The sequence below is a fragment of the Nocardiopsis sp. LDBS0036 genome, from assembly GCF_041228755.1.
GTDB classification, from domain to species: Bacteria; Actinomycetota; Actinomycetes; order Streptosporangiales; family Streptosporangiaceae; genus Nocardiopsis; species Nocardiopsis dassonvillei.
On sequence record NZ_CP141103.1, the window covers coordinates 916704 to 972184 of the forward strand.

General features: G+C 73.5%; 56 protein-coding genes (2 of these 56 cut by a window edge). 30 read left to right on the plus strand and 26 right to left on the minus strand.

Translation table 11 applies throughout. The annotated features are described in order from the left end of the window. A protein-coding gene (locus UIS43_RS03730) for a DMT family transporter (RefSeq protein ID WP_013153044.1) crosses the window boundary here: on the plus strand, positions 1–390 show its 3' portion. The gene continues 465 nt to the left of window position 1, outside the view; the window shows 390 of its 855 coding nt (coding positions 466–855); its start codon lies off the left edge, out of view; the stop codon is at positions 388–390. Positions 391–468: 78 nt separating this feature from the next. Here the strand turns inward: UIS43_RS03730 and UIS43_RS03735 are convergent, their stop codons facing one another. After that, the gene (locus tag UIS43_RS03735; protein WP_117199136.1) at positions 469–1041 is read right to left on the minus strand and encodes a histidine phosphatase family protein; all 573 of its coding nucleotides are present in this window, start codon (positions 1039–1041) and stop codon (positions 469–471) included. Between the two features lie 184 nt (positions 1042–1225). Here UIS43_RS03735 and UIS43_RS03740 point away from each other — a divergent pair, with 184 nt between their 5' ends. Beyond that, a complete protein-coding gene (locus UIS43_RS03740) occupies positions 1226–1771 on the plus strand; it encodes a type 1 glutamine amidotransferase domain-containing protein (protein ID WP_013153046.1) in 546 nt (181 codons plus the stop codon). An 83-nt stretch (positions 1772–1854) separates the two neighbouring features. Here the strand turns inward: UIS43_RS03740 and UIS43_RS03745 are convergent, their stop codons facing one another. The 3 genes from UIS43_RS03745 to UIS43_RS03755 all read right to left on the minus strand — a co-directional run bounded on the left by UIS43_RS03745 (position 1855) and on the right by UIS43_RS03755 (position 4896). Next, entirely contained in the window at positions 1855–1968 is a 114-nt protein-coding gene (locus tag UIS43_RS03745; protein WP_013153047.1) for a methionine/alanine import family NSS transporter small subunit, read from the minus strand. Beyond that, positions 1968–3512 carry a sodium-dependent transporter gene (locus UIS43_RS03750; RefSeq protein WP_013153048.1) on the minus strand — a complete coding sequence of 515 codons (1545 nt, stop codon included), beginning with the start codon at positions 3510–3512 and terminating at the stop codon, positions 1968–1970. The genes UIS43_RS03745 and UIS43_RS03750 overlap by 1 nt, the downstream gene beginning before the upstream one ends. 352 nt (positions 3513–3864) lie before the next feature. Beyond that, on the minus strand, positions 3865–4896 hold the full coding sequence (locus tag UIS43_RS03755) for a pirin family protein (protein WP_013153049.1): 1032 nt from the start codon (positions 4894–4896) through the stop codon (positions 3865–3867). 336 nt (positions 4897–5232) lie between these two features. Between UIS43_RS03755 and UIS43_RS03760 the strand changes: the two genes are divergently transcribed. From UIS43_RS03760 to UIS43_RS03790, 7 genes are all read left to right on the plus strand, one after another. Next, positions 5233–6387, plus strand: a complete 1155-nt coding sequence (locus tag UIS43_RS03760; RefSeq protein ID WP_013153050.1) for a Gfo/Idh/MocA family protein — start codon at positions 5233–5235, stop codon at positions 6385–6387. Beyond that, positions 6384–7544: a dihydrodipicolinate synthase family protein gene (locus UIS43_RS03765; protein ID WP_013153051.1), complete on the plus strand. Its 1161-nt coding sequence runs from the start codon at positions 6384–6386 to the stop codon at positions 7542–7544. Before UIS43_RS03760 ends, UIS43_RS03765 begins: the two co-directional genes overlap by 4 nt. Next, positions 7541–8500 (plus strand): sugar phosphate isomerase/epimerase, encoded by a 960-nt coding sequence (locus tag UIS43_RS03770; RefSeq protein ID WP_019607317.1) that lies wholly within the window; start codon positions 7541–7543, stop codon positions 8498–8500. Before UIS43_RS03765 ends, UIS43_RS03770 begins: the two co-directional genes overlap by 4 nt. A 53-nt stretch (positions 8501–8553) precedes the next feature. After that, positions 8554–9459, plus strand: coding sequence for a 5-dehydro-4-deoxyglucarate dehydratase (locus tag UIS43_RS03775; RefSeq protein ID WP_013153053.1), 906 nt, complete (start codon positions 8554–8556; stop codon positions 9457–9459). A gap of 2 nt (positions 9460–9461) precedes the next feature. Next, positions 9462–10550: a mandelate racemase/muconate lactonizing enzyme family protein gene (locus UIS43_RS03780; RefSeq protein ID WP_013153054.1), complete on the plus strand. Its 1089-nt coding sequence runs from the start codon at positions 9462–9464 to the stop codon at positions 10548–10550. 258 nt (positions 10551–10808) lie between these two features. Next, complete coding sequence (locus UIS43_RS03785; protein ID WP_013153055.1) at positions 10809–11186, plus strand: DUF2784 domain-containing protein; 378 nt, start codon at positions 10809–10811, stop codon at positions 11184–11186. A 233-nt stretch (positions 11187–11419) separates the two neighbouring features. Then, the gene (locus UIS43_RS03790; protein ID WP_370012478.1) at positions 11420–12655 is read left to right on the plus strand and encodes an epoxide hydrolase family protein; all 1236 of its coding nucleotides are present in this window, start codon (positions 11420–11422) and stop codon (positions 12653–12655) included. Positions 12656–12768: 113 nt separating this feature from the next. On the opposite strand, the gene UIS43_RS03795 is transcribed toward UIS43_RS03790, so the two are convergent. Continuing rightward, positions 12769–13431 carry a response regulator gene (locus UIS43_RS03795; protein ID WP_370012481.1) on the minus strand — a complete coding sequence of 221 codons (663 nt, stop codon included), beginning with the start codon at positions 13429–13431 and terminating at the stop codon, positions 12769–12771. Then, positions 13419–14603, minus strand: a complete 1185-nt coding sequence (locus UIS43_RS03800) for a sensor histidine kinase (protein ID WP_370012483.1) — start codon at positions 14601–14603, stop codon at positions 13419–13421. Before UIS43_RS03800 ends, UIS43_RS03795 begins: the two co-directional genes overlap by 13 nt. 314 nt (positions 14604–14917) lie before the next feature. Between UIS43_RS03800 and UIS43_RS03805 the strand changes: the two genes are divergently transcribed. Further along, a complete protein-coding gene (locus UIS43_RS03805; RefSeq protein WP_013153059.1) occupies positions 14918–15331 on the plus strand; it encodes a DUF6069 family protein in 414 nt (137 codons plus the stop codon). A gap of 217 nt (positions 15332–15548) precedes the next feature. Here the strand turns inward: UIS43_RS03805 and UIS43_RS03810 are convergent, their stop codons facing one another. Beyond that, positions 15549–16145, minus strand: a complete 597-nt coding sequence (locus tag UIS43_RS03810) for a bifunctional 2-polyprenyl-6-hydroxyphenol methylase/3-demethylubiquinol 3-O-methyltransferase UbiG (protein WP_013153060.1) — start codon at positions 16143–16145, stop codon at positions 15549–15551. Between the two features lie 129 nt (positions 16146–16274). On the opposite strand from UIS43_RS03810, the gene UIS43_RS03815 reads away from it, so the two are divergent. Further along, positions 16275–16859 carry a helix-turn-helix domain-containing protein gene (locus UIS43_RS03815; RefSeq protein WP_013153061.1) on the plus strand — a complete coding sequence of 195 codons (585 nt, stop codon included), beginning with the start codon at positions 16275–16277 and terminating at the stop codon, positions 16857–16859. A gap of 66 nt (positions 16860–16925) precedes the next feature. On the opposite strand, the gene UIS43_RS03820 is transcribed toward UIS43_RS03815, so the two are convergent. The 5 genes from UIS43_RS03820 to UIS43_RS03840 form a co-directional block, all read right to left on the minus strand. Further along, positions 16926–17957, minus strand: a complete 1032-nt coding sequence (locus tag UIS43_RS03820; RefSeq protein WP_013153062.1) for a LacI family DNA-binding transcriptional regulator — start codon at positions 17955–17957, stop codon at positions 16926–16928. Between the two features lie 67 nt (positions 17958–18024). Next, the gene (locus tag UIS43_RS03825; RefSeq protein ID WP_013153063.1) at positions 18025–18972 is read right to left on the minus strand and encodes an NAD(P)-dependent oxidoreductase; all 948 of its coding nucleotides are present in this window, start codon (positions 18970–18972) and stop codon (positions 18025–18027) included. A 514-nt stretch (positions 18973–19486) separates the two neighbouring features. Further along, the gene (locus UIS43_RS03830) at positions 19487–20374 is read right to left on the minus strand and encodes a PmoA family protein (protein ID WP_370012488.1); all 888 of its coding nucleotides are present in this window, start codon (positions 20372–20374) and stop codon (positions 19487–19489) included. Beyond that, positions 20371–21543, minus strand: a complete 1173-nt coding sequence (locus UIS43_RS03835; protein ID WP_358453390.1) for a Gfo/Idh/MocA family oxidoreductase — start codon at positions 21541–21543, stop codon at positions 20371–20373. Before UIS43_RS03835 ends, UIS43_RS03830 begins: the two co-directional genes overlap by 4 nt. Beyond that, on the minus strand, positions 21543–22850 hold the full coding sequence (locus tag UIS43_RS03840; protein WP_117198053.1) for a Gfo/Idh/MocA family protein: 1308 nt from the start codon (positions 22848–22850) through the stop codon (positions 21543–21545). The genes UIS43_RS03835 and UIS43_RS03840 overlap by 1 nt, the downstream gene beginning before the upstream one ends. Before the next feature lie 433 nt (positions 22851–23283). On the opposite strand from UIS43_RS03840, the gene UIS43_RS03845 reads away from it, so the two are divergent. Genes UIS43_RS03845 through UIS43_RS03855 form a run of 3 tightly spaced genes read left to right on the plus strand, consistent with a single transcriptional unit; the run spans position 23284 to position 26458 of the window. Further along, positions 23284–24255, plus strand: a complete 972-nt coding sequence (locus UIS43_RS03845; protein WP_013153067.1) for a carbohydrate ABC transporter permease — start codon at positions 23284–23286, stop codon at positions 24253–24255. Further along, positions 24245–25120: a carbohydrate ABC transporter permease gene (locus UIS43_RS03850; RefSeq protein ID WP_013153068.1), complete on the plus strand. Its 876-nt coding sequence runs from the start codon at positions 24245–24247 to the stop codon at positions 25118–25120. The genes UIS43_RS03845 and UIS43_RS03850 overlap by 11 nt, the downstream gene beginning before the upstream one ends. 18 nt (positions 25121–25138) lie before the next feature. Further along, on the plus strand, positions 25139–26458 hold the full coding sequence (locus UIS43_RS03855) for an ABC transporter substrate-binding protein (protein WP_013153069.1): 1320 nt from the start codon (positions 25139–25141) through the stop codon (positions 26456–26458). A gap of 130 nt (positions 26459–26588) precedes the next feature. On the opposite strand, the gene UIS43_RS03860 is transcribed toward UIS43_RS03855, so the two are convergent. Together UIS43_RS03860 and UIS43_RS03865 are read right to left on the minus strand one after the other, a co-directional pair. Next, the gene (locus tag UIS43_RS03860) at positions 26589–27548 is read right to left on the minus strand and encodes a DMT family transporter (RefSeq protein ID WP_041552644.1); all 960 of its coding nucleotides are present in this window, start codon (positions 27546–27548) and stop codon (positions 26589–26591) included. Positions 27549–27914: 366 nt separating this feature from the next. Next, positions 27915–28442: a GNAT family N-acetyltransferase gene (locus UIS43_RS03865; protein ID WP_013153071.1), complete on the minus strand. Its 528-nt coding sequence runs from the start codon at positions 28440–28442 to the stop codon at positions 27915–27917. A 32-nt stretch (positions 28443–28474) separates the two neighbouring features. Here UIS43_RS03865 and UIS43_RS03870 point away from each other — a divergent pair, with 32 nt between their 5' ends. Then, positions 28475–29038, plus strand: a complete 564-nt coding sequence (locus UIS43_RS03870) for an XRE family transcriptional regulator (protein WP_013153072.1) — start codon at positions 28475–28477, stop codon at positions 29036–29038. 207 nt (positions 29039–29245) lie between these two features. Here UIS43_RS03870 and UIS43_RS03875 read toward each other — a convergent pair whose 3' ends face one another. From UIS43_RS03875 to UIS43_RS03890, 4 genes are all read right to left on the minus strand, one after another. Next, positions 29246–30079, minus strand: coding sequence for a phosphotransferase (locus UIS43_RS03875; RefSeq protein ID WP_370012492.1), 834 nt, complete (start codon positions 30077–30079; stop codon positions 29246–29248). Between the two features lie 118 nt (positions 30080–30197). Further along, positions 30198–31244, minus strand: coding sequence for a Gfo/Idh/MocA family protein (locus tag UIS43_RS03880; RefSeq protein ID WP_013153074.1), 1047 nt, complete (start codon positions 31242–31244; stop codon positions 30198–30200). A 145-nt stretch (positions 31245–31389) separates the two neighbouring features. Continuing rightward, complete coding sequence (locus tag UIS43_RS03885; RefSeq protein ID WP_071622071.1) at positions 31390–32013, minus strand: cysteine hydrolase family protein; 624 nt, start codon at positions 32011–32013, stop codon at positions 31390–31392. Between the two features lie 82 nt (positions 32014–32095). Further along, a complete protein-coding gene (locus UIS43_RS03890) occupies positions 32096–33088 on the minus strand; it encodes a GlxA family transcriptional regulator (protein ID WP_370012494.1) in 993 nt (330 codons plus the stop codon). A gap of 460 nt (positions 33089–33548) precedes the next feature. Here UIS43_RS03890 and gdhA point away from each other — a divergent pair, with 460 nt between their 5' ends. Further along, positions 33549–34919: an NADP-specific glutamate dehydrogenase gene (gene gdhA / locus UIS43_RS03895; protein ID WP_013153077.1), complete on the plus strand. Its 1371-nt coding sequence runs from the start codon at positions 33549–33551 to the stop codon at positions 34917–34919. A gap of 41 nt (positions 34920–34960) precedes the next feature. Next, entirely contained in the window at positions 34961–35692 is a 732-nt protein-coding gene (locus UIS43_RS03900) for an alpha/beta fold hydrolase (RefSeq protein WP_013153078.1), read from the plus strand. Between the two features lie 111 nt (positions 35693–35803). Here the strand turns inward: UIS43_RS03900 and UIS43_RS03905 are convergent, their stop codons facing one another. Then, entirely contained in the window at positions 35804–36781 is a 978-nt protein-coding gene (locus UIS43_RS03905) for an aldo/keto reductase (protein WP_013153079.1), read from the minus strand. 114 nt (positions 36782–36895) lie between these two features. On the opposite strand from UIS43_RS03905, the gene UIS43_RS03910 reads away from it, so the two are divergent. From UIS43_RS03910 to UIS43_RS03920, 3 genes are all read left to right on the plus strand, one after another. After that, a complete protein-coding gene (locus tag UIS43_RS03910; RefSeq protein ID WP_013153080.1) occupies positions 36896–37807 on the plus strand; it encodes an alpha/beta fold hydrolase in 912 nt (303 codons plus the stop codon). An 18-nt stretch (positions 37808–37825) separates the two neighbouring features. Continuing rightward, the gene (locus UIS43_RS03915; protein ID WP_013153081.1) at positions 37826–38623 is read left to right on the plus strand and encodes a MerR family transcriptional regulator; all 798 of its coding nucleotides are present in this window, start codon (positions 37826–37828) and stop codon (positions 38621–38623) included. A 401-nt stretch (positions 38624–39024) separates the two neighbouring features. Continuing rightward, on the plus strand, positions 39025–40293 hold the full coding sequence (locus tag UIS43_RS03920; protein ID WP_013153082.1) for a metallophosphoesterase family protein: 1269 nt from the start codon (positions 39025–39027) through the stop codon (positions 40291–40293). A 102-nt stretch (positions 40294–40395) separates the two neighbouring features. On the opposite strand, the gene UIS43_RS03925 is transcribed toward UIS43_RS03920, so the two are convergent. Together UIS43_RS03925 and UIS43_RS03930 are read right to left on the minus strand one after the other, a co-directional pair. Next, positions 40396–40836, minus strand: coding sequence for a VOC family protein (locus UIS43_RS03925; protein WP_013153083.1), 441 nt, complete (start codon positions 40834–40836; stop codon positions 40396–40398). After that, a complete protein-coding gene (locus UIS43_RS03930) occupies positions 40829–41863 on the minus strand; it encodes a helix-turn-helix domain-containing protein (protein ID WP_013153084.1) in 1035 nt (344 codons plus the stop codon). The genes UIS43_RS03925 and UIS43_RS03930 overlap by 8 nt, the downstream gene beginning before the upstream one ends. A 52-nt stretch (positions 41864–41915) precedes the next feature. Between UIS43_RS03930 and UIS43_RS03935 the strand changes: the two genes are divergently transcribed. After that, positions 41916–42320 carry a cupin domain-containing protein gene (locus UIS43_RS03935; RefSeq protein WP_370012499.1) on the plus strand — a complete coding sequence of 135 codons (405 nt, stop codon included), beginning with the start codon at positions 41916–41918 and terminating at the stop codon, positions 42318–42320. Positions 42321–42521: 201 nt separating this feature from the next. On the opposite strand, the gene UIS43_RS03940 is transcribed toward UIS43_RS03935, so the two are convergent. The 3 genes from UIS43_RS03940 to UIS43_RS03950 form a co-directional block, all read right to left on the minus strand. Next, complete coding sequence (locus UIS43_RS03940) at positions 42522–43145, minus strand: DUF1349 domain-containing protein (RefSeq protein WP_370012500.1); 624 nt, start codon at positions 43143–43145, stop codon at positions 42522–42524. Positions 43146–43637: 492 nt separating this feature from the next. Beyond that, on the minus strand, positions 43638–44093 hold the full coding sequence (locus UIS43_RS03945) for a pyridoxamine 5'-phosphate oxidase family protein (RefSeq protein WP_013153087.1): 456 nt from the start codon (positions 44091–44093) through the stop codon (positions 43638–43640). Between the two features lie 149 nt (positions 44094–44242). Then, on the minus strand, positions 44243–44413 hold the full coding sequence (locus UIS43_RS03950) for a hypothetical protein (RefSeq protein WP_370012501.1): 171 nt from the start codon (positions 44411–44413) through the stop codon (positions 44243–44245). Between the two features lie 431 nt (positions 44414–44844). On the opposite strand from UIS43_RS03950, the gene UIS43_RS03955 reads away from it, so the two are divergent. Together UIS43_RS03955 and UIS43_RS03960 are read left to right on the plus strand one after the other, a co-directional pair. Beyond that, the gene (locus UIS43_RS03955; RefSeq protein WP_013153089.1) at positions 44845–45321 is read left to right on the plus strand and encodes a GNAT family N-acetyltransferase; all 477 of its coding nucleotides are present in this window, start codon (positions 44845–44847) and stop codon (positions 45319–45321) included. Positions 45322–45387: 66 nt separating this feature from the next. Then, positions 45388–46152: a class I SAM-dependent methyltransferase gene (locus UIS43_RS03960; protein WP_358169175.1), complete on the plus strand. Its 765-nt coding sequence runs from the start codon at positions 45388–45390 to the stop codon at positions 46150–46152. A gap of 183 nt (positions 46153–46335) precedes the next feature. Here the strand turns inward: UIS43_RS03960 and UIS43_RS03965 are convergent, their stop codons facing one another. Beyond that, positions 46336–47136: a TetR/AcrR family transcriptional regulator gene (locus UIS43_RS03965; protein ID WP_370013224.1), complete on the minus strand. Its 801-nt coding sequence runs from the start codon at positions 47134–47136 to the stop codon at positions 46336–46338. Between the two features lie 73 nt (positions 47137–47209). Between UIS43_RS03965 and UIS43_RS03970 the strand changes: the two genes are divergently transcribed. From UIS43_RS03970 to UIS43_RS03980, 3 genes are all read left to right on the plus strand, one after another. Next, positions 47210–49480, plus strand: a complete 2271-nt coding sequence (locus UIS43_RS03970; protein ID WP_071622086.1) for an excinuclease ABC subunit UvrA — start codon at positions 47210–47212, stop codon at positions 49478–49480. A gap of 338 nt (positions 49481–49818) precedes the next feature. Then, positions 49819–50427 (plus strand): ATP-binding cassette domain-containing protein, encoded by a 609-nt coding sequence (locus UIS43_RS03975; RefSeq protein ID WP_370012505.1) that lies wholly within the window; start codon positions 49819–49821, stop codon positions 50425–50427. After that, positions 50424–51929: a DUF6297 family protein gene (locus tag UIS43_RS03980; protein WP_013153096.1), complete on the plus strand. Its 1506-nt coding sequence runs from the start codon at positions 50424–50426 to the stop codon at positions 51927–51929. Before UIS43_RS03975 ends, UIS43_RS03980 begins: the two co-directional genes overlap by 4 nt. A 366-nt stretch (positions 51930–52295) precedes the next feature. On the opposite strand, the gene UIS43_RS03985 is transcribed toward UIS43_RS03980, so the two are convergent. Then, positions 52296–53309, minus strand: a complete 1014-nt coding sequence (locus UIS43_RS03985) for a YafY family protein (protein WP_013153097.1) — start codon at positions 53307–53309, stop codon at positions 52296–52298. A 62-nt stretch (positions 53310–53371) separates the two neighbouring features. Between UIS43_RS03985 and UIS43_RS03990 the strand changes: the two genes are divergently transcribed. From UIS43_RS03990 to UIS43_RS04005, 4 genes are all read left to right on the plus strand, one after another. Beyond that, a complete protein-coding gene (locus tag UIS43_RS03990) occupies positions 53372–53959 on the plus strand; it encodes a DinB family protein (RefSeq protein ID WP_019607270.1) in 588 nt (195 codons plus the stop codon). Further along, positions 53956–54417: a VOC family protein gene (locus tag UIS43_RS03995; protein WP_019607269.1), complete on the plus strand. Its 462-nt coding sequence runs from the start codon at positions 53956–53958 to the stop codon at positions 54415–54417. Before UIS43_RS03990 ends, UIS43_RS03995 begins: the two co-directional genes overlap by 4 nt. A gap of 271 nt (positions 54418–54688) precedes the next feature. Then, a complete protein-coding gene (locus tag UIS43_RS04000; protein ID WP_370012507.1) occupies positions 54689–55330 on the plus strand; it encodes a TetR/AcrR family transcriptional regulator in 642 nt (213 codons plus the stop codon). Between the two features lie 10 nt (positions 55331–55340). Beyond that, a protein-coding gene (locus tag UIS43_RS04005) for an acyltransferase family protein (protein WP_013153101.1) crosses the window boundary here: on the plus strand, positions 55341–55481 show its beginning. 1050 nt of this gene lie beyond the right edge of the window; only the first 141 of its 1191 coding nucleotides appear in the window; its start codon is at positions 55341–55343; the stop codon falls past the right edge of the window.

A 55481-nucleotide genomic window follows, 5' to 3' on the forward strand; every position in this document is an offset into this window, starting at 1 on the left:
CTGTGCGCCGCCGGGTACGCCGAGGGCGGTCGGCTGGCCGCGAGCATGCCGGGCTGGCAGGTGATCGCCTGGGCGCTGGTCGCCGCCGCGCCGCTGACCGTGCCCGCCGCTCTGTGGGCGCTGGCCGCCGAGCCGGTGGACGCCGCGCCGCGCGCGCTCGCGGGCATGGCCTACCTCGCCGCGGTGTCGCAGTTCGGCGCGTTCGTGGTCTGGTACCGGGGGATGGGTGCGATGGGGGTCGCCCGGGCCAGCCAGCTCCAGCTCGCTCAACCGTTGTTGACCCTGGTGTGGGCGGTGCTGCTGGTGGGAGAGCCGCTGACCCCGGCCGCGCCCGCCACGGCCGTCGTCGTCCTCGTGTGCATCGCCGTCACCCAGAGATCGCGCGGCTGAGCACGCGGATGGGCGCCAGCCCGGCACGGCGTGCGGCTCGCGGATCCGGCGGGTCAGGGACCGCCCAGGACGCGGATCTCATCCCAGGTGCGCGGTGTCGTTGAAGGCCAGCACCGATGCCGGGCGGCCCGGGGGGTAGCGCAGCACGGTCAGCGCGGCGTTGGCCGGGGCCAGGGTCGTCCAGCGCCAGGCGGGAGCACCGAGTGCGACACACACCAGCCATCCGACCAGGTAGGAGTGGGTGATGACCGCTTCGTGCCGTTCGTGCTCCCCCTCGACCGGGCCGGTGAAGCGCTCCAGCGCGCGGTGGGCCAGCGCGGGTCCGGGTAGGCGCTCGTGCTCGGGCAGGGAGGCGACGAAGTCGAGCACGCCGTCGGCGTGCTCCTGCGGCAGTTCCGCGCGCAGGGGCAGGTGGGGAGCGTAGTCACCCGCCTCGGGTGCCCGCACGGGAGTGGCGCCCAACTCCCTGGCGACCAGTCGCGCGGTCTGGGCGGTGCGGGCGAGGGGCCCGTGGTGGAGCCTGTCCACCCCGGCGCGGCGCAGGCGTCGGCCGAGTGCGACGGCCTGGTGGCGGCCCTTCCCGGTCAGCGAGCCGTTCTCGTGTTCGGCCTCGGCGTGCCGGGCCAGGTAGAGGTGGCGGGTCGCGGGCACGGTGGTCTCCTCCTGTGGGGGGCTTCGCCGGTTCGACTCCGCGCGGACGGGTCCGGTTCGCGCGGTCGAGCCCCCGAACGTGGCGTGCGCCTCCCCGGCGGGGCGTGTGAGAGGACGGCCTGCGCGGGTAGGGGCGCCAACGCGGCACGCAGGGTGCCGGAAGAGTCCAGCTGAGGGGGCAGCCATGGCCGACACGCTCAACGGCCGTCGGGTCGCGATTCTGGCCGCGGACGGGGTCGAGCAGGTCGAACTCGTCACACCGCGCAAGGCGCTGAGCGAGGAGGGCGCCACCATCGACCTGGTCTCGCTCAAGTCCGGGCGGATCCAGGCGATGAACGGCGACATCGAACCGGCGGACACCTTCGACGTGGACCGCGTGGTGTCCGAGGTGGGGGTGGACGACTACGACGCCCTGGTGGTCCCCGGCGGGACCGTCAACCCGGACAACCTGCGCTCGGACGAGAACGCGGTGGGGTTCGTGCGCGACTTCGTGGCCGCGGGCAAGCCCGTGGCCGCCATCTGCCACGGGCCGTGGATCCTGGTGGAGGCCGACGTGGTGCGGGGGCGCACGGTGACCTCCTACCCCAGCCTGCGCACCGACATCCGCAACGCGGGCGGGACCGTGGTGGAGGAGGAGGTGGTCACCGACCAGGGGATCACCACCAGCCGCAACCCCGACGACCTGCCCGCCTTCTGCGAGCGCATCGTCCGCGAGTTCGCCGCGAAGTAGGCGGCTCCCGCGAAGGCGGGAAAACGACGACGGGGCGGTGGGCGCCCGACCGGCGCCCACCGCCCCGTCGCGTTCGGGCGCGGTTACCCCTCTTCGGGCTTCTCGGGGTGGCGGCGCAGGTGGACGATGGCCGCGATGAGCCCGCCCCACAGCAGGATCATGGCAACGACCATCATGACGATCGCGCTGGTGGTCATCAGCGGTCCCCTTCCTTGGTCACGGCGTCCTCGGTGTCGGCGTCCTGGCGGGCCAGGGCGTCGGCGCGCTTCCAGGGGAAGAGCGAGACGACGATCCCGAAGACGATCGCCCCGATGGCCAGGCCCCATCCGGCGGCCAGCAGGAACCCGGTCGAGTAGCCCGCGTAGTTCTCGGTCAGCTCCGTGCGCAGGCTGTCCCACATCATGAAGCCGAGCAGGATCGGGGTGACCACGCCCAGGACGACCTTCCACCACAGGCCGAGCCGGATGGAGGAGATCGCGTTGGTGTGCTCCTGGAACATCGGCAGCCTGCGCGCGATCCAGCCGAAGACCACGATCATGACGAGTCCGGCCAGTGCGATGCCGTACTGGTTGATGAAGTGGTCGAACACGTCCAGGAAGTGCAGCCCCTCGGGCGTGGGGAAGAGCAGGATCGAGGCCAGCGCGGTGGCGCCGCCCACCAGCAGCACGGTCTGGACGCGGCCCAGGCCGGTGCGGTCCTGCACCGCGGAGATGATCACCTGGACGATGCTGATCAGCGAGGTCAGGCCCGCGATCACCAGGGAGCCGAAGAAGAGCACCCCGAACAGCGCGCCGCCGATGGGCAGGGTCGAGATGATCTGCGGGAAGGCGACGAAGGCCAGTCCGATGCCGTTGGCGGCGACGTCCTCGACCCCGGTGCCCGCGGCGGTGGCCATGAAGCCCAGGGCGGCGAACACGCCGATGCCCGCGAGCAGCTCGAAGGAGCTGTTGGCGAAGCCCGCCACCATCGCCGAGCCGGTCAGGTCGGCCCTGCGGCGCAGGTAGGAGGCGTAGGTGACCATGATGGCGAAGCCCACGGACAGGGAGAAGAAGATCTGCCCGTAGGCGGCGATCCAGACGCTGCCGTCGAGCATCGCGCCCCAGTCGGGCGTGAACAGGGCGTTCAGACCGGTCGCGGCCCCGTCCAGGGTGAGGGCCTGCACGACCAGGACCAGGAACAGCACCACCAGCAGCGGGATGAAGACCTTGTTGGCCTTCTCGATGCCGTTGCGCACGCCCAGCGCCAGGATGAGCAGGACCACGGCCCACACGCCCACGAGCGGCCAGGCCACACCCGCGACGTAGCCCGAGACCATGCCGGGCCCCTCGCTCATCTGGAGGAAGTCCTCGAAGAAGAAGGCGTTGGGGTCGTCGCCCCACTGCTGCCCGATGGAGAACCACGCGAACCGGGCGGCCCAGGCCACGATCACGGCGTAGTAGACCGCGATGACGAAGCAGATGGCCACCTGCCACCAGCCGATGGCCTCGGCGGGCCGGGTGATGCGCCGGTAGGACAGCGGAGCGGAGGAGCGGTAGCGGTGCCCGATGCTGTACTCCAGGATCAGCAGCGGGATACCGGCGGTGAGCAGGGCGATGAGGTAGGGCAGCATGAAGGCGCCGCCGCCGTTCTCGTAGGCGATGTAGGGGAATCGCCAGATGTTGCCCAGACCGATGGCGGAACCGATCGCCGCCATCAGGAAGCCCGCGCGCGATCCCCACTGCTCGCGAGTCTGTTGGACCATGTTCAGGTCTCCTAAATCATCCCGTAGTTCGCGATCCGCACGGTAGCAGGAGTTGGCCTGGTCAGCATTGTGGGGCGGGGAGCCTGGCCAGGGTGTCGCCTCACGACGCTCCTTTCGTTTCCTTCTGTCCAGACTCGCACGATGGACAGAAACGACAAGGGGCGCTTACCGGAAACCTTCAGCCGACCTTGCCCGCGCGCGTGGCGGCGACTGCCGGGCGGGGCACCCGTGACGGGGGCCGACCGGTTTCCGGCGGGTGCAGGCCCGGGGCCGCGAAGGCGCGGCCGGGGCTCGCGGGTCGTGGCACGCGGACGCGCCGCCCCGGCGGGCCCCGGCCGACCGTCCCGGGGTTCTACGCGCCGCGGTGGCGCGGGCGCGCGCGCAGGCGCGCGTTGGGCAGCTCCGGAGCCGGGAGGGGTGCTCCGTCGTCGGTCGCGACCGCGGCGAAGCGCCGCCCGCCCGCGTCGTCGGCGTCCTCCCGGTCGTCCTCCCAGGCGCGGCGGGCCCGCACGATCTCGTCGTGGTCGCGGCCGACGAAGTTCCACCACATGACCAGGTCCTCGGTGAAGGGCTCGCCGCCGATCACCAGCACGTGCGCGGTCTCCTCGGCCCGCAGTTCCACCTCCGTGCGCCCCTCGCCCGCGTAGAGCAGCGCACCGGCCTCGACGGTGTGGCCCAGGACCCGCACGGGCGAGTCCAGGGGCAGGACGCCGTGTTCGAAGGACGCGTCCAGGGGCAGGCGCACCCGGGCCCCGGGTTCCAGCACGACCTCGGCTCCCATGAGCGGGGTGTGCACGCGGGCGGGGGAGCGGCGGCCGTCCACCTCTCCGGCGATCACCGTGACCCTGGCCCCCGGCGCGTCCGTGCCGGGCAGGTCGAAGGCGGGCAGGTCGGCGTGGTGTTCGAAGCGGGCCGGTCCCTCGCGGTCGTCCTCGGGCAGGGCGATCCACAGCTGGGCGCCGTGCAGCAGCGGCGGGGCGTCGGCGGGGGAGCGCTCGGAGTGGGCGATGCCGTGTCCGGCGGTCATGAGGTTGAGTTGGCCGGGGCGGACCAGCTGGTCCGAGCCCAGTCCGTCCATGTGGTGGACCGACCCCCGGACCAGCCAGCTCACGGTCTGCAGGCCGATGTGGGGGTGCGGCGGCACCTGCATGCCGGGGCCGTCGGCGACGCCGGTGGGTCCGTAGACGTCGGCGAAGCACCACGCGCCGACCATGCGGCGGTTCTTCCCGGGCAGGGCGCGGCGGACCAGCATGGCGCGCGGGCCGCCGAGCGGGACCTCGCGCGGTTCGAGGAGTTCGGTGTCGCCGGAGGCGGCGGTGTCGGCGGGGTCGACCTCTCCGCCGCAGACGCGCTCTTCGGCGGGATGGGTGTCCAGATTGCTCACCCTGCCGAAGGTAGTCGAGGCGGCTCCGGTCCGGCACCTGTCGGGGAACGCGCCCGGGGGCGTTTCGCGTCACCGTCGCGGGTGGGCGTGTTCGGCGGGGCGGGCAGGCCCCCTGCGGAAGGGGCGGGCGCGCCCCCGCCGGGGCGGACCGCGCCGGTGCCGCTGCCGAAGGGATGGCGGGTGTCGCCGACGTGGGTCCCGGGGCCCGCAGTCCGCCTCGCGGGGGCCGGTGTCGAAGCGCTTCGCGTCGTGGCAGGTCCGGGGCCCCTCTGGTGCGCGGGGGTGTTTTTGCCGTAGGCTGGAAAGCGCTTTCATACGGAAAGGTGGTAACAACCCATGGGTGATCACGTGCTGGGTGTCGCCATGAACGGCGTCACCGGACGCATGGGGTACAGGCAGCACCTGACCCGGTCTGTCCTGGCCATCCGGGAGGCGGGCGGCGTACGCCTGCCCGACGGCTCCCGGATCATTCCCGAGCCCGTCCTGGTCGGACGCTCCGAGCACAAGCTGCGCGAGATCGCCGAACGCCACGGAATCGAGCGCTGGTCCACCGACCTGGACGGTGTGCTCTCCGACGACGACATCACGGTCTACTTCGACTCGCAGATCACACACGCCCGCGAGGCCGCCGTGCGCGCGGCCATCGCCGCGGGCAAGCACGTCTACGTCGAGAAGCCCACCGCCAGCACGCTCAGCGCCGCCCTGGAGCTGGCCAAACTGGCCCGCGACGCGGGCGTGCGCAACGGCGTGGTCCAGGACAAGCTCTTCCTGCCCGGCCTGCTCAAACTGCGCAGGCTGGTCGAGAGCGGCTTCTTCGGCCGGATCCTGTCGGTGCGCGGCGAGTTCGGCTACTGGGTCTTCGAGGGCGACTGGCAGCCCGCCCAGCGCCCCAGCTGGAACTACCGCGCCGAGGAGGGCGGCGGCATGGTGCTGGACATGTTCCCGCACTGGCACTACATCCTGGAGCACCTGTTCGGCCCGGTGCGCGCGGTCACCGCCAAGGTGGCCACCCACATCCCGCGCCGCTGGGACGAGGAGGGACGGCCCTACGAGGCCACGGCCGACGACTCCGCCTACGGCATCTTCGAGCTGGACGGCGGCGTCATCGCCCAGATCAACTCCTCCTGGAACGTGCGCGTGGCCCGCGACGAACTCGTGGAGTTCCAGGTCGACGGCACCCACGGCAGCGCCGTGGCGGGGCTGCGCTCCTGCCGCGCCCAGCACCGCTCGGCCACGCCCAAGGCGGTCTGGAACCCCGACCTGGAGGACCTGGGGCGCTACCGGGAGCAGTGGGAGCCGGTGCCCGACAACACCGAGTTCCCCAACGGGTTCCGCGCCCAGTGGGAGGACTTCCTGCGCCACGTGGTCCTGGACACCCCCTTCCCGCACGACCTGCTCTCGGGCGCGCGCGGCCTCCAGATGGCCGAGGCCGGACTCCAGTCGGCGCGCACCGGCCGCACGATCGAACTGGACGAGGTCACCCTCGCATGAGCACACTCCTGCTACCCGCCGCCGACGGCACCGCCGCCCCCTACACCCTGAGCGGCACCCCCGTCGACGCCTCCCCGCTTCCCCCCGCCCGCTCGCGTACGGCCTACGCGGCGGCCCACGTGGTCGCCGACCCCCTGGCGGCCAACGCCCCCGGCGCCCCGGCCCGCCTGGACTGGGAGGCCACCCTGGCCTTCCGCCACCACCTGTGGGACCAGGGCCTGGGCGTGGCCGACGCCATGGACACCGCCCAGCGCGGCATGGGCCTGGACTGGGCGGCCACCGCCGAGCTGATCCGCAGGTCGGGTGCGGAGGCCGCCTCGCGCGGCGCCGCCCTGGCCTGCGGGGTGGGCACCGACCAGCTCGACCTTTCGCAGGCCGATCTGGAAAGCGTTATCACCGCGTACGGTGAGCAGCTCGACGTCGTCCAGGGCGCCGGAGCCACCCCCATCCTCATGGCCTCGCGCGCCCTGGCCGCGGTCGCCTCGGGCCCCGACGACTACGCCAAGGTCTACGCCGACCTGCTGGGCCGGGCCGACCAGCCCGTCATCCTGCACTGGCTGGGCACCGCCTTCGACCCGGCCCTGGCCGGGTACTGGGGCTTCGCCGACCCGGCCGAGGCGATCGAGCCGGTGGCGGCCCTGATCGCCGAGCACGCGGCGAAGGTGGACGGCATCAAGGTCTCCCTGCTCGACGCCTCGCTGGAGGTGCGGCTGCGGCGGCTGCTGCCCGAGGGCGTGCGCCTGTACACCGGCGACGACTTCAACTACCCCGACCTCGTCCTGGGCGACGAGCAGGGCCACTCCGACGCCCTGCTGGGCGTCTTCGCCGCCATCGCCCCGGCCGCCGCCCGCGCGCTGGCCGCCCTGGACGAGGGCGACACCGCCCGGTACCGGGCCCTGATGGACCCCACGGTCCCGCTGGCCCGGCACCTGTTCACCGAGCCCACCTTCTACTACAAGACCGGCGTGGCCTTCCTGGCCTGGCTCAACGGCCACCAGAAGGGCTTCCACATGGTGGGCGGGCTGCACAGCGCCCGCGACCTGCCCCACCTGGCCCAGGCGGTGCGCCTGGCCGACGCCGCCGGGGCCCTGACCGACCCCGACCTGGCCGCGGCACGCATGCGGGCGCTCCTCCAGGTGTCAGGAGTGGACCAGTGAGCACCATCCCCGAGGGCGCCGCGGCGCCCCCCACGCCGACGGCCGCGCCCGCGGCCACCGTCGCGGCGGTCGTACCCGGCGCGGTGGACGTGCCCTCCGGGCAGCCCGCCGCGGTGCCCACCCCCGAACCGGGCGACCCGCGCCTGGCACGGCTCTCGCTCAACCAGGCCACCGTCAAGTACTGGAACCTGACCCAGGCCGTGGACGGCTGCCTGCGCGCCGGACTGCCCGCCATCGGGACCTGGCGCGAGCCGGTCGCCGAGATGGGCCTGGCCAAGGCCGCCGCCCTGCTGCGCCGGGCCGGGCTGCGCGTGTCCTCGCACTGCCGAGGCGGCTTCCTCACCGGCCCGGACCGGGCCGCGGCGCTGGAGGACAACCGGCGCGCCGTCGACGAGGCCGCCGAACTCGGCGCGCCCTGCCTGGTCATGGTCGTGGGCGGTATGCCCGACGGCGAGCGCGACCTGGTCGGCATCCGCGAACGGGTGGCGGACGGCATCGCCGAGCTGGCGCCCTACGCCCTGGAGCGGGGGGTACAGCTCGCGCTGGAGCCCCTGCACCCGATGTTCTGCGCCGACCGCGCCGTGCTCTCCACACTGGGCCAGGCCCTGGACCTGGCCGAACGCTTCGACGCGGCCGCCGTCGGCGTGGTGGTGGACGCCTACCACGTGTGGTGGGACCCCCAGGTGTGGGAGCAGATCGCCCGCGCCGGGGCGGGCGGGCGCATCGCCTCCTTCCAGGCCTGCGACTGGGAGCTGCCCATCCCCGCCGACGCCCTGCTGGGGCGCGGCATGGTCGGCGACGGCCACGCCGACGTGCGCGCCCTGCGCCGCGCGGTGGACGCGGCCGGTTACGACGGCGACATCGAGGTGGAGATCTTCAACGAGCGGATCTGGTCGGCCGACGGCGACGACGTCATCGCCACCCTGGCCCGACGCCACGTCCAGCACGTCCTGTGAGGCCCCCGGGGGCGCACGCGCGCCCCCGGTCCCCCCGAGCTCAAGGAGCAAGCATGAACTTCGACGGAATCCTCTTCTTCCCCCTGACCCCCTTCGACTCCGAAGGCGAAGTGAACGAGGACGTGCTGGCCGAGCACGTCGCCTCGGGCGTGGAGCACGGCGCGGGCGGGGTGTTCGCGGCCTGCGGCACCGGTGAGGTGCACGCCCTGTCGGCCGCCGAGCACGCCGCGGTGGTGCGGCGGTCGGTGGAGGTCACCGCGGGCCGCGTGCCGGTGGTGGCCGGTGCGGGCGGCAGCGTGGGCACCGCCATCGAGCAGGCCCGCGCGGCCCGCGAACTGGGCGCGGACGCGATCCTGCTGCTGCCGCCCTACCTGGTGGGCGCGCCGCAGTCGGGGCTGGTGGACTACGTGCGCACCGTGGTCGCGGCCTCCGACATCCCGGTCGTGGTCTACCAGCGCGGGTCGATGGTGTTCACCCCCCAGAGCGCGGCGGAGCTGGCCGCGATCCCGCAGGTGGTGGGGATCAAGGACGGGGTGGGCGACCTGGGCCGGATGCACCAGATCGTGATGGCGGTGCGCGACCTGCGCGGCGAGGAGTTCACCTTCTTCAACGGCCTGCCCACGGCGGAGCTGACCGTGGCGGCCTACCGGTCGGTGGGCGTGCCGCTGTACTCCTCGGCGGCGTTCGCGTTCGTGCCCGAGGTGGCCGACGCCTTCTACCGCGCCTTCCACTCCGGCGACGCGCTGGCCGACACCCTGATGCGCGAGTTCTTCGAGCCGCTGGTGCGGCTGCGCGACCGGACTCCGGGGTACGCGGTGTCGCTGGTCAAGGCGGGCGCGCGGCTGCGCGGGGTGGACATGGGCGGGGTGCGCGCGCCGTTCCGCGACCCCACCGCCGAGGAGGAGTCCGCGCTGGCCGAGCTGATCGAGACCGGCCTGTCCCTGGTCAAGGAGGGCTGAACGTGCGCGTCACCGAGGTCGGCGCCCGGGCCTTCCGGCTGCCGCTGCACCGCTCCTGGGACGGGGGCGTGGACCGCAACGACGTCGTGGTGGTGCGGGTGGCCACCGACTCCGGGCTGGTCGGCACGGGTTTCGCGTGGACCCCGCTGATCGGGGCCCGGGCGGTGGCCGCGCTGGTCAACGACGACCTGCGGCCCGCGCTGGTGGGCGCCGAGGCCCATCCGGCCCGGTGGGACGAGCTGCGCTGGCACCTGCGCGAGGCGGGCACCAGCGGGCTCACCCTGATGGCGCTGGCGGGGGTGGACATCGCCCTGTGGGACCTGCGCGCCCGCGCGGCGGAGTCGAGCCTGGTGGATCTGGTGGGTCGGCGCCGCGAGTCGGCGCCGGCCTACGGCAGCGGGGTCAACCTGGACTACTCCCTGCCCGACCTGGTGGAACAGGTGCGCGGCTGGGTGGAGGCCGGGCACGTCGCCGCCAAGGTCAAGGTCGGCTCGCCCGATCCGGCCCGGGACGCCGAGCGGGTGGGCGCGGTGCGCGAGGTGCTGGGCCCGGACCGGCTGCTGATGGTGGACGCCAACCAGCGCTGGGACGTGCCCGGGGCGGTCCGGGCGCTGGACGCGCTGGAGGAGTTCGGCCCGCACTTCGTGGAGGAGCCCCTCCCGGCCGAGGACCTGGAGGCGCACGCCCGTCTGCGCGAGCGCACGCGGGTGCCCTTCGCCGTGGGTGAGAACCTGCGCACGGCCGCCGAGTTCGAGCGGGCCGTGGAGCTGGGGGTGTGCGACGTCGCCCAGCCCAACGTGGTGCGGGTGGGCGGCATCACCCCGTTCCTGCGGATCGCGGAGTCGATGGCGCGCCGCGGCGTGCCGGTGGCTCCGCACCTGTTGCCCGAGCTGTCGGGGCAGCTGGCGCTGTGCCTGCCCCGGGTGGCCATGGTCGAGGACATCGACCGGGCCTCCTTCGCCGCGCTGGGAGCGTTGGCCCGCCCCAGCGGGGTGGAGTTCGACCGGGGCCGGGTGCGCGCCGACACCGGCCACGGCCACGGCCTGGTGTTCGCCGACACGCTCACACCGGTCGCGGACGCTTCCCCCTAGCACCGGGTCGCGACCGGAAGGGGGCCGGGACGCCCCGTGGCGGTGGCGTCCCGGCCCTTTCGCGCCCTCCCGGTGCCTGGCGGGCGACGGGAGGGCCGCGGGGCGACCCGTGACGGGGCTCCGGCCTCGCGGCCACCGGTGGGCGGTTGCGCGCCCTCCCGCTGTCGGGCGGCAGGGGAGGCACCAGAGTAGGGGTACTCAGGGGGACCGGGTGCGCGTACCGATGTAGGCGGGGCGGCCCGGTCCTAGATTCGGGGCATGACCTCCCTCCTGGTGGGCCACGCCGCGGCGGCCCTGCACTTCGGTTTCCTCGCCTTCGTCGTGTTCGGCGGCGCGCTGGCCTGGCGCTGGCCCCGGATGTTCTGGGTGCACCTGGCGGTGGCGGCCTACGCCCTGGGCATCGTCATCGTCGACTGGCCGTGCTTCCTGACCGAGATCGAGAACTGGTCGCGGGCGCGCACCGGAAGGGCGGTGATGGAGGACGGCTTCATCGACTTCTACCTGACCGGGAACCTCTATCCGCCCGAGCACCTGCTCACCTCGCGCCTGGTCATGGCGGGAATCGTGGCGCTCACCTGGGCGGTCGCGGGGTGGCTGGTCCTGCGCCGCCGTGCGGCGCTAAGGGCCGGGGTGTGAGCGGTCGGCGCCCGCCTCGGCACCGGACGTGCGGCGGCGGCCCGGACGGCCCGGGGCGGGCCCGGTCGGCTCGCCCGCGGCCCCCGCGGTAGGTTCTGGTGCGTCGGGCGCTCGCCGGGCCCGTCGCCCCCGATCGTTCGCGGACGGGCCGGGCGATCGGAAGAACCCCCTCGGAAGGCCGCCACGGTTCACGGTCCGACGGGCCGACGGCACACCCAGCAAGGAGCCACGCGTTGAGCACCCCGCACGCCTTCCCCCTGGAGCCCGCTCCGATCCACGTGCCCGACGGGGTCCTGGACGACCTGCGCGCCCGCCTCGCGTCGACCCGTGCGCCGCTGGACGAGGGAAACGAGGACTGGTCCTACGGCGTCCCCGACAGCTACCTGCGTGAGCTGGTCGCCCACTGGCGGGACGGCTACGACTGGCGCCGGGCCGAGGCCGCCATCAACGCCCACGAGCACTACCGGGTGAGCGTCGCCGGTGTCCCGGTGCACTTCATGCGCGAGCCCGGCCGCGGACCCCGGCCGATCCCGCTGATCCTCACCCACGGCTGGCCGTGGACGTTCTGGCACTGGTCGAAGGTGATCGGCCCGCTCGCCGACCCGGCCGCGTTCGGCGGCGACCCCGCCGACGCCTTCGACGTCATCGTGCCGTCCCTGCCGGGCTTCGGTTTCCCCGGCCCGCTCACCGGCTTTCCCGACGTCAATTTCTGGAAGGTCTCCGACCTCTGGCACACCCTGATGACCCGGACCCTGGGATACGAGAAGTACGCCGCCGGGGGCTGCGACATCGGCGGGATCGTCTCCAGCCAGCTCGGCCACAAGTACGCCGACCAGCTGTACGGCGTCCACATCGGCTCCGGGCTGCCGCTCGACTTCTTCAACGGCCCCCGGGCCTGGGACTTCGCCCGGAACCGGCCCCTCACCGACGACCAGCCCACCGACGTGCGCGCCCGGATCGTGGAGACGGACCACCGCTCGGCCTCCCACCTGGCCGTCCACATGCTCGACGGGGCCACCCTGGCCCACGGGCTGAGCGACTCGCCCGCCGGGCTGCTCGCCTGGCTGCTGGAGCGCTGGAGGTCCTGGAGCGACAACGGCGGCGACGTCGAGTCGGTCTTCACCAAGGACGACCTGCTCACCCACGCCACGATCTACTGGGCGAACAACTCCATCGCCACGTCGATGCGCTACTACGCCAACGCCAACCGCTACCCCTGGGTCCCCGCCCACGACCGCACCCCGGTCGTGCAGGCCCCGGTCGGCCTCACCCTGGTCACGTACGAGAACCCGCCCGGCGTCCACACCGCCGACGAGCGCGTCCGGGCGTTCAGGGAGGGCCCACAGGGCGCCTGGTTCAACCACGTCAACGTCACCGCCCACGAGCGCGGCGGCCACTTCATCCCCTGGGAGAACCCCGACGCCTGGGTGGACGACCTGCGCCGCACCTTCCGCGGCCGCAGGCCCTGAACGACACGGACACGGCCGGACCCGTCCGCGCCTCCCGGCGCCGCTGGCAGGGGACACCGCGGACACGGGGGCGGAGTCCTCGGCGGGGCCCGCCGCCGGAGCGGCGGCCGGGGTCAGGCGAGTCCGGCGTCGTGGGCCAGCAGCGCGATCTGGGTGCGGTTGTCCATGTCGAGCTTGGCCAGGACGCTGGAGACGTGGGCCTTGACCGTGGCCACGCTCATGTACAGCTGCGCGGCGATCTCCGCATTGGTGCGGCCCCGGGCCACGGCCAGGGCCACCTCGTGCTCACGCGGGCTGAGCCGGGCCAGCGCCGTGCGGGCCCGCTCGTGGGACCCGGCCTGGACGGCGGTGCGGTCCATCAGGCGGCGGGTGACGCTCGCGGACAGGATGGGCTCGCCCTCGGCCACCCGCAGGACCGCGTCCACGATCCGCGCGGGCGGGGTGTCCTTGAGCAGGAAGCCGCTGGCCCCGGCGCGCAGCGCGTAGAGGATGTTCTCGTCGGTGTCGAAGGTGGTCAGCACCACGACCTCGGGCGGGGGCGTGCGCGCCCGCAGCCTGCGGGTGGCGGTGATGCCGTCCACCCGGGGCATGCGCAGGTCCATCAGGACCACGTCGGGCCGGTGGGCGTCGGCCGCGGCCAGCACCTCGTCCCCGTCGCGGGCCTCGCCGACCACGGCGATGCCGTGGACCCCGTCGAGCATCATGGTCAGCCCGCCGCGGACGAGGGCGTCGTCGTCGACGATCAGGACACGCGGCGCACGGTTCATGCCGGCCATGGTAGCCAGGCGTGCAGGTGGAAGCCCTCGGGTGTGCGCTCGTGGTCCAGACGCCCCCCGGCCAGGCGCACCCGCTCGGTCAGGCCGACCAGCCCGGTTCCGCTGCCCGGCACCGGAGGGGACCCCTCCCCGGCCGGTGTGGCCCCGGCGGGCCCGGTCACGGGGTTGCGCAGGTCGATCACCAGGCCCTCGCCGGGAGCGCCCTCCACGCGCACCCGCACCGGCTGGCCGGAGGCGTGCTTGCGGGCGTTGGTCAGGCCCTCCTGGACCAGGCGGTAGGCGGTGCGGCCGGTGGAGGCGGGAAGGCGGTCGGGGTCGGCCACCGCGTCGCGCAGCTCCACGCGCTCCCCGGCCCCGCGCGCCTCCTCCACCAGACGGGGGACGTCGGACAGGACTGGCTGTGGGCGCCCGCCCGCCTCGGGTTCCTCCTCGCGCAGCACGCCGATCACCTCGCGCAGCTCCTCCAGGGCCTGGTGGACCCCGGTGCGCACCACCCCGGCGGCGCGGGCGAGCTGCTCGGGCGGGGCGTCGGGCCGGTACTCCAGCGCCCCGGCGTAGGTGGCCAGCAGGGACAGCCGGTGGGCGAGCACGTCGTGCATCTCGCGGGCGATGCGGGTGCGCTCCAGCATCCGCGCCTCGGCCACCCGGCGGCCCTGTTCGGCCTCGGCCCGGCGGGCGCGCTCGCGCAGCGACATCACCAGCGCGCGGCGGGCCCGGGCCAGGGCGCCCCAGCCCACCAGAGCACCGGTGGCGATGGTGATCAGGGCCAGCCACCAGGCGTAGGAGATCTGGGCGCTGGGCTGGAACAGCCCCTGGACCGCGTGCGCGGCGACCGCGGCCGCGGCGACCGCGAGGGCCAGCGGCAGGGGGCGCCGGTGGGCGACCTGGAGCACGCCCAGCGCCGCCGCAGGGGTGGCGGCGGGGGAGAGGACGGCCAGGACGGCCGCGCCCAGCGCGCCGGTGACCGGCCACCGCAGCAGGACGGGGGAGAGCACGCAGACCACGAAGCCGACGGCCAGGTCCAGCTCCCGCGTCCAGGGCTGCGTGTGGCCCTCCCAGCGGGCCCAGACCACCGCCGCGACCTGGAGGCAGACCAGGACGACCACGGCGGCCAGGGCCCGCGGCGAGCTGCGGCGCGCGGGCCGGGTCTCGTCGTCGATCGGGCTCGGCACCAGGTCAGCGTAGCTCCGGGTGTTCCCGCCCCGACACCGACCAAAGTCGGATACGACCTCGTCCGCGGTCGGCCCCGTCCGCGCCCCGGGACCGATGCGGCGGCGGTGCCGGTGCGGGGAGTGTGGGGCGTGGGACGTTCGGGGGCCGACACCGCACCGGTGCGGTCCCGGTGTCCCGGCGGCGCGGTCCGGGCGGCCGGGACACCGGACCGGCTGGGAGTTCACCTCCGGGGGGACGCGGACGGACCTTCCGTCCAGCGGCCCGGGACGAGGCCCGGACCGTGCCGCACCACACGACGACGTTGGGAAAGACCATGGCCACCACAGAAACCACCGCCCGCACCGCCTCAGCCGTCCCCCGGCGGCTACTCACCGCGACCGCCGCGGTGCTCGCTCCGCTGGCCCTGTGGGCCCTGGCCGTGCCGCTGATGGGCGTGGACCTGACCGCCTTCCCGGGCGGGCAAGCCCGGCCTGTGGGGCCGGGGGCCGTGGCCTTCGCGGGTCTGCTCAGCGCCGCGGCGGCCTGGGGACTGCTCGCGCTGCTGGAGCGCACGGCGCGGCGGCCCCGGCGGGCGTGGACGGTCACCGCCTGCGTGGTGCTCGCGCTCTCCCTGGCCGGACCCCTCACCAGCGGCGCCGCGCCGGTGGTCGTGCTGGTGCTGGAGGGGATGCACGTCCTGGTCGGGGCGGTGCTGATCCCGGGCCTGGGCCGCTCGGCCCGCGCCTGAGCCCGCGCCCCCCGCGCAGGGGGGCGTTCGCGGAGCGTCCCCGCCCGTGCCGGCCTCCCCGCCGGGACCGCAGCGGCGCGGGACGGCCGTGGGCGGGGTTGCGGAGTTCGCACCGGGCCTGCCCCCGCCCGGTGCGGGTCACCGGGCGGGGCGCGGCGTCACCACCCGGGCCGGGTTCGTGGCCGAAACGGCACGGGGCGCCGGGCGGGGTGCGGCGTCATCCCGCGCGGCGGGCCCGCAGGACGGTGTCGTGGGTGTGGCGTGTGCCCTCGGGCGCGGGGGCGGGTCGCGCCCGGGTCTCGTCCACCAGGACGGTCCAGCCGTCACCGAGGAGCCCGGCGACCTCGGCGGGCTGGTAGAAGTCGCGCGGGTCGGGGCCGTCGTGGTGCGGCGGCAGGTCGGCGAGGTCGTGGCTGACGAAGAGCAGGGTCCCGCCGGGGGCGACGGCGGCCAGCAGGCCGCGCAGCGCGGCGTGGTCCGCTCGGCGGGGAAGGGGGAAGTAGTGGACGGACACCAGGTCGAACGAACCGCTGGGCGGCGGCACGGCGGTCAGGTCGGCGCGCGTCCACGCCACGCGGTCGGTGCCGGTACCCGTGCGGGCGGCACGGCGCAGCGCGGTCCAGGAGATGTCGACGGCGGTGACCAGCCATCCCCGCCGGGCCAGCCAGAGCGCGTCCGCGCCCTCGCCGCAGCCCACGTCGAGGGCCTGCCCCGGCGGCAGGTCGGCGGTCTCGGCGACGAGCACCCCGTTGGGCTCGCCGCTGAAGACCTGTTCGCGGCTGCCGTACATCTCTTCCCAGAACTGTGCGTCCATCGTCCTTCTCCTCACTCGTGGGCCCTGGTGCGCGGACCGTGGCCGTCTCGGGCACCACACTGTTCCCCCGGGGGGGAGGGATGACAAAGTTCTTTGCGGAAACCGCAAGGAAGCGGGCACAGTCGAGCCATGGACGACGAGTTCGACGCGGTCCTGAGCGCGGTCGGCCCCCGGCTGCGCGCGCTGAGGCACCGCCACGGGATCACCCTGACCGCACTGTCCGAGACCACCGGTATCGCGGTCAGCACCTTGTCGCGGCTGGAGTCGGGACAGCGCAGACCGGGCCTGGAACTGCTGCTGCCCCTGGCCAAGGCCTACAACGTGCCGCTCGACGAACTCGTCGGGGCTCCGGCCAACGGCGATCCACGGGTCTACCCGCGGCCGACCGTGCGCAACGGCATGACCGTCATCCCGCTGTCCCGCAACCCCGGCGGGCTCCAGGCGTTCAAGCAGGTCCTCCCGGCCGGTCCCGACGACCTGGAACCCGATCCCCGCTCGCACGAGGGCTACCACTGGCTGTACGTGCTCAGCGGACGGCTGCGCCTGGTGCTGGGAGACCAGGACATCGTCCTCACCGCGGGCGAGGTCGCCGAGTTCGACACCCATCTGCCGCACTGGTTCGGCAACGCCGAGCCCCGGCCGGTCGAGTTCCTGAGCATCCTCGGCCCGCAGGGCGAGCGTTTCCACATCAGGGCCCGTTACCAGCCCTCATGAGGGGCGCCGGGCATGCCCGGGGAAACGCACCGCACACGTGGGGCGTGCGGGAGCCGCCCGCGGAACTCAGCGGGTGGGCGGCGCGGTGCTCTCGCGCTCGACGACCTCGCCGCGCACGGTGACCACGCGGGGCTGGTCGCTGGGATCGCCGTCCAGGGCGAGCACAGCGGCGCGTTCGCCCATCTCCTCCAGCGGCAGGCGCACCGTGGTCAGGGCGGGGGTGAGGTCGCGCAGGGTGGGGATGTCGTCGAACCCGGCCACGGACAGGTCGGTGGGCACCCGCAGGCCCAGGTCGCGCAGCGCGGCCATCGCCCCCGTGGCCATGACGTCGTTGACGGCGAACAGACACGTGGCGTCGGTGCCCACCGCCATCAGGCGGCGGGTGGACTCGTAGCCGCCGTCGCGGGTGAAGGCGCCGTGCACCACGTTGTGGTGGGCCAGTTCCAGCCCCGCGCCCGAGAGCGCGGAGTGGAACCCGTCCAGGCGTTCGCGGGCGGTCTGGAGGTCGGTGGGCCCGGCCAGGATGGCGAACTCCCGGTGCCCCTGGGCGATGAGGCGGCGGGCCAGGTCGGAGGCCCCGGTGTGGTTGTCGGGGGTGACCGTGTCCGCGGGCAGGCCCTCCTGGGACACGCACGCCACCCGCCCGCCCTGGCGGCGGAACATGCGGATCTCCTCGGACAGGCGCCGGTTGCTCTCCTCGTCGGTGGAGCGCGAGCCGACCAGCACCACCGCGCGGGCCCGGTGCGCGCGCAGCGTGGCCAGGATGCGGCCCTCCTTCTGCGCGGAGCGGTTGGTGGTGCCCAGCACCAGGACCAGTCCCTGTTCCTCGGTGTGGCGGGTGACCCCGGCGGCGATCGAGGAGAAGTAGGGGTCGGAGATGTCGTGGACGAGCAGGCCGACCAGGGCGCTGCTGTTGCGGGCCAGGGTCTGGGCCGAGGCGTTGGCCAGGTAGCCGAGTTCGCGCGCGCTGGCGGTCACCTTGTCGCGCAGGCGCTGACTGACCTGGCGTGTGCTGCCGTTGATCACCCTGGACGCCGTGGCCAGGGACACCCCGGCGTGCTCGGCGACCTGTTCCAGCGTCACGTAACCGGACTCCACGCCGCTCCCTCTCCTGCCTCGGCCCATGGGAAAACTCTTTCCTACCCTAGCGGAGCCCTCGACCAGCTCACGGACGCTCTGATGTCCCACGGGCCCCGTCAGCCACGGAACCGGCCTCGGAGGCGCGGCTCTCCCCGGAGCGCAGTTGCGTGCGCCAGGTCCGGGAGGGGGCCCAGCCCAGCGCGGTACGGGCCGCCTGGGAGGAGAAGACCGCGCGGCCGTCGGCCAGGGCGGCGGCCACCGGGGCGGTGCCGGGGTGGTGCAGGGGCAGCAGGGCGTCGACGGGCACCTCGGACAGCGGGTCGGGGGCCATGGCGTTGAACACCTGGCCGCCGCTGACCTTGGCCGGGTTCTCGATGACCAGCGCGAACAGCTCGGCGGCGTCGCGGGCGTCGACGTAGTTGAACAGGGAGGTGGCGGCCAGGGCCGGGTCGGCCAGCCGCTCGGCCATGGTGTGCCCGAGCTGGGTGGGCGCGCCCTCCCACTCCTCGGGGGCCACGACGTAGCCCGGGCGCACGCACGACAGGACGCAGGTGGCGGAGGTGCGGGCCAGGGCCCGCACGGTGTCCTCGATGATCGCCTTGCTCAGCCCGTAGGCGTGCCAGGGCGTGACCGGGTGGGCCTCGTCCAGCGGCAGGTAGCGGGGCGCCCAGGAGGGGGTGTTGTACCCGTAGACGGTGGGGCTGGAGGCGGCCACCGCCGAGTGGGCGCCGTGGGCGACGGCGGCGGAGAGCACCGCCCAGGCCAGGCCGGTGTTGACCTGGAGGGTCTCCACGTCGGGTCGGGCGAAGGGTACGGCGATCCCGGCCAGGTGGACGACGGCCTCGGGGCGGGCCCGGGTGAAGGCCGCCTCCAGTGCGGCCGGGTCCAGCAGGTCGGCGGTGACCGCGTCGACTCCCTCGGGCAGGTCGGCCGCGGCGGTGTCCACGGAGGTCACCTGGTGTCCGCGTGCGGCCAGGGTGGCCACGACGCTGCGGCCGAGCCGTCCGGAGCCGCCGGTGACGAGAACGCGCATGGGTGTTGTCTTCCTTCCCTCGCCCCCGGGTTCGGGGGGTTGTCCACAGGTCGTGCGGGGCACTGGTGCCGCCCCGCGCGGCGGGCCTAACGTTGATATCGGGGGCTCCCCGGGCCCGTCCGGTTTCGTGCTGCGCTCCTCGTGCCCGGGCCGCCCGACCCCTCCGGAGCGGGCTCCGGTCAGAACCGGTCAGGCCCGACCGGACCCGCCCCGCGGAGCCCGTCCCCGCGGGGCGTACCTCGAACCGCGCCTCGCAGGCCGGATCCCGTGGGCCGGGCCCCAAGGATCCGGACCCCACCGGCTCGGCCCGCGGCCCCACCTCGGTTCCGCCCTCAGTTCCGCCACAGCCGCGGAGCCCCTTTCCCCGTCACCTCCCGGGCACGGACCCGGGGCGGTTGGCGGGCTGGCCGCCCCGGGGTGGGTGCGGCGGAAGGGGGCCAGCCCCCGAACGGCGCACAAGGGAAAGGAGCGGTCCGGTGCCCTTCGCGGTCACCGCACCGGGGCGGATTCCGGACTAGGGCAGGTTCCGGGCGGCCTCGGCCAGGGCCGCCAGCTCCCCGGCCCCGTCGGCCCGCCCGTCGCGCACCGCCACGCGCAGCCGCCGCTCCAGGCGCCCGCCCTCGGGCAGGGGCAGCCGCGTGTCCCACGCCAGCGCGGGCCCCACCCCCGGGTAGTCCTCGGCCCGCAGGAACCACGGGTCGGTGTGCTCCCCGGGCTGGAGGAAGACCAGGGTCCACCCCCCGCTCGCGGTCGCGCCGCCGTCCCCGGCACCACGGCCTCCGGCACCCTCACCGCCGACCAGGGCCAGCCACTCGGCCCGCGAACCGTGCAGGGCCTTCTCTCCCTCCAGCCCGCCCGCGCCGACGACGACGGGCGGGGCCGCGGCCACGGGCGCGCGCCAGAACAGGCCCCCGTACCCGGCGCCGGGCCTGCCGTTGGTGGCGGGGCTGCCGATGCTCAGGTCGCGCCCCGAGGTGTTGCGCAGCTGCGTGCGCACGTCCAGCACCCAGGTGCGCCCGTCCAGGCCCGCGGCCCGTACGGTGCGCTCCTCGCTCAGCATCTCGGCTCCGTCCGGGCCGGTCCACGACAGCGCCTCCACACGGCGGTCCGCGGCCAGCTCCAGCCAGGACACGTGCCGCTGACGGCCGTGGTTGTCCAGCAGCACCGACCCCCGGTCGCGGGTGAAGGTGCGTCCGCCCCAGAAGCTCACCCCCGACACGTCGGGCACGGCCACGCCCACCCCGAAGTGGTGCAGGTGGTCGGCGGGCCGCTCCTCGGTGACCGGCACCCCGGCGAGGGTGCGCACCGGGTGCAGGTAGGGGCGCGGCGACAGGGTCGGCTCGATGTCGGTCCCGTCCCTGAGGACGGCCAGGACGCAGCCGTCCAGGGTCAGCGTGTTCACGGCGTGGCCTTCGCGTCGGTCGCTCCCGTCCGGGCCGCGGGGGACCAGGCGGGGTCGAGTTCGGAGAACAGCGCCAGGTGCTCGGCGCTGCGGTGGATGAGGGCGTCGATGCCGGGGACGATCCGGCGCACCCCCTCCTCGGTGCGGTACACGTGCTGCATGCCCGCCGGCAGCGCCACCGGGTCGGGCGCGGTGCGCACCGCTTCGAGCACGTGCATGAACGCCCGGGTGGCCTGGGGCGGCACCAGCAGCGGCTCGCCCCCGCGCACGTGCTCGACCAGGTTGGACAACAGGTGGGTGCGCGGGTGCGTGGTGGTGGCCGGGGGCCGGCCCGGCCGGTGCACGGTGACGCGGTCCAGCGTGTACTCGAACTCGATGCGCCCCAGGTCGCCGTGGACCACCAGGCGCGGCGGCAGGTGCTCGGGCGCGCACAGGGTCACCGCCAGGGTGATGGGCAGCCCGTCCGCGGTGCGCACGCGCACGCACGAGGTGTCGTCGGCCTCGATGGGGTGGGCGTGGAACATCTCCAGCTCCACGTCCCGCGGCGCCTCGGTCGCGGCTCCGGCCACGGCCAGCGCGGTGGCCAGGGCGTGGGCGAAGGGGTTGGTCAGCGCCCCGTCCACGACGTCGCGCCCCTGGAGGCGGCGGCGCCCCGCCCAGGGTGCGCGGTCGTAGTAGGCCGAGGTGCGCACCCACGTGCCCGCACCGCCGATGCCGCGCACGCGCCCCACCGCGCCCTCGCGCACCAGGGTGCGCACGGCCTCCACCGCGGCCGACCCCAGGCTCTGGAAGCCCACCTGGCAGGCCAGCCCGGAGGCGTCCACGGCCGCGGTGAGCTCCTCGAACTCGGCCAGGGTCGCGGTGGTGGGCTTCTCCAGCAGCAGGTGGGAGCCGTGTTCCAGCGCGGTGCGGGCCAGGGGCAGGTGGGTGTGGATGGGCGTGGCCAGGACGGTGATCCGCGCGCCGGTGCTCTCGATCGCCTCGCCCAGGTCGGCGTGGCAGGGCAGCGCGCCGTGCCCCTCCAGGTCGTCGTCCTCGGCCACGGGGCGCTGGTCGCACACGCCCACGAGCCGGATCAGGCCGCTGCCCGCCAGCTCGCGCAGGGAGCGCAGGTGGGCGCGGCCGTGGCCGTGGACCCCGGCCAGCAGCACGGGCACGGGTTCGCCCATCAGCTGCCCCCGAGCAGGTCGGCGACGCGGACCGGCGCCCCCGAGGCGATGGAGGCGTTGGCCGCCAGCCCGGTGAGCAGGGCGTTGCCGCCGTCGGAGTGGTCGGGGCGGATGCCGTCGTCCTCGCCGCCGAACAGCGAGTCGAGCATGAGCTGGTCGCCGCCGCCGTGGGTGCCCTCGCCCACCGCCACGGGGATCTCCTCGGGGGGCTGCCAGTGGCGTCGCAACCACAGCCGGGCGCTGGTGTGCTCCTTGGGGGCGGGCATGCCGCGCACGGGCGTGGTCTCGTCCTGCTCGGGCGAGGTGTACTCGAACTCGGTCATGTCCAGCTCCAGGCGCCCCCGGCTGCCGGTGATCGCGATCCGGTACCCCTCCCAGGGCGCGTAGGCGACCAGGTGGTAGGTCAGGCGCGCACCGGTGTCGTAGCCGACCAGCACGGACATGTCGTCCTCGATGGTGATGCCGGGTCCGAAGACGTTGAGGTCGCGCCGGTAGCCGTCCTCGTGCTCGGCGTCCAGGTACAGGGCCCTGAGGTCGGCGCTGTCGTCCATGTGCAGGGCGAAGGGGTCGCTCTGGGCGGCGTCCTCGCCGTGGCCGCGCTCGTAGTCGGCGGCCAGGCCGTGGCGGCGGCCGTTGTCGTCGCCGTAGAAGAACAGCCTCCCCGACGCGAACACGTCGGTGGGGCGGGCGCCGATCCACCAGTTGACCAGGTCGAAGTGGTGGCTGGCCTTGTGCACGAGCAGGCCGCCGGACTGGGTCTTGTCGCGGTGCCAGCGGCGGAAGTAGTCGGCGCCGTGGCGCAGGTCCAGCAGCCACTCGAAGTGCACCGACCCGACCTCGCCGATCACCCCGGAGGCGATGAGGTCGCGCAGCTGGCGGTGGACGGGGTTGTAGCGGTAGTTGAAGCCGACGGTCACCCGCCCCCCGGTGCGCTCCTGGGCCTCGTTGATGCGCCGCAGCCCCTCCAGGTCGGCGGTCATGGGCTTCTCGGTGATGGCGTCGAGTCCGGCGTCCAGGGCCGCCACGACGTAGTCGGCGTGGGTGCGGTCGACGGTGCAGACGATGACCTCGTCGACCCTCTCCTCCTTGAGCATGCGGACGAAGTCGTCTGGGGAGTAGGTCGGCACGGCGTCGAGCCCGGCGTCGGTGACGATGCGGTTGTGCACGGTCATGCGGGTGCTGTTGGTGTCGCAGAGGGCGACCAGACGTCCCCGGTCCCGGTGGGTGCCGGTCAGGGCCCGGGTGTACATCCGGGCGCGGGATCCGGTGCCGACGATCGCGTACCTGCGTGGGGTGGTGTGGTTCACACAGGGCATGGTAAACGCTTTCCCATCCGGTCGACAAGGGTGTCGACCAAGACGTGTCCGAGCGTCCGCACTCCCGTGACGCGCGACGGAGAGTGGCATATCCACTTCGGAGGGTGGGATTTCTCGTGCGAACGAGCGCGGGGGAGGAAAGCGCGCGGCAGAATCCGCGCCTCCGGGGCCGCCGGAAGCGTAACGATATGGGGCTTGGATCACAGTTCTCGGGAAACCTGCCGTTGACACCCATGTAACCCGGTGCTAGAAACTGAACATCTTAGTACGTGGATAGCGCTTACCAGAACATGTTTCGGCAGTTCATCACGTGTTCTCGCCCACAGCGTACGCGTCTCCGAACGAGATTGGCAGTTTCCATGAATCCAGGACCGCACGCGCCCGCCAGCGCTCCGGCGGTGGCCCCACAGGAGGGTGGATCCCCGTGAGCGCCCTCCTGCAACGGCGGCCCGCCAAGGCCCCCGACGCCCCGGCCGGCGCCAAGCCGCGCCGCAGGGTCGGCAAGAGCCCGGCCCCTGGCAAGCGGCGGAACGAGAACCTCGCCGCCTACGGCTTCCTGGCCCCGTGGTTCGTCGGCCTGGTGCTCATCACCGCGGGCCCCCTCCTGGCCTCCCTGTACTTCTCCTTCACCGACTACAACCTCATCGGCGACTACGAGTGGGTCGGCCTGGAGAACTACCAGCGGATGTTCGACGACGAGCGCCTGCACAGCGCGCTCAGGGTCACGTTCGTCTACGTCTTCGTGTCGGTGCCGCTCCAGCTCGCCCTGGCCCTGGCCCTGGCCATGATCCTGGACCGCGGCGTGCGGGGGCTGCCCCTGTACCGGTCGGTGTACTACCTGCCCTCCCTGCTCGGCGGCAGCGTGGCCATCGCCATCCTGTGGCGCCAGGTCTTCGGCGCGGAGGGCCTGATCAACCAGGTGCTCGCCTTCTTCGGCATCCAGGGCGAGGGCTGGGTCTCCCACCCCGACTACGCGCTGGGCACCCTGATCGTGCTCAACGTGTGGACCTTCGGCGCGCCCATGGTGATCTTCCTGGCGGGTCTGCGCCAGATCCCCGCCATGTACTACGAGGCCGCCGCGGTGGACGGGGCGGGCCCCCTGCGCCGCTTCTGGAACATCACCGTGCCGATGCTCACCCCGATCATCTTCTTCAACATGGTGCTGCAGTTCATCAACGCCTTCCAGACCTTCACCCAGGCGTTCGTGGTCAGCGGCGGCACCGGCGGCCCCTCGGACTCCACGCTCTTCTACACGCTCTACCTCTACCTGCGCGGTTTCGGCTCCTTCGACATGGGCTACGCCTCGGCGATGGCCTGGCTGCTGCTGCTGATCATCGGCGGGTTCACCGCGGTGAACTTCATCGCCTCCAAGTACTGGGTCTTCTATGGCGACTAAGACAATGCCCCCCGTGACCTCGCAGAAGCGCACGCGGGCCGAACACACACGACGGCTGATCACGCACATCGGGCTCATCGCCTTCGGGCTGGTCATGCTCTACCCGCTGCTGTGGATGCTCTCCAGCTCGTTCAAGCCCACCGAGGAGATCTTCCGCGCCCCGGGCCTGATCCCCGAGACCTTCACCCCGGGCAACTACACCGAGGGGTGGAACGCCCTCCAGTTCCCCTTCCACCACTACCTGCTCAACTCGGCGATCGTGGTGGCCGGGGCGATCGTGGGCAACCTCATCGGCTGCTCGATGGCGGCCTACGCCTTCGCCCGGCTGGAGTTCCGCGGCAAGCGGCTGTTCTTCGCCGTCATGATGGCCACGATCATGCTGCCGATCCACGTCGTGATCGTGCCGCAGTACATCCTCTTCGCCGAGCTGGACTGGATCAACACCTTCCTGCCGCTGATCGTGCCCAAGCTGCTGGCCACGGACGGGTTCTTCATCTTCCTCATGGTGCAGTTCATCCGCGGACTGCCCCGCGACCTGGACGAGGCGGCGCGCATCGACGGCTGCGGCCACGTGCGCATCTTCTTCCAGATCATCATGCCGCTGTCCCTGCCGGCCCTGGCCACCAGCGCGATCTTCACCTTCATCTGGACCTGGAACGACTTCTTCAGCCAGCTGATCTTCCTCACCGACCCGTCGATGTACACCGTCCCCGTCGCCCTGCGCACCTTCGTCGACTCGACCTCGCAGACCTCCTGGGGTCCGCTGTTCGCCATGTCGATCGTCGCCCTGGGCCCCGTCTTCGGTTTCTTCCTCGCGGGTCAGCGATACCTCGTCAAGGGCATCGCCACCACCGGAATCAAGTAGTCGAAGGGAACCGAACACATGCACGCACACCCTGGCAACGGGCGCCCCCAGGCCCGTCGCCGCAGCCCTTTCCTCTCCGTGGCCGCGGGAGTGGGCGCCGTCGTCATGGCGGCCACCGCCTGTGGCGGCTCCGAGCCCGACGACGGCACGGTCGAGCTGCGCTTCTCCTGGTGGGGCGCGGACGACCGCCACTCCACTACACAGCAGGTCATCGACCTGTTCGAGGCCGAGAACCCGGGCATCACCATCGTCCCCGAGTACACCGACTGGGCCGGGTACTGGGACCGCCTGGCCACCAGCACCGCCGCCAACGACGCCCCCGACATCATCACGCAGGAGGAGCGCTACCTGCGCGAGTACGGCGACCGCGGCGCCCTGCTCGACCTCAACGAGGTCGAGTTGGACCTGTCGGGGATCGACCCCCTGGTGGCCGAGAGCGGCGACCTGGACGGGCAGACCTTCGGTGTGGCCACCGGCGTGAACGCCTACGCGATCCTGGCCGACCCCCAGGCCTTCGAGGACGCGGGCGTGGAGATGCCCGACGACGAGACGTGGACCTGGGACGACTACATCGAGATCTCGGCCCAGATCAGCGAGGCCACCGACGGCGAGGTCGTGGGCACGCAGAGCATGTCCTACAACGAGACGGGCTTCCAGATCTTCGCCCGCCAGCGCGGGGAGAACCTCTACGCCGAGGACGGATCCCTCGGCTTCTCCCAGGAGACGCTGGAGGAGTGGTTCTCCGTCACCGAGCAGCTGGTGGAGAACGGCGGCCAGCCCGGCGCGGCCGAGAGCGTGGAGATCGAGGCGGGCGGCCCCGACCAGTCGGTGCTCTCCACCAACCAGGGCGCGATGGCCCACTTCTGGACCAACCAGCTGGGCGGCATCTCGGCCTCCTCCGGCCGCGACATCGAACTGCTGCGCTACCCGGGTGAGAGCACCGAGGACCGCACCGGCATGTTCTTCAAGCCGGCCATGTTCTACTCCATCTCCGCGGGCACCGAGCACCCGGAGGAGGCGGCGCTGTTCGTGGACTTCCTGCTCAACAGCGAGGAGGCGGCCGAGCTGATCCTGGCCGACCGCGGTCTGCCCGCCAACGTGGACGTGCGGTCCCACATCATCGACTCTCTGCCCGAGGCCGACGCCCGCAGCGCGGTGTTCCTGTCCGAGATCGAGGGCACGATCGTGGACGGCAACCCGCCGCCGCCGATCGGCGCGGGGCAGGTCGTGGACATCACCAAGCGCGTCACCGAGGACCTGACCTTCGGCGAGCTGACCCCGGCCGAGGCCGCGGAGCAGTTCATGTCGGAGGTCGAGGCGGCCACCGGCGAGGCCTGATCCGAGCCGCGTACCCGGCACCACCGCACGGGCGGGCCCGGCGGGAGGAGACCCTCCCGCCGGGCCCGCCCGCGTGTGCGGCCCGCCCGGTGGGGCGTTCCGGTGGCGTCCGTGCGCGGTCGTCCGTTCCTCAGGATGAGGCGGTGACAGGCGGTTGCTCGGGGTCGGACTCCGGCGGCGCGGGGGCCGGGGGCACGGCGGTCTGGGCGACGAGGGCGCCCGCGACGATGACGGCGGCGCCGACGGCCTGCACGGGGGTGAGCGCCTCACCCAGCAGCGCCCAGGCCAGCACGATCGCGGTGACCACCTCCAGGTAAGCGACCGCCCCGGCGACCTGCGGGGACAGTCGCCGGACCGCCGAGATTCCGAGGAAGTAGGCGAGCGCGGTGCACACCAGGCCCAGCCACAGGGCGGCCGCCCAGCCGGGGAAGGAGAACCCGCCGAGCGCGACCGGGTCGGCGAGCATGTGCCAGGGCAGCGTCCAGGGCCGGGCCAGGACGCCCAGCAGCGCCGCGGCGACCAGGGAGCCGAAGGCCACCACGGCCAGCGGGTGGGTGTCCTCGCCCATGCTGTCCGAGAGCAGGAAGAAGACGGCCTGCGCCGCGGCGGCTCCCAGCGCCAGCCCGACGCCGACCGCGTCCAGGCGCACGCCCGCCCACACCTCCAGCAGCAGGCCGAGCCCGGCCACGGCCAGGACCACGCCGACCACGGCGGCGGGGGAGACCCGGGTGCGGCGCACCACGCGCAGCCACAGCAGGACCAGGACCGGACCGAGGAACTCGATGAGCAGGGCGATGCCCACGGGGATGCGCGCGATGGAGGCGAAGTACAGCGCCTGGACCCCGGCCATCGGGAAGACGCCGTAGGCCAGCACCAGCAGCGGGCGGCGGCGGGCGGTGCGCCAGTGGGTCAGGGCCACGGGCAACAGCAGCAGCGCCGCACCGGCCACGCGCAGCCAGGTGACGTGGAGGGAGTCCATCCCCGCGTCCAGCAGGGGGCGGGCGAAGACGCCCGAACCGCCGAAGGCGAGTGCCGAGGCGAGCGCGAAGGCCAGCCCCGAGCTCCGGTGGCGCGCGGGTGGGACGGACACGGCGGTGCTCCCGGGGGATGGTGGGGACATGGGACCGTTGACGAGCATACGGCCGGGATCCGACGGAGGTTTCGTGCGGCGGGGTGGCCTCCGGCGGCGAGCGCCGTGCGCGGGGGCGTTCACGACCGGCAGCGGACACGGGAGGCGCTTGGGCACGGGCTCCTTCGGCTGTCTGCTGGCGCCGGGAGCGGACACGGGGTCGCGCCTCCCGCCGCGGGCACGAACCGCGTGGGGGTCGCACCCCTTCGGCGCGGGCTCCCATGGCTGTCGACCGTGCCGGGGACGAACAGGCGGCTGCTTCCCTCCCGGGTTGTCGGGCGACGGCGGCTCCGCTCCGACCTGCGCGCGCCCGCTGCCGCGACGGCCTCAGCCCTGTGCGGGGGTGAGGCCGATCTGGGCCCAGGCGACGTCGTGCCAGGCGTCGAACTTGCGGCCCACCCGGCGCATGACGCCCACGTCCTCGAAACCCAGGGAGCGGTGCAGGCCCAGGCTGGCCTCGTTGGGCAGGGTCATGCACGCGACGGCGGTGCGCATGCCGCGTTCGGCCAGACGGGGCAGCAGCTCCCGGTACAGGGCGCGGCCCGCGCCGGTGCGCCTGCGGCCCATCGCCAGGTAGACGCTGACCTCGCACGACCACCGGTAGGCGTCGCGGGTGCGGAAGGGTCCGCCGTAGGCGTAGCCGACGACCCCGTCGGCGTCCTCCAGCACGATCCAGGCGTGCCGCCGCTGGGCCGCGGCGATCCGTTCGGCCATCTGCTCGGCGGTGGGCGGCTCGTACTCGAAGGTGATCGCGGTGTCGGTGACGTAGGGGGAGTAGATCGCCGCGCACGCCGGGGCGTCCGCGGGGGTCGCGTCGCGGACAGTGAGGGTCGGCATCGAAGTCATGTCGACCATGGTATTCAGTCGTGCTCCCTATAGTGAACGTCATGAGCGACACACTGGGAACGGCCCTGGCCTCGACCCTGCGAGAGCTGCGCCGGGCCCGCGGACTGAGCGGAGGGGCGCTGGCCGAGCTGTCCGGTGTCTCCCGGGGCATGATCAGCCGGATCGAGAACGGCGAGGCCCAGCCCACCGCCTCCCTGCTGGGGCGGCTCGCCGCCGCGCTCGGCATCACCCTGTCGGAGCTGATCGCGCGCGCCGAGCAGGGCGACCGCCGCCTGGTACGCGCGCGCGAGCAGCCCGTGTGGACCGATCCCGGGACGGGATACCGGAGGCGCGCGGTCTCGCCCGCGTCCGGCGGCCCGATCGAACTGGTGGAGGTGGAGCTGCCGCCGGGGGCGCGGGTGGGCTTCCCCGCGCAGGCCTACGCCCTCACCCACCACCAGATCTGGGTGCTGGAGGGCACGCTCGCCTTCCGAGAGGGCGGTGTGGAGCACGTGCTGGAACGGGGCGACTGCCTGCACCTGGGCCCGCCCGAGCCGTGCGAGTTCCACAACCCGACCGGTGCGGACTGCCGGTACCTGGTGGTCATCTCCCGGCGCGGAGCCTGAGGCCGCGGACGGGCCCGGGCGCGCCTCGGGACCGGTGCCGGTGACCGCACGGGGGAGGCCGCGCCGCGTTCGAGGCCGTCCCGGAGGAGGCGAAGGCCCGATCGGAGCAGGAGGACCGGGTACCGGGGCGGGCACGAGCGCTCCCGGCACCCCGGGGCTCGGCCGTACGCCCCGCCCGCGGGACCAGGGAGCCGTCAGACCCCCGGCTCAGGACACCAGCGCTCCGACGAACACCGCGCGCTGGTCGGCCAGCCAGGCCTGGCGGCGGTCCCAGCGCTCCCACCCGCCCGTCCGCTCCAGGTCGCGGGCGAACAGGCCGTCACCGTTCTCGACCCGCTCGGCCACGAAGACGCGGGCGACGGCCGTGTACTCCTCGACCGTCCCCGGCAGGGCGCGGCGGTCCTCGGGGGAGAGCCCGTAGGCGTCGGCGAGGAGGCGCAGCCGGTGCGCGACGTCGCTCCCCTCGTGCGGGGTCCCGGCGGCCGAGACCGGGTCGAGCGCGGGCACCAGGTAGTAGGCCAGTGCCGCCACGTCCCAGACGGGGCGGCCCGGCGCGGCCAGGTCGAAGTCGATCAGGGCCGTGGCCCGGCCGCGGCGGAAGACGATGTTCTCCAGGCAGGGGTCGTTGTGGCACAGGATGGGACCGCCCTCGGGGTCGGCCATCCTGGTGGAGCCGGTGTTCCAGGCGGCCGAGGCGTCCACGGGCACGCGTGCGGCGGCGTCGTGGTAAAGGCGCAGCAGTTCGGCGCACGAGCGCAGGGTGTGTTCGGTGAACGCCCAGTCGGGGAACGGCGGGAGGGCGACGTCCCCCTCCACGAAGGTCAGCTCCTCCCGGCCGTCGTCGCGCAGCCGCAGCGGCACCGGAGCACCCCTGAATCCGCTCTCGCCCAGGGCGCGAAGGTGGGCGTGGATGGCGGGCGCGGCGGGTGTCGCGGTGCGCACGACGTGGCCGCCGTACCGGAACACCGTGGTCATCATGCCGCCGGCCAGCCGCTTCCCCCTGTTGTCGGTGCCGCTGTCGGTGTCGGTCGGATGGGTCATCGCTCTCCTCGGCGTCGAGGACCTGCGGCGGCGGGTCCACTCCGAAACTAGTGCCAGGAACCGTCCGAGGGGAGGCCGCGCCGCGTCACAGGTCGCCCCGGAGCGGGAAAGAGTCCGATCACAGCGGCGGAACCGGGACCGGACACGACCCCCGGGCCAGCGACTCGGCCCCGGCCACCCCGACCAGGGAGGCCGCCACGGCCGCGCGCACCGGCACCAGCGGCTCGGCGCCGTGCTCGACGGTGTCGCGAAAGCCCCGCAGCAGGCGCACCGTGCCCTCGGCCCCGCGTTCCACGGGCTCGCCGTCCAGCGACAGCGCGGGCGGGACGCGTTCCTCCTCGTGGGCGTCGCCGTCGGGGCGGGTCCACCCCTCGTGGCGCACGCGCACCGACCAGGCGCGCTCTCCCCGCGCCCGCACCGACTCGGCCAGCCCGCGGGTGCCGCGCACCGACACCCAGCTCCAGTGGCTGTCGGGTTCGCCCTGGAGGAAGCCGTTGCGGGTGACGGCCAGGGCGCCCGTGGACAGGCGCACCACCATGGTGCTGGCCTGGCGCGGCGCGGCCTCGTCCACGGTGAACGCGCTGACCTCCACCGGGTGCGCACCGGTGATCGCCAGGATCGGTGACAGGGAGTGGGTGCAGTAGGCGGTGGGGGCGATGCGCCCGCGCCAGTGGGCGGGGTCGCCGGTCAGCCCGGCGACGCCCTCGGGGGACATGCCGTGCAGGTAGTCGGCCTCGATGAGGCTGATCCGGCCCAGTTCGCCCGCCCGGACGGCCTCGCGGACGAGCAGCACGTGCGGGTGGAGGGTGTAGTTCTCGGCCAGGGAGTAGGTCGCCGACGAGCGGTCGGCCGCCGCGACCAGCGCCCTCGCCTCGGCCTCGTCGGCGCACGCGGCGGTCTCGGAGAGCACGTGGACGCCGCGGTCGAGGAAGGCCAGGGCCAGGGGCGCGTGGGCGTCGAAGTCGTTGGCCAGAATGACCCCGTCCAAGTCCTGGTCGAGCAGGTCCCGCCAGCGGTCGGTGAGGGTCGCGCCTGGCAGCCGCTCGCGGGCCGCGGCGTGCAGGGAGGGGTCGCGGTCGCAGGCCGCCACCACGTCCATGCCCAGTCTGGCGGCCCACACCGCCAGGTGCAGGCCCATCCCCAGTCCCACCACTCCCACGCGCATAGGGGCATCATCGTCCCCGGGCGGTCGCGGGGCAAAGGGATTACGCCGCACGCGCGGTCCGGGGGCGGGCCCCGCGCCCCGTGTGGCCCGCCCCGCCGCCCCGTGGCGGGGCGGGCGGCCCCGCGGTGCGGGGCCGGAGCCCTGGTCAGTCGGTGAGGGCGTCGACGGTGGGGACGACCGTGCCGAACAGGTCGGCGATGGTGGTCAGGGCGGCAGCCTGGAGGGTGGCGGCGGGCAGGACGGTGCCGTCCGGAGCGGTGAGGGCGCGGGTGGCGGTGGTCTCGGCGACGACGCTGGGGCGGTAGCCGAGGTTGAAGGCGCCCTGGGCCGTGTAGTTGACGCACATGTGCGTCATGAAACCGGCCAGCACGAGGTCCTTGCCGCTGCCCGGGGCGGCGCCCAGGGCGGTCAGGGTCCTCTCCAGTTCGGTGAGGTGGAAGGAATCGGGGAACCGCTTGACCACGACCGGCTCGCCGTCGGCCGGGGCGACCTCGTCGCTGATGGCGCCGATGCGGGCGTGGATGTCGTAGGGGGTGCCCTCGCCCCCGTCGTTGACGACGTGGACGACGGGAGTGCCCGCGGCGCGGGCGCGCTCCAGCAGCCGGGCGCTGGCCGCGAGGGCTTCCTCGGCGCCTTCCAGCGCCATGACGCCGGTGCGGTAGGTGTTCTGGATGTCGATCATGACCAGGACGGCGTCGCCCAGACCGGGCGGCTGGTCGTCCAGACCGATGACGCGGCGCAGGGTCGTGGATGGCTGGTTCGTGCTCATGGGATGCCTTTCGGGAGAAGCGGGGCATGGCGAAGCTCTCCGTCCTGCCGGTGCAGGAGGGGAGTACTGGTGGGCGCGGGGGTCAGGCGGCCTGGGTGCGGAAGCGGCGGCGGTAGGCGGCGGGGGTGGTGGCGAGCTGTCGCCTGAACGCCCGGTGCAGGGTCTCCGTCGAGCCGAACCCGGCCCTGGCCGCGACCCGGTCGAGCGGGTCGTCGGTGGTCTCCAGCAGGCGCCGGGCGGCCTCGACCCGGACGCCCTCGACGTAGGCGGCGGGACCGGTGCCGGTCTCCTGGGCGAAGACGCGGGCGAAGTGCCGTTCGCTCAGGTGCATCCGGGCCGCCAGCACCTCCGCGGACAGGTCCTCGTCGAGGTGGTCGGAAATCCACAGCAGCAGCTCGTCGATGTCGCGGCGGGCGGAGGCGGGCCGGCTGAGCGGCACGGAGAACTGGCTCTGCCCGCTCTGCCGCTTGAGGTACATCACCAGCTGCCGGGCCACCGCCAGCGCGACGTCCTCACCCAGATCCTCGGCCACCAGGGCGAGTGCGAGGTCCAGGCAGGCGCTGATCCCGGCGCCCGTCCACAGCCGTCCGCGGTCGGCGCGGACGAAGATCGGGTCCGGGTCGACCGTGACGGCCGGATGGTCGGCGGCGAGCTGCGCGGCGGTCGACCAGTGCGTGGTCGCGGTCCTGCCGTCCAGCAGTCCGGCCGCCGCCAGTACGTGCGCGCCCACGCACACCGACGCCACCCGCCGGGCGCAGGGGGCGGTCTCCCGCACCCACGCCACGACGTCGGAGTCGATCCGGGCCACGGGGCCGTCGTCGCTCATGTCGACCGCGCCGGGTACCAGCAGCGTGTCCACCTGTCCGCCGACGTCGTCGAAGGACACGTCGGTGAGCAGCCGCACGCCCGCCGACGTCCGCACCTCGCCGCGGGTCGGCCCGGCGAGGAGGACCCGGTAGTCGGCACGGCCCGGGGCCTCCTGGTTGGCCAGCGCGAAGACCTCGGCCGGGCCGGTGACGTCAAGGAGGTCGACGTCGGGGAAGACCCCGATGACGACACGGTGCGGAAGGGACATGGGTCCATCCTCACCGCCGCCGACCATGACCGCAATGACGACCGGCTGTCACATCCGGACACTGGTCCGGTCCTGCGGCCAGGCCCGGAAGCGTCTCCTGCGGCTCGGCGCCGGGGCCCGCGAGGTGGGACCCGTCCCCGGGCGGCGTCACGTACGCGCAACGCGACGGAAACACGCGCCGCGCGGCGGCCGGGGGTCCCCTTCCGGTGACGACTCCGTGCGAGCACGCGCTGACCTGTGGCGACACCGGTTCCCCGGAGGGGGCGGCCGACCGTGGCCACGGAGGATTTATGTTTACATCGAGGTAATACACTCCTCACACAGCCACGATCCGCAGGCGTGAGGACCTCAGGGCCTCGGATCACCACCATGTGTTGCGCCAGCGTGCGCTTGTTCGAGGTTCCCGACACAACGGCGTGTGGGGTGCCCGTTCCACCTGTGCTGAAAGGAACGTTCACCCATGCCCTTCGCCGACGAGGCAGGCCGTGACCACCACCCCGGAGTCCGATCCGCCTACGAGCACGTCGTGCGCCGCAACCCCGACGAGCCGGAGTTCCAGCAGGCGGTGCTGGAGGTCCTGGACGACCTCTCCCCGGCCCTGACCCGGCACCCCGAGTACGCCGAACAGCGCATCCTGGAGCGCCTGTGCGAGCCCGAGCGCCAGGTGGTCTTCCGGGTGCCCTGGCGCGACGACCAGGGCCGGGTGCACGTCAACCGGGGCTTCCGGGTGGAGTTCAACAGCGCGCTGGGCCCCTACAAGGGCGGGCTGCGCTTCCACCCCAGCGTCAACCTCGGCGTGATCAAGTTCCTGGGCTTCGAGCAGATCTTCAAGAACGCCCTGACCGGCATGAACATCGGCGGCGGCAAGGGCGGCAGCGACTTCGACCCCAAGGGCCGCTCCGAGGCGGAGATCGAGCGGTTCTGCCAGTCGTTCATGACCGAGCTGCACCGCCACCTGGGTGAGCACACCGACGTCCCGGCCGGGGACATCGGCGTGGGCGGCCGCGAGATCGGCTACCTGTTCGGCCAGTACCGGCGCCTGGCCAACCGCTGGGAGGCCGGGGTGATCACCGGCAAGGGCCTGGAGTGGGGCGGCTCACGGGTGCGCACCGAGGCCACCGGGTACGGCAGCGTGCTCTTCACCCAGCGGATGCTGGAGCGGTCGGACCGCGCTCTGGACGGCCAGCGCGTGGTGGTCTCCGGGTCGGGCAACGTGGCGATCTACTCGGTGGAGAAGGCCCAGCAGCTGGGCGCGAACGTGGTGGCCGTCTCCGACTCCGGCGGCTACGTGGTGGACGACAAGGGCCTGGACCTGGACCTGCTCAAGCAGGTCAAGGAGGTCGAACGCGCCCGGATCAGCGTCTACGCCGAGCGTCGCGGCGGGGGCGCCCACTACGTCGAGGGCGGCAGCATCTGGGACGTGCCGTGCGACGTGGCGCTGCCCTCGGCCACCCAGAACGAGCTGGACGCCGACGCGGCGCGCACACTGGTGCGCAACGGCGTGGTGGCGGTGGCGGAGGGCGCGAACATGCCCACCACACCCGAGGCGGTCAAGGTGCTGCGCGAGGCCGGTGTGCTGTTCGCGCCGGGCAAGGCGGCCAACGCCGGCGGTGTGGCCACCAGCGTGCTGGAGATGCGCCAGAACGCGCGGCGCACGTCGTGGTCCTTCGAGCACGCCGAGGCCGAGCTGGCCGAGACGATGGCGGGCATCCACGACCGCTGCGAGGAGGCGGCCGAGCGCTACGGGGCGCCGGGCGACTACGTGCTGGGCGCCAACGTGGCCGGGTTCGAGCGGGTGGCGGGCGCGATGCTGGCCCAGGGCCTGATCTAACGGTGGGGCGGGGTGTCACCGACGATTGGGAGGAGGCGGGCGTGTACGTCCGTGAGACCGGCGACGCACACGCTTCTCCTGTCCTGCTGCTGCACGGCGGCGGCGTCGCGGGATGGATGTGGCGTCCGGTGCTGGAGCGGCTCGGGGGCGCGGCCCGCGCGATCGTTCCCGACCTTCCCGGCCACGGACGCAGCGCGGACGAGGCGTACCGCTCACACGAGGAGACCGCCCGGGCCGTGGCGGAGGTCCTGGAGGAACGCGCGCCGCGCGGCGCGCTGGTCGCGGGGTTCTCCCTGGGGGCGCAGCTCACGACGCTCCTGGCCGCGACCCGGCCCGACCTCGTCACCGGAGCCGTCGTCGTGAGCGCCCAGGCCAGACCCCTCCGGTTCCCGGGCGCGACCCTGGGCCTGCTCGCCGCGACCGCGCCGCTCGCGCGACAGCGGTGGTTCGCCAGGCTCCAGGCGAGGGAGCTGTTCGTCCCGGACGAACTCCTGGACGACTACCTCCGCGACAGCGCCCGCATGAGCCGTGCGACCCTTCTCGCCAGCGTCGGCGAGAACATCCGCTTCACCCTTCCCCCCGGCTGGTCCGGTTTCGGGGGCCCGGCGCTGGTGATGGTCGGGGAACGGGAGCGCGGACTGATGCGCGATTCCGCGCGCGGCATCCGTGACGCCCTCCCGGGCTGCCGGCTGGCCTCCGTGCCGGGATGCGGTCACGGCATACCCCTCCAACGCCCGGACCTGTTCGCCCGTGTCCTGGCCGCCAGGGTGTGAGCGGCCCGTCCGGGCGCGGCTCCGGGGCCAGGGCGCGCGTCGGCGCCCCGGCCCCGGAGCCGTCAGGCGGGGGCACCCGGGCGTCGGGGCCCGGAGGCGGTCACGCGTTCGTCACCACAGGTGGTGGACCTGGGGCCGGACGAGTTCGTCGTAGACCTCGGCCACCCGGGCGCGGACCTCGGGGTCGAGCGGGGCCAGCTCGGCGGCGGAGGCGTTGCCGCGCGCCTGGTCGGCGTTGCGGGCGCCGGGGATGACCACGCTGACCCCCTCCTGGTCCAGGATCCAGCGCAGTGCGAACTGGGCCATCGTCACGCCCTCGGGCACCAGCGGGCGCAGGCGCTCCACCGCCTCCAGTCCGGTCGCGTAGTCGATGCCGGAGAAGGTCTCGCCCTTGTCGAAGGCCTGGCCCTCGCGGTTGAAGTTGCGGTGGTCGTCCTCGCCGAAGGCGGTGTCGGCGCTGAACCTGCCCGACAGCAGACCGCTGGCCAGGGGCACACGGGCGATGATGCCGACCCCGGCCTCGCGGGCGGCGGGCAGCACCCTCTCCAGCGGCTTGTGGCGGAAGGCGTTGAGGATGATCTGCACCGTGGCCACGTTGGGCCGGGCGATCGCGGTCAGGGCCTCGTCCACGGTCTCCACCGACACGCCGTAGGCGCGCATGCGGCCCTCGGCGACCATGGCGTCCAGGTCGTCGAAGACGGCGTCGGTGGCGATGACCCGCGAGGGCGGGCAGTGCAGCTGGACGAGGTCGATCGTGTCCACGCCCAGGTTCTGGCGGGAGCGGTCGTTCCAGGCGCGGAAGTTGTCGGGGTTGTAGTTGTCGGGGGTCTGGTCGGCGCGGCGGCCCATCTTGGTGGCCACGGTGATGCCGGGGCGCTCCTTGAGCAGCTGGCCGACGAGCCGCTCGCTGCGGCCGTCGCCGTAGACGTCGGCGGTGTCGAAGAAGGTGACACCGGCGTCGGCGGCCGCGTGCAGGGCGGCCAGGGCGTCGGCCTCGCTGACCTCGCCCCAGGAGGCTCCGATCTGCCAGGCGCCGAAACCGATGACGCCCACGTTGTTGCCGGTGCGGCCGAGTACGCGTGTTTCCATGGGTGCGATCCTAGGCCCTTGGGAGCGTTCCCATCTGCGTGGACTCCCCTGATCGCGTTCCGCTCCGGCGGCGGGGTTGACCCTGACCCCGGGTCAACCCCGCACCATGGCGGCATGAACACCGAGAACGCCACGACCAAGACGAACGGGCCCCACGAGCCGTACCGCGGACGGGGCCGCGGTGAGGAGCGGGACGGACGGGGCGCCGGGTCGCTGCGGCGCTTCACGGTCCACCACGACGGTGTCACCATCCCGGTGACCCGGGGCGGCCGGGGGCGGCCGCTGGTCCTGTGCCCCGGCCTGCACACGACACAGGCCGACCTGTGCGAGCTGGCCGGGCTGCTGCGGCGCGACCACGACGTGGTGACCTTCGACCTCAGGGGTCACGGCCTCGCCTCCGCCGCCGACCGGTACTCCTTCGAGGCCTTCCTCGGCGACCTCGGCGCCGTGCTGGCGGAACTGGAACGGCTCGGCCCGCCCGAGGCGCCCCTGCTCGTGGGCTACTCCCTGGGCGCGGACCTGGCCGTGCACCACGCCTCCGAGCACCCCGGCGGCGTCGCCGGACTCGTGCTCCTCGACGGGGCCAACCCGGTGCCCGAACCGTTCGTCACCGAGGCCGACCTGCCGCTCTTCCGCGCGATGTGGCAGGAGCAGGCGGCACGGCACGAGGCCGAGCGGGGCACCGCGCGTCAGGTGCTGCTCACCGCCCAGGAGGTCTTGGACCTGAACACGGAGATCGACGGGGTCCGGTCCACGATCCTCGACCGCTACGACAGGATCGACCTGCCCGTCAGCATGGTCGTGTCGACCGCGATGGCCGGTGACAGGGGCGGGGAACACGCGACACGGTTCAACCGGAACTGGCGTGCCGGTGTCGCGCGGCTCGTCCGCGCGCAGCCGCGCATCGCCGTGCACCGGCTCGACGCCGACCACCAGCTCGTCTTCACCCACGCCCCGGAGATCGCCCGTATCATCCGGGACACACGGGGCACGGGCGGGCGAGCCGAACCCTCGCACACACCCTGACCAGGAGGGATCGGTGCGATGCTGACCATCGGCGAACTGGCGTCGTACGCGGGGGTGACGGTGCGCGCGGTGCGGCACTACCACGCCAAGGGATTGCTGCCCGAGCCCGAACGCGACCGCTCCGGCTACCGCAGGTACGGCGCCGACGCCGTGGTCGAGCTGATCAGGATCAGGACCCTCGCCGGGGCCGGAGTCCCGTTGGCGCGTGTGCGGGAGCTGCTACGGGCCGACGAGGAGGAGTTCGCCGCGGCGGTCGCCGACATCGACGCGCGGCTGCGCGCGGAGATCCGGCAGCGGCAGCGGCACCGCGAGCAGGTCGCCCGGCTCAGAGCGGGGGACGGCCTGGCGCTGCCGCCGGAGGTGGTCGACCACCTCGCCCGGCTGCGGGGGCTCGGGGTGCACGAGCGGATCGTCAGGGCCGAGCGCGAGGGCTGGATCCTGCTGGCCGCGCACTCACCCGAACGGATCGCGGAGTGGACGGCGCGTAAGCGGGAGCAGCTCGCCGATCCGCGGTTCGTCGACTTCTACCTCGTGCTGGGCCGGGCGCTCGGCCGGAGCGGCGACGACCCGCGGTTGGCCGGGCTGGCCGACGAACTGGCCGACTACCTCACGCGGATGGCCGACGAACGGGGCGAGGACTACGTGGACGACACCGATGTCGAACCGGCGCTCGCCGAGCTGATGGACAGGCTGGTCTTCGACACGGTGCCCCCGGCGCGGCGGCTGATCGAGCTGCTGAAGGAGCGGGGCTGGTCCGGCTGGACCAGGCTCGAACGCGTGGACCCCGCGCCGGACGCGGCGCCCCGGAGGGGATGAGACGGGAGGACACGGCGGGGAGGGAGCCGCGGCCGCGGCGCTTCGGGGGGAGCGCCGGGGCCGAAGGCAGCCGGGTTCGGGGGCGGCTGGCCCAGGGGCCACCGGCACGGGACCGCCGGGTCCGGGCCCCTCCGCTTCGGGGGGCACCGATCCGGAGCGCCCGGTAAGCCCACCGCCGCGGGGCCGACGATCCGGAGTCCGCGGTACGGGGCCACCGGTCCGGGGATCGCGGGCACGGAAGCCGTCGGTGACGGAGGCGGCCCGGTGCCCTGCGCCTGTAACAGCGGTCATGCCCGGCGTTCACCGTGCCGCGACGGATCGTCCCCGGGCGTTCACACCGCGTTGCGCGCGGGCGGTTACCTTCGCTGCGTCAGCGTTCCCCCGGCAGAAAGGCACCCCCCGTGTCCCGCTTCGCCGCCCGACCCGCCCTCGCCCTGCTCGGCACGACCCTGCTGGCCCTGACCCCGGTCGTCGCCAACGCACCCGCCGCGTCCGCGGCCACCGCGCCCGAACGCGTGATCCTCTCGCCCACGGCCGATCCCGCCACCTCCCAGACCCTCGCCTGGCGCTCGGACGGCTCCGGGTCGCCGGTCATGCAGATCGCCCCCGCCGCCGACCCCGGCCGGGTCACCACGGTCGAGGGCGCCGACACCGGCTCGGCCAGCGGCACCTTCCACGCGGCCACCGCCACCGGTCTGACCCCCGACACCGCCTACCGCTACCGCGTCGGCGACGGCACCGCCTTCAGCCCCTGGCGCACCTTCACCACCGCGGCCTCCGGCGCCGAACCCTTCACCTTCCTGTACTTCGGCGACGTCCAGAACGGCATCTCCACCGGCGGTGCCACGGTGGTGCGTGCCGCCCTGGCCGCCGAACCCGACGCCGAGCTGGTCGTGCACTCCGGTGACCTGGTCGACTCGCCCAACAGCGAGTCGCAGTGGACCGAGTGGTTCGGCGCCTTCGGCCCCGAGGCCACCGGCACCGTCAACCACCTCGCCGCCCCCGGCAACCACGAGTACTCGCTGCTCTCCCTGAGCCGGTACTGGAACCCGCAGTTCCCGGGCGCGGGCAACGGGCCCGCCAGCGGACGCCACCTGCCCCAGACCGTCTACCACACCGACTACCAGGGCGTGCGCTTCGTCGTCCTCAACTCCAACTACCGCAACGCGGCGCCGCTGAGCGCCGACTCCTGGCTGGACACCCAGCAGCGCTGGCTGGAGGAGGCCCTGGCCACCAACCCCCACCCCTGGACGGTGGTCACCTTCCACCACCCGGTCTTCTCCAACAGCCCCAGCCGCGACAACGGCCCCCTGCGCGACTCCTGGCTCGACACCCTGGAGGAGCACGACGTGGACCTGGTCCTCCAGGGCCACGACCACTCCTACGGCCGGGGCAACCTGACCGCGAACCGCACCGACGACCCCGACGTGCAGACCGGCCCGGTCTACACCGTCGCGGTGACCGGCACCAAGATGTACGACGCCTCCGCCTCCAACTGGACCGACAACGGCGCCGAGGTGCGCGTGCAGCTGACCGACACCTCCACCTTCCAGGCCGTGGAGGTGGACGGCGCCCGCCTGCGCTACACCGCCCGCACCGCCGACGGCGCGGTCGTGGACTCCTTCACCATCGACAAGGGCGACGGCAAGCGCGTGACCGACACGCTCTGAGCCCCGGCGCGGCGCCCCCGGTCCCTCGCCGGGGGCGCCAGGCGCGACGAAGGACCCCGAGCGCCGGTACGGCGGGCGCCCGGAACGCCCTCGGAACGGCCCTCAGCCGTCGAAGCCGGTCAGCGCGCCCCGGCCGTCGAACCTGGCCGCCGACGCCCAGGCGATCTCCCAGCGGTTGCCCTCGGGGTCCGCGACGTACGCCGACCGGCCTCCCCAGGGGCGCTCCACCGGTTCGGCCACGACCGTGGCACCGGCCCGCACCGCGGCCGCGAAGGCGCTGTCCACCTGCTCGGGGCCGTCCACGTTGCAGGCGAGCGTGATCCCCGACCAGCCGACGGGGCCGGGGGCGCCGTCCGCCGCCTCGGCGGCCAACTCCTCCACGGGGTACAGGGCCAACAGGACGCCGCCCAGGAGGAAGGCCGCCCAGCCGTCACCGCTGGCCGGGACCTCCTCCCAGCCCAGGGCCCTGTAGAACCGGCGGAGCTCAGGCAGGTCCCGGGCTCCCAGCGTCACGACGGACAAACGCGCGGGCAGGTCAGACATGCCCGGAGGCTACGCGTTCGGCGTCCGGTGAGGGAAGGACCGGAGGGCCTGAAGTCCCAGCCAGCTGCCTCGGCCCGAAGCGTTCCCGGTAGGCGGAGGGGCTGACCCCGGTGTGGGCGCGCACGCTCGCGCGCAGGTTGGCGGTGCTGCCCAGGCCGCTGGCGCGGGCGACCGTCTCCAGCCCCATCCCGCCCGCCTCGATCAGGCGGCAGGCCAGCAGCACCCGCTCGGCGCGCAGCCAGGCCAGCGGGGTCGTGCCCAGCTCGGCCCGGAAACGGCGGTGCAGGGTCGCGGGGCTGACCGACGCCCGGGCGGCCAGGCCGGCGACGGTGAGAGGGGAGTCCAGGCGCTCGCGCGCCCAGTCCAGGAGCGGGGACAGGGAGGTGTCGGCTGCCTCGGGGACGGGCCTGGGCACGAACTGGCGCTGCCCGCCCTCGCGGTGGGCGGTGAACACCAGCCGTCTGCTGACGGTGTTGGCGACCCCCTCCCCGTGGTCGCGGCGGATCAGGTGCAACCCCAGGTCCAGGGCGGCGGCGCTGCCCGCCGCGGTGAGCACACGGCCCTCGTCCACGAACAGCACGTCCCGCTCCAGCCGGACGCGGGGGTAGGTCCGGGCGAACAGTTCCTCGAACCGCCAGTGCGTGGCGGCCCGGCGGCCGTCCAGGACCCCGGCCGCCGCCAGGGTGAACGCGCCGCTGCAGAAGCTCACCAGACGGGCGCCTCGCCGGTCCGCCGCGCGCACGGCCTCCACCACCTCCGGGGAGGGCGGCACCTCGGGGTCGGGGCGGTTGGGCACGATGACGGTGTCGGCCTTCGCGACCGCCTCCAGCCCGGCCAGGCCGCCGAGGGTGAACATGCCCCGGTGCACGCGCACCTCGGGCACGGCCGCGCACACCGTCAGGTCGTACCAGGGGCGGTCGATCTCGGGGCGGCGCAGCCCGAACAGCTCCGTGGCCACGCTCATCTCGAAGGGATTGGAGCCCTCGTCCACGACGAGGGCCACGCGGTGCGAGGATCCTTGCGGCATGTGCGATTCCTAGCACTTCCCCGGGCGGTGCGCCATCGCCAGGATGGCCCTCATGAGCGAACAGCCGATCAGCCTGAACGACGCGCTGGACTCCTTCGAGCAGCTGTGGAGCCCGCGCATCGTCACCCGGGTCAACGACTACGACGTGCGCGTGGCCAAGGTCCGGGGCGAGTACGTGTGGCACGCCCACGACGACACCGACGAGTTCTTCCTGCTTCTGGACGGGGACCTGCGCATCCGGTTGCGCGAACGCGCCGGGGGAGCCGAGCGGGTGGTCACCCTGGAGAGGGAATCGGTCTTCGTGGTGCCGCGCGGGACCGAGCACCGGCCCGAGTCCGACGGCGGGGCCGCCATCCTGCTGTTCGAGCCGACGGGAACGCTGACGGTGGGCGACCGGCACGAGGAGGTGCCCGACCACGTGGACGCCACCACCGGGCACGCCCTGGACGCGGGCTGACGCGGGGGACCGGTCGCACCGGTTCGCACGCGGGGCGCTCCGTAGCGTCGGTCCCGTCCTCCTTCGCCCCGGCCCGGGCCTCCCTCCGGCCCGGAGCCGCCGTGGAGACCCTGTTCGTCCGCCCCGGAGCGCGGGCCCCGCGCTCCGGGGCGGAGCGCGGAGCCCGTCAGGAAGGGTCTCGTACCGCGGTCGCTCCGCGCCTCAGGAGCCGTCCCGCAGTTCGGCCAGGCGCTCGCCGGTGAAGCGGATGCGGTCGAAGGTGACGGCGCAGCCGTCGCCGGTCGGCGACTGGGCCTCGAACCCGATCCGGGCGGACGCGGCGTCGTCGATGGCGAAGAACCGGATCATCCGCCAGGCCGTGCCGTCCAGGGAGGCGTGGTAGGCGAAGGTCCGGCCGATCCGCGAGACGCGCAGCCACACCGTCCGGCCTTCGACGGTGAAGCCGTTGGCGTCGTCCGAGACGCCCCGGGTGACCACGGAGACGACCATGGGTTCGCGGTCGGGGGAGTACTCGAAGCAGAGCTTGCCCCAGTGGCGGTCATCGATCCACAGGAGCAGCACTCCGGCGTCGAAGGCCGACGCGAAGTCGACGGTGACACGCGCGCTGAACTGGAAGTCGCCTTCCGGGGGGACGCCGAGCAGGGTCTCGGCGTTGAGCGTGGCCGCGGCCTCGACCCGGGGGTCGGTGTCCGGGGAGATGAAGATGTCGCTGCGGGCGGTCGCGGCGGCCGTCACCGCGCCGGTCTCCTTCTCGACCGCCCATGCTTCCTCGGAGGACGGGGAGAGGGCGAAGGGCAGTCCCGGTACGTTCCAGGCGAGGGTCATGACTGCTTCCTCCGGTGCGTGGTGCCAGGGGGTGGAAGGCCCCAGGCCCCGCCGGACTGCGGGGTGGGGCGGGGTCTTTCGACAGCTGCCGCGGGGGGAGCGGACCACGTAAGCCTAGAAGGGGTCGGGCGCGAAGGCTCACGCGGGCGCCGCCGACCGGCCCGCCAGGAGAGAGGCCTCCGGGTCCGCCCCCTGCTGACGGGAACGCTGGCATCGGCAGAGGGCGCTGGGCGCCCGTCCACGTGGACGCCACCACCGGGCACGCGCTGGGCGCTCAAGCAGTCGTGACCGTCGGACCGGACGCACGTGCGGTGCCGCCGCCCGATCCCGCGCGGCTTCACCTGAGGAGATCCACGCGCCGGTGCTCTCGAACGCCTCGCCCAGGTCTGCGTGTCACAGCAACGCGCCGCATCCTCCTTCCTGGTCTGAGCACACCGTGCCGGGGCCCGGGCTCCGCACCGGTCCGGCGAAGCCCGGCAGGCACTCGCGGAGTCAGGGTCGGTTCTTGGACAGGTCCTGGACGATGGTCCGTTCGGGGACGAAGCGGACGAGTCGTGCGTCGTCGTCGAAGTCCTTGAAGTCGGCGGGCCAGGTGGACTCGTCGTCGCCCAGGTAGCGGCGGAGCTTGCGTCTGGAGCGTTCCTCGTCGTAGGGCACGACCTCGGCCTTACCGCGCATGATGACCTGGAGGAACTCCAGCCTCTCCAGGTCACAGGTGTCCACGACCAGCGCGACCCGGGGGTCCTTGGCCAGGAACCGCGACATCCGCGAGTAGGCGCCGGTGATCCACCAGACCGCGCCCTCCTCCCACAGGAACCACACCGGACGCACCGTGGGCGCGCCGGAGGAGTCGGAGGCGGCCACCCTGGCGACCAGGGGCCGGGCCAGGAAGGCGTCGACGTCGAAGGGGTGCTCGTGCTGGCTGAGGGTGCCGGGGGTTTCGCTCACAACATCAGGCTAGGCGGCCCGGGGCGGCGGGAGAAGGAGCTTTTCCCAGCTGTGGACAACCCGTCGTGGGGGTGTGCGGTGGCGGATCGGACGGAGCTGCCGCGACCACGAGAGCCCCGCCGAAACCGGCTCCGCGCCCAGAGCCCTGATCAGGGGTGAGGGGACCGCCGCAGCTTGGCCGACTCCTCCTCGCCGAAGTCCTTGGAGAGGCCCGGGACGGCCGAGGCGGCCCCGACCTCGGGTGGGGCCAGTTCGGGTTCGTCGTTCTGGAGGGCGAACGCGGGTGCCCAGCGGGCACCGTGGTCCGGCGCGTCCACCACGGAGTGGAGGTACAGGTGCTGCCGAAGCCGCCGTGGGCGATGTGCATGAAGAAGCTCGTGCCGTCGGCGCCGCTGAACAGCTGGGCGTAGGAGGAAGCTCAGGGACCGCCGTACTCGGCGAACGGACGCCGGTTGAACCCGGCACGGCGACGCAGTCCGTCCGGTCCTCCTCGACGGCCCGGGTGGCGCACGCTTCGTTGACGGGGTCGGGTCCCGGCGCCCACGCGCCGTCCCGGTAGTGCGGTGCGGTGGTGGTCATGGGGGTCGTGCTCGCAGGTAGACCCGGTTCGCGGGCGGAGTCGGCGGTATCGGCCGGCCCCGGACGACGACCCGGCGCGCAGAAGCCCGGTGTGCCCCGGTCCGCCCCGCCCGCCAGGCCTGGAACCGGTGGGGGCGACCGCTCTACGCACTTTCTCGGTAGCGTGCGGAGGATGACCCCCCACGCGACCACTCGTACGGTCCGGACCGCCGACGCGGACGGGCTCGTACCGCTCTACACGACGCTGTCGCACCCCGCGACGGCCGCGCAGATACGTAGTCGCCTCGAACGGCTGACTGGTGACCCCACCTACGAACTCTGGGTCGCTGAGGCCGCCGCAGGAGAGCTGCTGGGCTTCGCCGCCGGACACCTGCTGTTCCCGGTGGAGGACGATGCCCCGGCCGCACAGCTCATCGCGCTGGTCACCGCCGAAGAGGCACGAGGGAAGGGCGTGGGCACGGCGCTGTGCGCCGCGTTCGAGGCCTGGGCCGTGGAGCGGGGCGCGGCCCGAACGATGCTGAACTCCTCGACCAGACGGACCGAGGCCCACGCCTTCCACACTCGGCGCGGCTACACCGCGTCGGGAGTGCGGTTCTCAAAGTTCCTGTGGTACCAATCAACCGGGTACGGCGAGGGCCTCGGTCGGTAGCGCCGCGTGTTCGCGGGCGCCCAAAAACCCGGTGACGGTGGGGGAGCGGTCGGCCACAATGGCCCGATGGTCGACCGACACTTCTCCCAACCGGACCTGGCCGAGCTCTACGACTGCTTCCACTCCTGGCGGAGCTCGCCCCAGGACGACTTCTACCTCGACCTCGTCATGGACGCCCGCTCCGTCCTGGACGTGGGCTGCGGGACGGGCAAGCTCCAGCGGGTGGCGCGCGAGCGCGGCCACACCGGACGCCTGGTCGGCCTCGACCCGGCCGACGCGATGCTGGAGGTCGGGCGGCGCGACCGCGACGACGTCGAGTGGATCCTCGGTGACCTGGTCCGCGGCCCCTACGGCGAGGAGGCGGGCGGCCCCTTCGAGGGCGAGTTCGACCTGGTCGTCATGACCGGCCACGCCTTCCAGGTGTTCCTCACCGACGACGAGGTGCGGGAGTTCCTGGCCGCCGTGCGCCGCGCCCTGACCGACGACGGCCGGTTCGTGTTCGAGACCCGCAACCCGGCCGCGCGCGGCTGGGAGGCGTGGACCCCCGAGCGGGTGCGCACCGTGGACGGCCCCGGAGGGCGCAGGGCCACCTGCGTCCACCGGCTGGAGAGCGTGGAGGGCGACCTGGTCACCTTCACCTCCGACTACCGCGTCGAGGACTGGGACGAGCCCCGGAGCAGCCGCAGCACGCTGCGCTTCCTGGACGCCGACGCCCTGAACGGCTTCCTGGCCGAGGCCGGATTCGACGTGAGCGCGCAGTACGGCTACTGGGACCGCAGTCCGCTCACCGACACGGGCGCGGAGATCATCACCTTCGCCCGTCCTCGGTGACCGGCGTCCGTCCCGGAAACCACTGCCGCGCAGCCGTCGCACCCGCGCGCCGGGCGGGTGCGAGGTGGCGACGAGCCCGAAGACACCCGGCCGGGCCGGCTGGTGGCCGCCTTCCTGGTGGTCCCCCGATCCCGGCCGTGCCGGTCACCCCTGGCCACCTTCCGCGACGGGCGACCGGCGCGGTCACCCGCGCGGGCCGAGGCTGGCCTGGAGCCCGTCCAGCAGAGCGTTGAGCCCGAACAGGAAGGTCTCCCACGCCTCCTGCTCCAGGTAGGGCTCATTCTGGTTCTCGTTGCTGAACGCCCCCTGCTCCGACATCAGGGTCAGCACGGGGAAGCGCCGGTCGAAGTCCGGGGCGACCCGTTCCAGCTGCGCGGAGCGTTCGTACCACCAGGCGTTCTCGGCCACACCCGTGACCTCCGGGGCGCGGCGCGACTCCGAGGCGATCTGCACGGGTCCGCGCACGAGGGTGAACAGGTTGCCGTAGGCGCTGCGGATCTGCGTGGGGCCCAGCCCGGCGCGGTGCAGCACCACGGCCAGCGACTCGAACAGCCGGTACTCGTTGGGGCCCAGCACCGGCCGGGCCTGGGAGACCTCCAGGGTCCAGGGGTGGCTCAGGTAGAAGTCCCACAGCCGGGTGGCCCAGGATGTCGTAGCCGTGCGCCAGTCTGGTTCGGCGTCGGCCTCGGCGGCGTCGGCCAGTTCCGCGAAGACGTGGTCGTACATCAGCTCCACGAGTTCGTTCTTGCTGGCCACGTAGGTGTACAGCGACATGGCGGTGCGCCCCAGGCGCTGGCCCACCGCGCGCATGGACAGCGCCTGCATCCCCTCGGCGTCGGCGAGGGCGATGGCGGTCTCCACCACCAGGTCCACGCTGAGTTCGGGCTTGGGGCCGGGGGCCGTGCGGGCGCCGTCCCCGTCGCGGGACCTCCACAGCAGCTCCATGGTGCGACGGGCGTCACCCTGCCCGGCGTAGATCACCACTTGCATCTCCTTACGCCATAAACTAATGTTCTCCAGCCATCAGCTTACGCCATAAGGACTCCTGAGGAGCAGTGTGTCTTCCCACCCCACCACAGCGGACACCCACGACACCATCCAGGTCCGGGGAGCCCGGGAGAACAACCTCGCCGACGTCTCGGTGGACATCCCCAAACGGAGGCTGAGCGTCTTCACCGGCCTGTCCGGCTCGGGCAAGTCCTCCCTGGTCTTCGGAACGATCGCCGCCGAGTCCCAGCGCCTGATCAACGAGACCTACACGACCTTCGTCCAGTCGTTCATGCCCACGATGGGGCGGCCCGACGTGGACAGCCTGCGCAACCTCAGCGCGGCGATCATCGTCGACCAGGAGCGGATGGGCGCCAACTCCCGCTCCACCGTCGGCACCGCCACCGACGCCGCCGCCATGCTGCGGATCGTCTTCAGCCGGGTCGGCACCCCGCGCCTGGAACCCTCCAGCGCCTTCAGCTTCAACAACTCCGAGGGCATGTGCGGTGAGTGCGGGGGACTGGGGCGCACCAACCAGATCGACGTGGACGAACTCGTCGACCGCGACCTGTCCCTGAACGAGGGCGCGATCACCGTCCCGGGCTACGGCGTGGGCAGCTGGTACTGGCAGGTGTTCGTCAACTCGGGCCTGCTGGACGCCGACAAGAAGGTGGCCGACTACACCGACCAGGAACGCCACACCCTGCTGTACCTGCCCGTCACCAAGATCAAGGCGGGCACCAACTCCTTCTCCTACGAAGGGCTGGTCCCCAAGATCAGGCGCACCTACCTGGCCAAGGACCGCGAGAAGATGCAGACGGCCGTGCGCGCCTTCGCCGACCGCGCGGTGACCTTCTCCACCTGCCCCGAGTGCGACGGCGCCCGCCTCAACGCCCGGGCCCGGGCGGTCAGGGTCGCCGGGCGCACCATCACCGAGTGCTCGGCCATGCAGGTGGACGAGCTGGCCGGGTTCGTGCGCTCCCTGGACGAGCCCTCGGTCAAGCCCCTGCTGGACAACCTCGGCCACACCCTGGAGTCCCTGGTGCAGGTGGGGCTGGGCTACCTGAGCCTGGACCGGGAGTCGGGCACGCTCTCGGGCGGCGAGGCGCAGCGGGTCAAGATGGTGCGCCACCTGGGATCCAGCCTCAGCGACGTCACCTACGTCTTCGACGAGCCGACCACCGGCCTGCACCCGCACGACATCGAGCGGATGAACAACCTGCTGCTGAGCCTGCGCGACAAGGGCAACACGGTGCTGGTGGTCGAGCACAAGCCCGAGACGATCGCCATCGCCGACCACGTGGTGGACCTGGGGCCCGGCGCCGGGCCCTCGGGCGGACACGTCACCTACACCGGTGACGTAGCCGGACTGCGGGCCTCGGGCACGCTCACAGGCGACCACCTGGACCACCGGGCCACCCTGCGCGAGCGGGTGCGCACACCCCGGGGACACATCTCCATCACCGGAGCGAACTCGCACAATCTGAAGGACGTCAGCGTGGACATCCCCACCGGGGTGCTCACGGTGGTCACCGGCGTGGCGGGTTCGGGCAAGAGCTCGCTCATCCACGGTGCCCTGCCCGGGCGCGAGGACGTGGTGGTGGTCGACCAGTCGGCGATCAAGGGGTCGCGGCGCTCCAACCCGGCCACCTACACCGGGCTGCTCGACCCGATCCGCACCGCCTTCGCCCGCGCCAACGACGTCAAGGCCTCGCTGTTCAGCGCCAACTCCGAGGGCGCCTGCCCCGAGTGCAAGGGCGCCGGCGTCATCTACACCGACCTGGCGATGATGGCCGGGGTCTCCTCGCCGTGCGAGCACTGCGAGGGCAAGCGGTTCCGGGCCGAGGTGCTCACGCACAAGCTGCGCGGCAAGGACATCAGCGAGGTGCTGGCGATGTCGGTGGTGGAGGCGCGCGAGTTCTTCCCCGGCGGCAACGCCCGCACGATCCTGGACCGGCTGCACGACGTGGGTCTGGGCTACCTGGGCCTGGGCCAGCCGCTGACCACCCTGTCGGGCGGTGAGCGCCAGCGCCTGAAGCTGGCCATCAACATGGCCCGCGACGGGGCGGTGTACGTGATGGACGAGCCGACCACCGGCCTGCACCTGGCCGACGTGGACCGGCTGCTGGCGCTGCTGGACCGGTTGGTGGACGACGGCAACACGGTGGTGGTGATCGAACACCACCAGGCGGTGATGGCGCACGCCGACCACCTCATCGACCTGGGTCCGGGCGCCGGGCACGACGGCGGCCGGATCGTGTTCGAGGGCAGCCCCGCCCAGCTGGTGAAGGAGGGCGACACCCTCACCGCCCGCCACCTGCGGGCCTACCTGGAGCGCTGACCGAGGTTCTCCGGGAGGGCCTGAGCGGCGGACACGCGTGCTGAGGGCCCTCGCGTGCGGCGGGGACAGCCGGGCGCTGTCCCCGTGTCCGTCCCGGCGCAGCCGGTGCCGGGACGGACGTACCGTGCCCCCCGACCGGCCGACGGACTCGGTGGTCCCCGACGGGACCGGGCGACTCCAGTCCCCTCGGATCCCTGCCCCGGAAACGGTCGGGCACCGGCGGGGGTGGCGCGGTCGCGTCCGTGCCGCTCCCGCCTCGGGAACGGAAACGGACTGGCAGCGGGGTGGCGGCCGGGCGCGGTGGCCCCGGCGCGTCGCCCACGTCCTAGGCTGAGCCGGTGAGCGAACCGATCATCGTGGCCCGTGACGTGGACGTGGAACTGGGCGGCGTCCCGGTCCTGCTCGGAGTCGACCTCACGGTCGCGCCCGGGGAGGTGGTCGCGGTGCTCGGCGCCAACGGCGTCGGCAAGACCACCCTGCTGCGCTGCCTCGCCGGGCTCCAGCGGACCGCGGGCGAGGTCAGCGTGCTGGGTCGGCCCCCCGTGGACGAACCCGGGTTCTGGCGCGAGGTCGCCCTCGTCGGCGACGAACCCACCTGGTACCCGGGACTGACCGTGCGCGAGCACCTGGAGCTGATGCGGGCCGTACACGGCCCCGGACGGCTGGAGGCAGCGGCGGCCGTGGAACTGTTCGAGCTGTCCGGCTGCGCGGACCGGGCCCCGTCCTCGCTCTCGACCGGGCAGCGCCAGCGGCTGTCCCTGGCCATGGCGCTGCTGCGGCCGAGCCGGTTGCTGCTGTTGGACGAACCCGAACGCGGACTCGACGCCGCCTTCCGCGGACGGCTCGCGGAACTGCTCACCGAGTACGGCGGCACGGTGGTGATGGTGACCCACGATCCGCGGTTCGCCGAGGACGCCCGCCGCGTCGCCCTGGAGGCCGCCGCGTGAACGGGACCACGCGGACACGAGGGGCGTGGACGGGAGCGACACGGGTCCGGGCCTTCGTGCGGGCCCGGAACCGCCGACACCGCAGCTGGTCCGACCGCTACGTCATCCTGCTGGCCCTGGGGCTGCTGGTGGTGACGGTGTCCCCGGTGATCGGACGCGCGGTGGCGGCCGTGCCCGACGCGGTCGATCCGGCGCGTGCGGGTGCGGGCCTGGCGCTGGTCGCGCTGCTGCTGGCGGCCTCCCTGAGGCTGGCGCGCGCGGTCGGGCCGGTGGCGGTGTCGGCGGCGGACGCGGCGTGGCTGGTGCTCTCGCCGCTGCCGCGCCGCGGGGTGCTGGCCCCTGCCCTGCTGGTCATGGCCGTGGTGTGCGCCGTGGTCGGCGCGGTGTTCGGCCTGGCGCTGCTGAGCGCGCTCGGCGCCCCCGACGCCCTGGCGCTCCGGCTGCTGGCGTCCGTGGTCCTGGCCGTGTCGTGGACGATGGGCGGGACGGCGACGGCCGTGCTGGCGCAGGCGTCGCAGCCCTGGGACGAGCGGCTGACCGCGCTGCTCGTCGCCCTCGTCGTCGCGGCGGCCGCCGCGACGGTGATGGGCGCGGGCCCGGGGCGCGGGGTGCTCGTGGGCATCGCGTCGGCTCCCGTGTCGGCGTGGGGCGCGGCGGCGTGCGCTTCGGCCGGGGTGGCCGCCGCCCTGGCGTGGCGGGCCTGGCGGGCACTGGCGCGCATCCCGGCCCGCGCTGTCCTGGAGGCCTCGTCCAGGGCGGAACTCGCGGCGGGCGCGCTCATGGTCATGGACCCGGGTTCGCTGTCCTGGATCGCCGAGGACGCGCACTGGCGCTCACGCGTGCTGCGCTCGCGGGCGTGGCCGTCACGGCTGCGCGGTGCGGCGGCGGTGGCCTGGCTGGACTGGCGGCGGCTGGCGCGACGACCGGGGATCCTGGCGCTGGTGGCGGCGGCGACCGTTCTGCCCGTGCTGGCCGCCCGTGCGGGCGCCGGGGAGACGGGCGCGCTGGTCGTCCTCGCCGTGGGCGCGCTGGCGGTCGCCGCGACGGGCACCGCGGGGGCGCGCCGGGACGCCGGGGACGCGGCGCTGGCGCGGTTGCTGGGCACCGGTCCGCGCGCGCTCCTGGCGGCGAGGGCGGTGCTGCCCGCCCTGCTCGGCGGCCTGTGGCTGACCCTCGCGCTGGTCGGACTGGACCTCGCTGGTTCTGGGGGGCTCTTGTGGCCGCTGGGACTGCTGTGCGCCCCGGCGCTGGCGGCGGGGGCACTGCGGCTGGCGCGGCGCCGACCCGTCGAGCACACGATGCCCGTCGTGGACACGCCCCTGGGCCCGGTGCCGTTGGGGCCGGTGGTGTGGGCGCTGACCGGCGCCGACATCGCCGTGCTCGGATGCCTGCCCGCGCTCCTGGCGTTCGCCACCGGGGTGACCGGGCCGCTGCTCGCGGCGCAGGCGGTGTGGGGCGCGGTGGTGCTGGCGGCCTACTGCGCCGCTCCGAGACGCGGGTAGACACGCGTACCGGAGAAGGCGGTCGGGTCCCCGCTGAGGCGCAGACCCCGGATGCGGGGGGAGATGCGGGATCGGGGCACGCGCGGCCTGCCGCGCCGTCCAGAGACGTGCGTAGGGGCCAGTCCGCTGTATACGCCTTTCGTCACCCGCGGCCTCAGACGCGGATGGAGGCGCGAGAGCAAGACACAGGCCGCCTGCTGCGGATGCGGACGGGTCAGGGCCGGGCGCAGACCACCTTCTCGCCGCCCCCAGGCTCGGAGGGGGACGCGGGACCGGGGCACGCGCGGCCTGCTGTGCCGCCCCGGGGCGCGCGGGGGAACGTGGTCGGGTCGTGGGAGCGGGGCCGTTCCCCTCGCGGTCGGCCGCTCAGGGTTCGGGTTCCTCGCCGCCCGGCTCGGCCGGGTCCGCCGCGCCGGCCGACAGCAGCCTTCGCGCCAGCACGCGGCAGCGTCCCGCCAGCTCCGGCGGGTCGAGCACCTCGAAGTCGTGGCCCAACAGGAGCACGTGCATGAGCACGAAGTCGAGGTCGTGGCCGCCGCTGACCACCTCGCATCGCCCGTCGCCCCGGCCCCGCACGACCGCCGCCGACGCGGGGATCTGCGCGCGCACCGTCTCGGCCGACGCGTGTACGAGGAAGCGCGCCCGGCGCGGGTAGACCCGGCTGGCCACGCCCTCCTGCACGTACGCCGCCGCGTCGGGGGCCGCACGGGGGTGGAAGCGCCAGGTCCGCGCGACCACGGCGGTCATCCGGTCCACGCGGAAGCTGCGCCAGTCGTCGCGGTCCAGGTCGTAGGCGAGCAGGTACCAGCGCCGTTCGGAGGCGACCAGGCGGTGGGGCTCGACCCGCCGCCGTCGCACCCCCCTCCCGGACGGATAGTCGAAACCGGCCTCGACCCCGTCGCGGCAGGCCCGGGCCAGCGTCATGAGCACCTCGGGATCGACCGGCACGCGGCCCGGGCCGAAGGACTCCACCGAACCGGAGAGCGCGCGCACCTCGTCGCGCAACCGGGTGGGCAGCACCCGGTCGAGCTTGGTCAGCGCCCGCAGCGCGGCGTCGCCCGCGCCGCCTTCCGCACCGTCCGCGCCGCCCGCTCCGGCGAGCAGCGAGACCACGGTGGCGATCGCCTCCTCGTCGTCCAGCAGCAGCGGCGGCAGATCCTTGCCCGGACCGAGCTGGTAGCCCCCGCCGACCCCCTGGCTGGCGTGTACCGGATAGCCGAGCGCGCGCAGGCGGTCGACGTCGCGCCGCACCGTGCGCGGCGTGACCCCGAGCCGGTCGGCGAGTTCGGGGCCGGTCCAGACCCGGCGCCGCTGCAACAGTCCGAGCAGCGTGAGCACCCGTTCCGTCGTACCGCGTTCGTCTGCGCCTGCCGTGTCCATGCGGTCCACACTGTCAGAGATAGCGGACCGATCCTGTCCGCCAGTGGTGCCAGAGTGGCCGCATGGACACCACAGAACCCGACTGGAACCAGACCCTGCGCGAGCAGTGGGAGTTCCACTGGAACCACCACATCCGGCCCCGCCTGGAGGGCCTCACCGACGACGAGTACTTCTGGTCACCGGTGCCGGACTGCTGGAGCGTGTGGCCGCGCGGCGGTTCGACGGCGCCCGTGCAGGCGGGTTCGGGGGACTTCACGATCGACTTCGCCTTCCCGGAGCCGGACCCCGCGCCCTTCACCACGATCGCCTGGCGGCTCGGCCACGTCATCGTCGGCGTGCTCGCCATGCGCAACGCGTCGCACTTCGGCGCACCGGCAGCCTCGTACGAGACGTGGGAGTACGCCGGAAACGCGTCCGACGCGCTCGACCAGCTCCAGACCCAGGTCGACGTGTGGCTCGCTGGAGTGCGCGGCCTGGACGCGGCCGCGCTGCGGACCCCGGTCGGCGCGAAGGAGCCCTACCCCGAGGCGCCCATGGCGGACCTGGTGCTGCACATCCACCGCGAGCTGATCCATCATCTGTCCGAGGTCTGCCTGCTGCGCGACCTCCACCTGCACACGGCGGCAGCCGCGAACGGAGCGAACCGATGAGCCTCGACGTCCAGATCACCTTCGACACACACGATCCCCGGGCGCTGTCGTCCTTCTGGCGCGACGTGCTGGGCTACGTCCACCCCGGGCCGCCCGGGGCCGACCTGCCCGAGGGCGCCGATCCGCTGGCCGCGTGGGACGCCTTCCTGGAGCAGGTGGGCGTGCCCGAGGACCAGCGCAACACGAGGTCGGCCATCGAGGACCCCGAGGGGCGCGGCCCCCGGCTGTTCTTCCAGCGGGTGCCGGAGGACAAGGTGGTCAAGAACCGCCTCCACCTCGACGTGCGCGTGGCGCCCGGGCTGCTGGGGGAGGAGCGGATGGCGGCGCTGGAGGCCGAGTGCGCGCGGCTTCTGGCGCTGGGGGCGACGCGGGTGCGCCGCCACGAGCCGGAGCCGCCCATGGAGACCGGCTTCATCGTGATGGCCGACCCCGAGGGCAACGAGTTCTGCCTGGACTGAGGCCCTCCGGCCGTGGTCGTGGTGCCCGTGTCCCTCCGGGGGCGCGGGCACCCTTGTGTGTCCCCGCGGTGTTATCCGCACGCCGCACGGGAGGCTACGGGGCTGTCACCAGCGGGTGACGTGCCAAGCAGTGCCCTCAGTGGTGCGCTCGTCGCCCTGCACGCCCCGGAGGAGGGAACAGGGGCGGGCCCCGGGAGGGGTGGGTGGCGGTCCGGGGTCGGGTCAGGGACATCCCCGATAGTTTCCTGACCGTGCGTGCTAGATTCTGGCCATGCGGTCAAAAAACGAACCAGGCGAACAGAAGCGGTCCTTCATCGAGGAGGCCCGCAGAGCGCAGATCACCTCGGCGGCGGTCGAGACCATCGCCGAGGTGGGCTACCCCAACGCCTCCCTGGCGCGGATCGCGCGCACGGCCGGGATCAGCAAGGGCGTGATCTCCTACCACTTCGCCGGAAAGGACGAGCTCATGGACCAGGTGGTGACCGACGTCTACACCGAGATCGCCGAGTCCGTCCTCCCCGGGATGCTGGAGCAGACCAACGCCGCCGACATGCTGCGGGCCCACGTGCGCGGCGTGGCCGAGTACGCGCTGTCCCACCCCGAGCGCATGGCCACGCTGGCGCAGATCTTCACCCACGCGCGCAAGGCGGACGGCTCCCCGCGCTACGGGGCGGCGGAGTCCGACGTGCTCTACGAGTCCCTGGAGGGCCTGTACCGGTCCGGACAGGAGAGCGGCGAGTTCCGCGACTTCGACGTGCGGGTGATGGCGGTGACCCAGCAGACGGCTATCGACGCGATGTTCGCCTACTGGAGCGCCCACCCCGGCCACGACCTCATGGCGCACGCCCGCGAGCTGGGCGAACTGCTCGTGCGCGCCACCCGCGCCGACCGCTCCCCACCCCCGAACGACTGACGAGGACACCATGACGCAGCACGCCAGCCCACCCCTCCTCCCGGACCCCGCGCCGCCCGCGCGCGGGCGCCTGCACCACGTCGACAACCTGCGGGTCGCGCTGACCGTGCTGGTCGTCCTGCACCACGTCGCGCTCACCTACGGCAACATC

Coding starts and splice junctions, on each gene's coding strand:
- UIS43_RS03740 (WP_013153046.1), top strand. CDS start 1,226: ATGGCCGACACGCTCAACGGCCGTCGGGTCGCGATTCTGGCCGCGGAC.
- UIS43_RS03745 (WP_013153047.1), bottom strand. CDS start 1,968: ATGACCACCAGCGCGATCGTCATGATGGTCGTTGCCATGATCCTGCTG.
- UIS43_RS03750 (WP_013153048.1), bottom strand. CDS start 3,512: ATGGTCCAACAGACTCGCGAGCAGTGGGGATCGCGCGCGGGCTTCCTG.
- UIS43_RS03760 (WP_013153050.1), top strand. CDS start 5,233: ATGGGTGATCACGTGCTGGGTGTCGCCATGAACGGCGTCACCGGACGC.
- UIS43_RS03765 (WP_013153051.1), top strand. CDS start 6,384: ATGAGCACACTCCTGCTACCCGCCGCCGACGGCACCGCCGCCCCCTAC.
- UIS43_RS03775 (WP_013153053.1), top strand. CDS start 8,554: ATGAACTTCGACGGAATCCTCTTCTTCCCCCTGACCCCCTTCGACTCC.
- UIS43_RS03785 (WP_013153055.1), top strand. CDS start 10,809: ATGACCTCCCTCCTGGTGGGCCACGCCGCGGCGGCCCTGCACTTCGGT.
- UIS43_RS03795 (WP_370012481.1), bottom strand. CDS start 13,431: ATGGCCGGCATGAACCGTGCGCCGCGTGTCCTGATCGTCGACGACGAC.
- UIS43_RS03805 (WP_013153059.1), top strand. CDS start 14,918: ATGGCCACCACAGAAACCACCGCCCGCACCGCCTCAGCCGTCCCCCGG.
- UIS43_RS03810 (WP_013153060.1), bottom strand. CDS start 16,145: ATGGACGCACAGTTCTGGGAAGAGATGTACGGCAGCCGCGAACAGGTC.
- UIS43_RS03815 (WP_013153061.1), top strand. CDS start 16,275: ATGGACGACGAGTTCGACGCGGTCCTGAGCGCGGTCGGCCCCCGGCTG.
- UIS43_RS03825 (WP_013153063.1), bottom strand. CDS start 18,972: ATGCGCGTTCTCGTCACCGGCGGCTCCGGACGGCTCGGCCGCAGCGTC.
- UIS43_RS03835 (WP_358453390.1), bottom strand. CDS start 21,543: ATGGGCGAACCCGTGCCCGTGCTGCTGGCCGGGGTCCACGGCCACGGC.
- UIS43_RS03850 (WP_013153068.1), top strand. CDS start 24,245: ATGGCGACTAAGACAATGCCCCCCGTGACCTCGCAGAAGCGCACGCGG.
- UIS43_RS03855 (WP_013153069.1), top strand. CDS start 25,139: ATGCACGCACACCCTGGCAACGGGCGCCCCCAGGCCCGTCGCCGCAGC.
- UIS43_RS03865 (WP_013153071.1), bottom strand. CDS start 28,442: ATGGTCGACATGACTTCGATGCCGACCCTCACTGTCCGCGACGCGACC.
- UIS43_RS03870 (WP_013153072.1), top strand. CDS start 28,475: ATGAGCGACACACTGGGAACGGCCCTGGCCTCGACCCTGCGAGAGCTG.
- UIS43_RS03875 (WP_370012492.1), bottom strand. CDS start 30,079: ATGACCCATCCGACCGACACCGACAGCGGCACCGACAACAGGGGGAAG.
- UIS43_RS03880 (WP_013153074.1), bottom strand. CDS start 31,244: ATGCGCGTGGGAGTGGTGGGACTGGGGATGGGCCTGCACCTGGCGGTG.
- UIS43_RS03885 (WP_071622071.1), bottom strand. CDS start 32,013: ATGAGCACGAACCAGCCATCCACGACCCTGCGCCGCGTCATCGGTCTG.
- UIS43_RS03890 (WP_370012494.1), bottom strand. CDS start 33,088: ATGTCCCTTCCGCACCGTGTCGTCATCGGGGTCTTCCCCGACGTCGAC.
- gdhA (WP_013153077.1), top strand. CDS start 33,549: ATGCCCTTCGCCGACGAGGCAGGCCGTGACCACCACCCCGGAGTCCGA.
- UIS43_RS03905 (WP_013153079.1), bottom strand. CDS start 36,781: ATGGAAACACGCGTACTCGGCCGCACCGGCAACAACGTGGGCGTCATC.
- UIS43_RS03910 (WP_013153080.1), top strand. CDS start 36,896: ATGAACACCGAGAACGCCACGACCAAGACGAACGGGCCCCACGAGCCG.
- UIS43_RS03915 (WP_013153081.1), top strand. CDS start 37,826: ATGCTGACCATCGGCGAACTGGCGTCGTACGCGGGGGTGACGGTGCGC.
- UIS43_RS03925 (WP_013153083.1), bottom strand. CDS start 40,836: ATGTCTGACCTGCCCGCGCGTTTGTCCGTCGTGACGCTGGGAGCCCGG.
- UIS43_RS03930 (WP_013153084.1), bottom strand. CDS start 41,863: ATGCCGCAAGGATCCTCGCACCGCGTGGCCCTCGTCGTGGACGAGGGC.
- UIS43_RS03935 (WP_370012499.1), top strand. CDS start 41,916: ATGAGCGAACAGCCGATCAGCCTGAACGACGCGCTGGACTCCTTCGAG.
- UIS43_RS03940 (WP_370012500.1), bottom strand. CDS start 43,145: ATGACCCTCGCCTGGAACGTACCGGGACTGCCCTTCGCCCTCTCCCCG.
- UIS43_RS03955 (WP_013153089.1), top strand. CDS start 44,845: ATGACCCCCCACGCGACCACTCGTACGGTCCGGACCGCCGACGCGGAC.
- UIS43_RS03960 (WP_358169175.1), top strand. CDS start 45,388: ATGGTCGACCGACACTTCTCCCAACCGGACCTGGCCGAGCTCTACGAC.
- UIS43_RS03985 (WP_013153097.1), bottom strand. CDS start 53,309: ATGGACACGGCAGGCGCAGACGAACGCGGTACGACGGAACGGGTGCTC.
- UIS43_RS03990 (WP_019607270.1), top strand. CDS start 53,372: ATGGACACCACAGAACCCGACTGGAACCAGACCCTGCGCGAGCAGTGG.
- UIS43_RS03995 (WP_019607269.1), top strand. CDS start 53,956: ATGAGCCTCGACGTCCAGATCACCTTCGACACACACGATCCCCGGGCG.
- UIS43_RS04000 (WP_370012507.1), top strand. CDS start 54,689: ATGCGGTCAAAAAACGAACCAGGCGAACAGAAGCGGTCCTTCATCGAG.